The sequence below is a fragment of the Novosphingobium sp. 18050 genome, from assembly GCF_902706195.1.
Taxonomy (GTDB): Bacteria; Pseudomonadota; Alphaproteobacteria; order Sphingomonadales; family Sphingomonadaceae; genus Novosphingobium.
In genome coordinates, this window is the sequence record NZ_CACSJO010000011.1 from 1 (window position 1) to 57,671 (window position 57,671).

The window sequence follows — 57,671 nt, forward strand, 5'->3', positions numbered from 1 at the left end:
GCTCCCGCCCCTGCCCGCGTCGGCGCACAGAAGATAGCGCTGTGCATCGGCAACAACGCATTTCCCGATGGCATGGCACTGTTCGGCTGCATCAACGATGCGAACACCTGGGCGGAAACCTTCCGGGGCCAGGGTTTCGAATCGAAAGTCCTCGTCGATCTCCATGCCGAGGAAATCCGTGACGCGATCAGGAGCACGCTCCTGCGCAGCCGGGCGGGGGACACTGTGTTCATCCACATCTCCTCGCACGGGTCGCAGGTGCTGGACGTCGACGGCGACGAACTCGCCGACAACCAGTTCGCAGATACCTTGGACGAAGCGCTGGTCGCCGTCGACTGGCGCGACGGTGGGCTCATCGTCGATGATGAATGGCCTGCCCTGTTGGCCGTCCCTCAAGGCGTGAAGCTCGTGCGGTTCCACGATTTCTGCCACTCCGGTCGGTCCAGCCGCATGGCGCTGGCCGACACATCCCGCCGCCGCAAGCGCAGCGTCTCGCTGCCGGATGAAATAGCCCGCAAGGCCTATGCCGCCGCCCCCAAGCGTGAGAAAGGCGCGGCGCGGGCGGCGGCGGCGACCTACGGCGCAGAACTGCCCTACCTCACTTTCTGCGCCTGCCTTCCCAACGAATCCGCAATGGAGGAAAACGGATCGGGCCTGTTCACCCGCGCCGCCGCCCGCGTCCTTCAGGGTCAGGGCGCATCCTTGAGCGCGCAGGCCGCATTCGAAGCCATCGCCCGCGAAATGCAGGGTGATCCCCAAAAACCGCTGCTGGAAGGCTCCGATATCATCGCCGCATCGGCGCTGTTCGGCGGCCTCTCATGAGCACCCCGCCCGGGAAAGGGCCGGACAAGGTCACCGTATCGGCGCGGGTACTGCACGAAGTACGCAGCCCCCGCCCGGCCTGCCCACCCGGCCAGACCCCGGCCGCAGCGGCGGGGCCCAGCCCCGACCTGCGGGACTACCCCACAATGCGCGCGATGCGGGTCTACGCGGCCGATACGTCGATACGCAGTCAGCGCGGCGGCATCGTCACCATCGCCCTCCCATTCGAACCGCTGACTGTGACGGCGCCCCCCGCCACTGCCCTGCGCGGCGAACGTTTCGCCGTTGTACTTCCGAAGGGCGATGCCTGGACCAAGCTGCGCGAAATGTTCGACATGAAGCCGGACAGCGCCGCCATCCTTGCCGATAGCGGCTATGCGCCTTCGCTGTCGGACCCACGCTTCATCGTCCAGATGGTATATGCCGTCGCCTCCGACCTTTACATCACCTTCCGGCGCGCGCTTGGCCGTGAGATCGCGCTGGGCCTGCGTCCTGTCGACACGAACGACGACGGCACCGAACTGTGGGAGCGCAGTAGCCGTTTCGAACTCCACCCCTGGGCGATGGAGGAAGCGCAGGCCTGGTACGACCGCAAGGAAGCCCGGATATCCTTCGGGTATTACAAGGCCAAGCAGGACGCGGTGGGCTATGCACCGGGCAGCCAGGTGTTCACCGCATTGTCCCACGACGTGATCGTGCACGAGATGACCCACGCCTTGCTGGATGCGGTGAAGCCCTATTTCGTCACCCCCACCAACCGCGACGTGCTGGCCTTTCACGAGGCGTTCGCCGATCTGATCGCGATCTTCCAGCGCTTCCGGTACGCCGACCTCGTCGCCGAGCAGATCAGGAACGCACGCGCCAACATCGACGCGCTGGACATTCTCAATTCGCTGGCTCGCACCTTCGCCAAGACATCCGGGCTGGGCAATACCCTGCGCCCGCTTTCGGGCGACCTGATGTACGACACCGTGGGCGAGGAACCGCACGACCTTGGCAATGTGCTGGTCCAGGCCGTCTATCAGGCGTTCCGGGTGGTCGCCAACCGGCGCATCGACCGCCTGGTGGACATCGCGACGAACGGCACCGGGATACTCCCGCCCGGCGCGCTGTCCCCCTCGCTGGCGGACGAGATCGCGCAGCGGGTGAGCAAGACCGCCCGGATATTTCAGACCATGCTGATCCGCGCGCTCGATTACTGCCCCCCCTTCGATATCAGCTTCTTCACGTTCCTGCGCGCGGTGATTTCAGCCGACATCCGGCTGGTCCCCGTCGACGAGGACGGCATCCGCGATGCCTGGATGGAGGCGTTCCGCTATCACCGCATCTTCCCCACCGACGGCCTGCACTATGCCGAGGAACAGATCGCCTGGGATCGCATCCCGGAAGACACGAAGCTGCGGATACCCGCCCTCAGTTTTTCTCAGACCGCCTTCGCGGGCAACCCTGGTGACCTGCTTCCCATGGAAACCGCCGTGACCCAGGCGAGCGAAGTGGCGGCGACGATCAACCAATCCGAAGAATGGCGGACCCATATCGGCCTGGAAACAGCGCCGGACAGCAGTACACATACGACGACGGAAATTCTTGGTATCCGCAGTTTCGCGCGGCCCGGCCCCAACGGCATGACCGAATTCGGGACTGTGGTGGAGATCGTCGGCCGCACATTCGGAGGCCGCGACCGGAGCGGGTTCATGTCCAGCCAGGGCGCCTGCCTCATCTTCGAAAGCGAAGGCAGGCTCTCTTCCTGCGCACCTCTGAGCCCGGACCGGGAAACGCGCCGACAGGATATCGAACAATATTCCGTAAGCGCCCAAGGCGCCCGCAACTGGTCGCGCGATAGCGGCAACGTCTGGAAGCTGGGCAGCGACATCTTCGCGGGCCTCTGCATCCGATAAGTATGCCAGACGCCGAAGAACGTAGCGCAGCATGTCTGCAGCGCGGGTGATGTCCTGCTGCCGACCGTGCCCAATCAGTTGAACGAAATGCGCCTGCAGCTGCCCGCGATTGACCGGACTGGCTCGGTTTCCTAGACACTCCCGGCTAATTTCACCGACGACGCCCGGCCGCCAGATCCGGCGCCAGCGCAGCATGCCGCTTCCAACGAAGGACCAGACCCCATGAGCTTCTGCGACACGATCTGGGAAGAGGTTGCCCCGCTGCGCCGGTCGATCCTGGCCCACCCTTTTCTTGGTGAACTGGCCGACGGCACGCTGAAGCCGGAGGCTTTCCGGCACTACATCGTGCAGGATAGCCTCTACCTTGCCGAATATGCCCGCGTCCTGGCGATCGCAGCCGCCCGCGCGCCGACGGCGGCAGGGCGGCTGGAATTTTCGGACGGTGCCAAAGTCGCGGTGCAGGTCGAGGAGGCGCTGCACCAGGCCTTCTTCGCGCAGTTCGGCGTCACGCCCGATATGGCGCACACCGCTGAAGCCACGCCCGAATGTCTGGGCTATACCAGCTATCTCGCCAGTCTCGCAGCGACGCGCAGCTACGAAGAACTGATCGCCGGCGTTCTCCCCTGCTTCTGGGTCTATTGGGAAGTGGGCTGCGACATCAAGCCGCGTGCCTCATCGCCCAACCCCTATGGTCCATGGATCGATACCTATGCCGATCCGTCGTTCGGCGCGGCGACCGACCGCGTGCGCGCGCTTGTCGACGAAGCGGCTGCCAATGGAACTACAGCCACCCGCGCCGCGATGAGCGCCGCCTTCCGCAATGCAACGCGCTACGAATGGATGTTCTGGGATTCAGCCCACCGCTGCGCCGGTTGGCCGATCTGATGCAGCGAGCATGTCGGCGCTGCTGACCGCCGCAGAGGTTTTACGCATTTCTGTCATGGTTCAGTAACAAGCGGCCCTGATAGCGCCGCCACCATGTCCTTGTCCGACCTCCCGCGCTCGCCCCTTGTTTCCCGATTCTCGCGCCGCACCGTGATCGGCGGTGCCGCCGCCGCAGGGGCGCTTATCTCTATCGGCGCGCGCGGTGCCACGCCCCTGCCTGCGGGGCTTTTCTCGCTGGGCGTGGCGTCGGGCGATCCCGATGCGGACAGCGTGATCCTGTGGACCCGGCTTGCGCCCGAGCCGCTGGCGGGAGACGGCGGGATGCCGCCCATCGCCGTTCCCGTACGCTGGGAAGTGGCGGAAGACGAACGCTTCGTCCGCATCGTGCGCACCGGAACCGCCCGCGCGGAAGCCCACTGGGGCCACGCCGTCCATGTCGAGGCCAAAGGCCTGCAACCGGGCCGCTGGTATTTCTACCGCTTCATCGCGGCGGGCCAATCCAGTCCGGTCGGCCGCACCCGGACTGCCCCCGCAGCCGGCGCCGCCGTGGACCGCCTGCGCCTGTGCTTCGCATCCTGCCAGAAGTACGAAGCCGGCTTCTACGCCGCCTGGCGCCATGTCGTGGCCGAAGACCCCGACCTTGTGCTGTTTCTGGGCGACTACATCTACGAAGGCGCGCCCAGCCACAAGGACGCGGTACGCCAGCACCGCAACCCTGAACCGATGGACCTTGCCGGTTACCGCGTGCGCTATGCGACCTACAAACTGGACCCGCTGTTGCAGAGTGCCCATCATGCCGCACCCTGGGCGCTGACCTGGGACGATCACGAAGTCGCCAACGACTATGCCGGCGCGCTCGATCAGGGCAACGGCGATCCGGTCGCCTTCCTGCGCCGCCGCGCCGCCGCCTATCAGGCCTATTACGAGCACCAGCCTTTGCGAGTGCGCCCGCCGCGCGGCGCCGACATGCGCATCTACCGGACGCTGGACTGGGGCTCCCTCGCCCAGTTGCAGATCGTAGATGACCGCCAGTATCGCGGACCCCATGCCTGCCAGCCCCCCGGCCTCATCGAAGCTCACAAGCCCTACCGCAGCGTCATCGGCGACTGCGCGGACCTCAATGATCCCGGCCGCTCGATGCTGGGCGCAAAGCAGGAGCGTTGGCTGGACCAGCGACTGGCCAGCAGCCCTGCCAAATGGAACGTCCTCGCCCAGCAAACGCTGATGCGCCAGGCTGTCGTCGTCGACCCCAAGGACCCGTCCGAAGGGCCGCATTATTCGGCAGACAACTGGTCGGGCTATCCGGCGGCGCGCGATCACATCTTCCGCCGGTGGGTTCAGGCAGGCACCAGCAATCCGCTGGCGCTGGGCGGCGACATCCACGCCTTCGCCGCCGCCGACATCCGCGACCCTGACCGCCCGGACGCCGCGCCGATCGCTGCCGAATTCGTCGGCGGGTCGATCACCTCGCTGCGCCCCGATCCGGACTTCAAACGGCTCGCCGCTACCAACGGCCTCGCCTTCGCCGAAAGCTACGTGCGCGGCTATGGGCGGCTGGACATAGACGCCAGGGGCGGCAGCGTGACCTATCGCGGCCTTGCCGATGCCCTGCGCGAAGATTCGGGGATCACCGACATCGCCCGCTTCTCACTGGAAGCAGGGCGTCCGGGCCTTCACGTCGAAACGGTCTGAAGGTCCAGCGCTGGTTAGTCCGGCGCGGTGCTTTCCAGCAGCAGGAATTCGCTGCGCGCCATTGTCTGCCCGTTGACCAGCAAATCCAGCGCATGGACGCCGGGATGGTGCCGCCGCGTCGTGAAATCCCGGATTGTCTGACGGATGCCAAGACTGACGGCCTCACCGGCAGCCAGTTCGAAGGTCTTCAGTTTGAACACCTTGGCAGCAGTCTTGCCGCCTGCGCGGGCATAGTGAATGCGGTAATCGACCACCAGCTTTTGCGCCTGCGCAGACGTCGACACCACTTGCGCCCCGATCGCGATTTCCCCGCCGAGGGCCACTCTGGCAGGCGTTGCCGCGAAAAGGCGCACGTCCACGTCTGCACCGTGTGCCACTCCGATCAAGGCCAGCGCGCCGGGATCGCCCTTCTTGATGAGCGTGCGCAGGGCATGGCGCACGATCCACTTGGTCCCGGCATCGTCCTGCGGCCAGGTCGCCAGCCGGTCCAGCAACCACTCGGGGCGGTCCTTGGCGATGTCATTCAAATGATTGGCCACCGATTTGCGGACATAGACGCTGCCGTCCGCCCTGAGAGCCTCAAGAATGTGCGCCGCAAGGGTTGGATCGGCCTTGATCGCCGGCACCCGCGCGCCCCAGGGAAGCCGCGGCCGGCTGCCTTCGCTGGCAAGACGGCGGAGATGTTCGTCCGTACTCCCGGTCCATTCCCGCATGACGGCGAGCGTCCGCGCAGAATCGTCCGCCAGAAAGGGCCGGATTGCGAATTCGGCGGTGCCAAAACGGGTGAGCTGCGCAAGCGCCGCCATCGACAGATCGAAATGCTCCCTTCCCCGGCGGGCGACGAATTCCGTCACCGCGACAGCCTGAAAGCCTTGAGTAAGCCCGGGCGCCATGGCGAGTATGATGTCCAGCGCCGCGGGATAGTCGTCCGGCAGCGCTGGAGCCAGCGCATCGGCGATATGCCTAACCCGCTCCATGATCGAAAGACCGCTCAGGCTGGCGGTCGCAGCTTCCAGAAACCCCGCCCGGTCGAAGCGCGGCGAAGCGGAGACCCCTGCTTCGGCAATGACCGCTAACGCGGCAGGCCCCAGAATGTCCTTCAGAAGCGCAGGCGCCGCCGTCTCGTTTACCATCTTATGCTCGTCTCAGCCCTGGGTCGGGTCTATCAGGAACTTCTCGCCCGTCGCCTTGCGTTCGTAGGCTCGCAGCATGTCCGGCCCCAGCGCCTGCGCAAGGCCGATGACTTTCGTGTAGCGGCTGGCGAAGGTCGTGGTGAGTTCATCGACCACGCGCGCCCGCATCCGGCTCGCCACCTCTTGCCCGGCCTTGCGCAGAAACGGGAACAGAAGCCACCCGCCGGTGCCCCACTGAAACCCGAAGGACAGCCGGTCCAGTACGGTCGGCGCGGTATCGAGGGCGCCGTAGATATAGAGCTGCTTGAAGGTGTCCGATCCATAACGGCTGTATTCGGACATGGTACGGATCGCCGCGCGCTCCATTGCCTGCAGGATATCGCTGCCCAGTGTGCCGCCACCGATGGCATCGAAGGCGATTGTCGCCCCGGTCTGCTCCAGCGCGTCAGTCAGCTGTGCGATGAAATCGTCATCCTTGCTGTTGATGACGTGGGAGGCACCAATCTCGCGCAGGAGCTGCGCCTGCTGCTCCGAGCGCACGATGTTGACCAGCGGTATCCCGTCGGCAAGGCAGATCTTCTGTAGCATCTGCCCCAGATTGGAAGCGGCGGCGGTATGGACGATGGCCCTGTGCCCCTCACTCAGCGCCGTTTCCACGAAGCCGAGCGCGGTGAGCGGATTCACGAACATAGAAGCCCCGTCCGCCGCGCTTGCGCCTTCGGGCAGCTGGATCACGTCGCGTGCGGCGATCCGGCGATAATCGGCATACATCGCGCCGCCGATCATCCCGACGCGCTTGCCTTCCAGATGGCCGACGTTCCGCCCGACAGCGACCACCGTGCCTGCCCCCTCGTTGCCGACCGTCATGGACTGGCCGAGCCGCCCGCGCGCACCTGCCAGCCTGCCTTGCGGAACGGTAAAGGCGATGCCGCCAGCTGCCCCGACCGTCAGCGAAGAGACGTCTGCCGGACCAAGCAGCAGGCCGAGATCGCTGGGGTTGATCGGCGCCGCTTCGACCCGCACGACGACTTCATCGTCCCCCGGATCGCCGACCACCACGGTTTCCAGCGAGATCGTGAGGATGCCGTCTTCGGCAAGGGTCGAGCGCAGTTCGCGTCCGCTGAGCGTCATGTTCGTCTCCTTCATGCAGCAGCCGCCAGCGGCTGCCCTGACCGGCCTGGCTGCCCCATATAGTACGTTTTTAGGCAATTGCTTCCGGGCGATGACACAGAGTTCATCCGCCCCCTCGGGCCCGTCACGGGGGCGTGATTCGCCCTTCAAACGCCCTCGACCGGGCCAAATCTTCGGGAAAACCGCTCTAAGGGCACCGTTTTCAGCCAGTTTGATGCTCAGACGGGCTGGACCAGCCGGGAAAGAGCGTTATGCCTGAGCGCGGAAGTCCCTTGGTGAGCGGTAATGGCCTGAAAGTAGCGGCGCCTGCGCAAGCCGCCAGGGTGGTTTCCCATAAACTCAATTCGACAGGAAGAACGATCATGAACAACAGCGATCTCGCCGACGTCATCGCCACCGACACCGGCATCACCAAGACCGACGCCCGCAAGATCGTCGATGCCGTTTTCGACGCAATCGGCAACGCGGCGGCAAAGGGCGACGAAATCTCGCTCAACGGTTTCGGCAAGTTCAAGATCAAGGACAGCCCGGAGCGTGAAGGCCGCAATCCCGCCACCGGCGAGACCATGACCATCAAGGCTTCGAAGAAGCTGGCGTTCGCGCCCGCCAAGGCGATCAAGGACAAGCTGAACGGCTGATCGTTCAGGTGACCTGGCGCTCCGCAGCTCGCGGGGCGCCAATCACCGCCCCTCGGCATTTGTGCACTGCAGAGCGATAAGCACTGGCCTATGGCCGGATCATCGGCCATCTTCCTGCCTTTCCAATCCGGCAGGAGAAATTGTGTACCGCCCGATGATGCTCGCGATGAGCGCGATGCTCGCCGCCGCCCCGGCCACTGCGATGGCCCAGACCCCGCGCGAACTTCTGACCATCGCCGCTTTTCAGGCCCCCACCAAACCCAGGGCCCTGGCATTGATCGGCCAGGCGATCACCGCTTCCGACAGGATATTGGCGTCGCGTCCGGGTGACCGTGAAGCCACGCTCCAGCGCGGGGTCGCCATCGGTTACCGCGCCAAACTCACCCGCAGCCGCTCCGATGCACGCACTTCTCTCGGCATATTCGAACGGCTGGCGGCCGAGAACCCCCGCGACCCCGAAGCGCAGATGGTCATCGCCGGCTGGCACCTCGACGCCATCGACCAGTTGGGCGCCTTCATAGCGCGCACCGCGCTCGGCGCAAAAGCCCAGGTCGGCGAGGCCGCGCTGGCCCGCGCCGTAGCGCTGGGCGGCGACCGCGCCTTCTACCCCGGACTGGCCGCGATGATGCAAATCCGCCGGAACGATACCGACGTCGTCCAGGCCCGCCGCTGGGCCGAAGCCGCGGCGACAGGGCAGACCCCCACCCCCCTTGACACACTCATGAAGCGCGCGGCGCTGGCCATCCTTCCCGCGCTGCGGACCAATGACGGTGGGGCGGCTGCGGCCCTGTCTCGCAAGCTGCTGCCGTTCGGGAAGATGACGGACTAGCGGTCGACCTGTTCCCGTCGAACCAATCTCCCCGTCGCCCCTACCCAGTCAGCTTTCGAATTAAAATTGAACGGCGTGTAATTCTTTAATTGAACGTCGTATATTTTTATGCGATCTCGCGATGGCCAGCGAATCGAAACGCCTGTGCCTTTGGCCGACAAGGCTGATGCTTTTCCTTCGTGACTGATTTCGCGCTCTTCGCTTAACCATTGCCTGCTAGTCATCGGCGCAATTGGGGGATCTATCCGTGTCTGCACCTGACCTTTCGCTGCTGGGCAAGCGCCGCTTCGCGCCGATGTTCGTCGTCCAGTTCCTGGGCGCCTTCAACGACAACCTGCTGAAGTTCGCCATGCTGTTCCTCGCGAACTTCGGCATCTTCGCGGCGGAGCCTGACAAGGCGGAATTGCTGGCGGCACTCGCAACCGGGCTGTTCATCGCGCCCTATTTCCTGTTCTCGGCATTGGCGGGGCAACTGGCGGACCGCATCGACAAGGCGCGACTGGTACGCTGGATCAAGCTGGCCGAAGTCGGGATCATGGGCATCGGACTGGCAGGTTTCTGGTTCCAGTCTATTCCGGCGCTGATGGCGGCGCTGTTCCTGATGGGTCTGCACTCGACGATCTTCGGCCCGGTCAAGTATTCGATCCTGCCGCAGCACTTGCGCGAACATGAGATCATGGGCGGCACCGGCCTCATTGAAGCCGGCACTTTCCTCGCGATCCTCGGCGGGCAGTTGCTCGCGGGCGTGATCCCGGCCTGGGAGGCGGGGCTTACAGCCATGGGCGTAGCGCTGATTGGCTACATCGCCGCACTCGCCATTCCCGCCGCCCCGCCGCTCAAAAGCGGTCACCCGGTGGACTGGAACGTCTGGCGCGGCACGATGAGCATCCTGAAAACCGCACGCCATGGACGCGGCGTCTGGCTTTCGATTCTGGGCATCAGCTGGTTCTTCGCGGCGGGTGCAGTGCTGGTATCGGAATTCGCGCCGCTCGTCAGCGGCACCCTGGCGGCACGGCAGGAAGTGGCGACACTGTTCCTGGTGATCTTTTCCGTCACGATCGCATTCGGATCGATCACGGTGAACAAGCTGCTCGGCGGCGAGGTTTCGGCTCGCTATGTGCCGGTTTCGGCACTGGCGCTGGCGCTCGGCCTGGTCGACCTGTGGCTGTCGACCAGCGGCTTTTCCGTCCGCACCGCCGGCGCTTCGGTGGAACAGTTCATCGCCACGCCCGGCGCAATCCGTATCCTGATTGACCTCACCGTCATTGCTTTTGCCGGCGGCATGTTCATCGTCCCCCTCTATGCGATCCTCCAGATCGAGAGCCTGCCGGAGGAACGTTCGCGCATCATCGCCGCGAATAACATCGTCAACGCTGCCGTGACCGTGGTCGCCGTGCTGGCGATCACCGGGCTGCTGGCTTCTGGCATGGACGTGCCCGGCCTGATTGGCGCGCTGGGCTTCGCTTCGCTTATCGTCGCGTTCGTCAGTATCTGGCTGCTGCCCGAAACCCTGTTCAAATGGGTGATCCGCGCCATCCTCAAGGCGCTCTACCGCGTGGAGGTATCCGGCATGGACAATATGCCCGGCCCCGGCGAAAGCGCGGTGGTCGTGGTCAATCACCTCAGCCTGCTCGACGGCGTGCTGCTTGGCGCGTTCCTGCCCGGCAAGCCGACTTTCGCGATCAACACCCACATCGCCAGGGCATGGTGGGTGAAACCCTTCCTGGGGCTGTTCGAGGCCTTCCCGGTCGACCCGACCAACCCGATGGCCGCCAAGGCAATGGTCAAGGCCGTGCGCGAGGGGCGCACCCTGGTGATCTTCCCCGAAGGACGGATCACCGTCACCGGCGCGCTTATGAAGGTGTTCGACGGCCCCGGCATGGTGGCCGACAAGGCCAACGCCCCGATCGTCCCCCTGCGCCTCGACGGACCGCAGCGCACGCCTTTCTCCTACCTCAAGGGCAAAGTGCGCCAACGCTGGTTCCCCAAGATCACGCTGACCGTGCTGCCACAGCGCCGTTTCTCCATCGCCGACGAACATGGCGGCGAGATGAGCGCCCGTCAGCGCCGCGCAATCGCCGGTCGCCGTCTCTACGACGAGATGAGCGCCATGATCTTCGACACTACAGACACGCACCGCACCCTGTTCGAAGCGCTATGCGAGGCACGCGACATCCATGGCGGCAAAGTGGGCATCGTCGAGGATGTGAAGCGCGTGCCGCTTACATACGACCGCCTGCTGATCGCCGCGCACTTGCTGGGCGGCAAGTTGTCCCGGTCCACTGTGCAGGGCGAAAACGTCGGTGTGCTGCTGCCCAATGTGAATGGCGTGGCCGTGGCCTTCTTCGCGCTTCAAGCCCAAGGCCGGGTCGCCGCGATGCTGAACTTCACCGCTGGCCTCGCCAACCTCAAATCGGCCTGTGCAACCGCACAGATCCGCGCCATCATCACCGCCCGCGCCTTCGTGGAACAGGCTAAGCTGGACGATGTGATCGCCGCGCTGGAAAGCGGCGGCATCAGCGTCGTCTATCTCGAGGATGTCGCCGCCACCATCACCGCAGGCGCCAAGCTGCGCACCGCACTGCTGCGAAGGCGGATCGCGGGGCGCCACCGCCGCCTGGGCATTTCACCCGATGCGCCGGCAGTGATCCTCTTCACCAGCGGCTCGGAGGGCACGCCCAAGGGCGTCGTCCTCACCCACCGCAACCTGCTGTCGAACTGCGCGCAGCTTGCCGCCCGGATCGACTTCAACGCCAGCGACGTGGTGCTGAACGCCCTGCCGGTGTTCCACAGTTTCGGCCTGACCGGGGGCACCCTGTTGCCGCTCCTGAATGGCATCCGGACGGTGCTCTACCCCAGTCCGCTGCATTACCGGATTGTGCCCGCGCTCGCCTACGATGCCAATGCCACGATCATGTTCGGCACCGACACATTCCTTGCCGGATATGCGCGCATGGCCCATGGCTACGACTTCTATTCGTTGCGGTACATCTTCGCGGGTGCCGAGCGGGTGCGTGACGAAACCCGCAAGGTCTATGCGGAGAAGTTCGGTCTGCGCATCCTTGAAGGTTACGGCGCCACCGAAGCGGCGCCGGTGATCGCAGTCAACACGCCGATGCATTTCAAGGCCGGAACCGTCGGCCGCCTGCTGCCGGCGATCGATGCGCGCCTCGATACCGTGCCCGGCATCACCGAAGGCGGGCGCCTGCATATCCGCGGCCCCAACGTCATGGCCGGTTATCTGCTGGCGAGCGATCCGGGGCAGCTCCAGCCTCCCGAAAGCGGGTGGCACGATACGGGGGACATCGTCACCATGGATGATGACGGCTTCGTTACCATCCGGGGCCGCGCCAAGCGCTTTGCCAAGATCGGCGGCGAAATGGTCTCGCTGCCGGCGGTGGAAGGCTATGCCGCTGCCGTCTGGCCCGGCGCGGAACATGCCGTCGTCACCCGGCCCGACGCGAAGAAGGGCGAACAGTTGATCCTTTTCACCACTGCCCCCTCGCCCGATCCGAAGGCCCTGCAGGAATGGGCACGCGGCAACGGCGTGACCGAACTGATGGTCCCGCGCGACATCCGCTGCATCGAGGCGCTGCCGGTTCTGGGCACGGGCAAGATCGACTATGTCACGCTGGGGCAATGGGCCCTGGCCTGAGGCACCCTGCTGTCAGGATCATGCTGACGAATCCACAGGTTTTCGCCGCGATGCGCACGAAAAAGTAACCATGCTGCGTCATGGTCCGGTGATGCGGATCGCGACGATTACGAACTGGGCTTATGCAACGACGGTCTGTCTGACCATCGCGGCCGGAATTACCATGGTCCTGGCCTCCAGCGCCGACCGGGTGGAGCGCGCCGCCGTCAAGCAGCGCAACGTCTTCGACGAACTGACCTTCGAGGTCGAGAACGACCTATCGCAACTGTCCGACCGGGCGCGTCTTTTCGCCATCTCGGCAGATCCCGCCCATGCCGCCGTCTACCAGCAGACGCTTGCCAGGCTGGGCTCGGTAGAGGAACGGGTCGGCAAGCTGCGCGATAACGGTGCCGGCGACGAAGAGCTTAACTCCCTGCACGAAGGCCTGCACCTCGCCAAGGGTCTGGAAGACGAGCAGCAGGCCGCCATGGCAGCGAAGCGCGCCGGGGAGGGCGAACGTGCGCGCGCTCTGGTTTTCGGGCCGGAATACGAACGCGAACTGGAACGCGTCCGCTCCCGTCTCGGCCACTTCCGCTACGTGCTGGATCAGCGCTCGGACCGCGCCATAGAGGACGCCAGCTTCGCCTCCCAGCGGCTTCGGACGGTATCCGAAATCATGGTGGCAATCACCGCGATCCTGTTCCTTTTCGTCCTCGGCTTCATCCTCAAGTACCGCATCCTGCGGCCCGTGGTCACCCTGAGCGACGTGATCAACCGCCTTGCCGATCAGGACTATGCGGTGGAAACGCCGCTATTCTCGCAGGTCGACGAAATCGGCGACATGGCCCACGCAATCCGCATCTTCCGCGAAAACGGACTGGTGCGCCAGAAACTGGAACGCCAGCGCGACGCCGACTGGCAGGTGCGTGAAATGTTAGCCCGCATGACCCAGCGCCTGCAGGGCTGCGAATCCGTCGGCGACCTGTTCACCGTCGTTCGCCTTTTCGCGCCGCGTATCGCGCCGGACCTCGCAGGGCGGCTCTACATCCTCGACAGCCGCATCGACCTGATGGTTTGCGCAGCCGAATGGCAGGGCCCACGCGGCACCGACGCGGCGTTCGGCCCGGACGGCTGCTGGGCGCTGCGCCGAGGGCAGATTCACAGCCCCGGCGGCGAAATGGTCGACGTGCCCTGCGGCCATGTCGCGTCCGAAGCCACCCAGGCGACGACCTGCGTACCCCTCACCGCACAGGGCGAGACGATCGGCCTGCTCGTCCTTGAAAACCAGATTGCCGCGCATGGCCCGGACGAATCGACCAGCGCCTACATCGAACTGATGTCGGAAACCATCGGCCTCGCTCTCGCCAACCTGAACCTTCGCGAGGCGCTGCACGAAAAGGCCCTGTTCGATTCCCTGACCGGCCTGCGCAACCGGCACGATCTTGACGAGAAACTGCGCAAGCTGGTCCTCGGCGCGGAAACGTCGGGCCTGCCGCTGGGCTGCCTGATGATGGACATCGACCGCTTCAAGAGTCTCAACGACCGCTTCGGCCACGATGCCGGAGACCTCGTAATCCGCGCGGTAGCGGGCGTCTTCGGCGGCGTGATGCGCGATGAGGGGCTAACGTTCCGCTACGGCGGCGAGGAGTTCCTGATGCTTATGCCGGGCTTCGACGAACAGCAGGCGATGGCCCGCGCCGCCCTCATCAAGGAACGTATCGGGGAACTGGCACTCGTCCACGAGGGCGTCTCGCTCGGGCCGGTCACCGTCTCGATGGGGCTGGCAGTCTATCCCTGGCACGGCCCGGCGCAGTCGCTGATCCTGACCGCCGATGCCGCGCTGCTGCGCGCAAAGGAAGAAGGACGCGACCGTATCGTGGTGGCATCGCCTCGCCGGCGCGACGCCGCCTGAGGAACGGCGCTCAGTCGCGCCGGCCAGTTCGCGGATCGCGTCGGAACCACGCTCTTCCTCTATCGCCACATGCGCGCGCGGATTTGCGCGGACGCGTTCGAGGTGCGGGTTCGAACGCGCAAATCTTCGAAAATCAACCCGGCAGGACGGCCGCCGCTTCGTGTCCTGCAGCGCCGTGGCGGCACTCCCCATGCCATCCTCGATAGCGAGAAGATGCAGCGGGCCAGGCGTTGAAGATCGGCGTCATTCGGCGGTCGAGGCCCGCGCCGAGCTGACTCAGCGACAGGTCACGGCGGATTCGACTACCCAGCCACATCGGCTGCCTGCCGATTGTCTGGCGAGCTTAATCGTTCGGCGTCCTATGCCACCGAAGACCCAGCTGGGCGGGGCAGCGGGCGCGCAAGCCCGCGCACCGCCTCCGAAAAGACCGTCCGTCCTGGTGTGGAACTGGCTAAGCTCAGCGTGCGGAAGCGAGCTGAACCTTTGAAACGCCGGAAGCATCTGCCATGCGGGCCTCGATACGCGCTTTGATATCCGCCTTCACGGCGGTCCGGCACTCACTTGCCCGCTGTTCGAGCGCGAGGTGCACGGTCGACAGACGATCGCCGCAAACGGCGCGCGCGGCCTGGTCCATGCGGATGGACAGACGCTGCTGGCCTTCCACGGTGGCGAGATCGAGACCCTGGAGTTGGACGACGGCACGATCGTGGGCGAAAGGATTTTCGTTGGGCGCTGCCGAGGCTGCGGCGGCGAAGGCGAACGGCACCAGGGCCAAAAGACCGATCTTCATCATCTTCTCCTGAACACATATCGAGGACCGCTCTAACGGCGACCGGCCCCTCATAGCGCTAGGCCGAGAAGTTGACAATCAGATGATCGGATGACCCGCACCCGACCCATAAAGCGCTTAAGCCTGGAATCTATCGGGTGCCGATGACCAGTGCGGCGAAATCCGTGACATGGCCCAGCAAACCGATCGGAAGGCCGGCCCGGCTGGTTGTTTGATCACCTGTCCGCGGGTCCATAAGCGTCACGTCGATCGTCCGCGCTCGTGGCAAGGACCATTCGCGGATCGTCTCGACCGGGAGGCTGACCCGCCAGGCCCGCTGCCCCTCAACCGCCACCGGATGACCATTGATACTGACGTCCGATGCCGCATCATCGCGGCGACCGGATACGAGAAGGCAGCTTGCCTCCCCACACGCGACCAGTTTCGTATCAGCATCCGGGGTGGCCATTGCGCCGGGGGCAAATACCGTCATCAAAGCCGCGCCGCCGACTGCCAATACTTTCGCATCGAAACGCATGAGCCGCATCAACGGTCACGCCTTTGGCGCGACGCACCGCCGATTGCCTGCGCCCGGGCTTCAATGCCCCCAAGAATGGCCTTCAGCCCGAATGCGCCGATTATCGCGGCGCTACGGGCAAGCCCTTTCCCGGTGATGGACTGGAAAATCGCTCTTGGCCTCATTCGCGTTCTTCCCCTTGCTCGGTATTTCCGAGACTGGGCAAGGAATGGTCATCAAGGCAGAGGTAAATTTGCGATGGGAGACATAGATGGAACCTATGACCTGCGCTGCACACGAATGCGCCGGAAGACCTCATCCATGAAGAGCTGGGTGGCGGTATCGCGTGCCGGTTCGGATCGGGCGAGGAGGAAAATGTCGTAGGAAGGTTCAAAATCCGCGTGAAGCAGCGGCCACAGCGCGCCCCTTGCCACCTCGGCCTGAACCGCAGGAACCGGCAGGAAACCGATGCCGACGCCGCAAACGATCAGTCGACGGGCCTCGTTTATATCCTCAGCCAGCCCGGTCACCTGCGTGCCCAGTCCATAACGGCGGCGCATATGCGTGATAGCCTCGATCTCGTCCTCTCCGGTGAGGACGAAGGCTTCGCCTTTCAGCTCCTTGGGCTGACTGATGCGATAGCCGAAAAGAGGATGGCTGCGAGCGCAGTAGAGTTGCTGCCGCTCCACGAACAATGGCTCATAAGCAAGGCTTCCCCGCACGCTGCTGTCATAGCCGATGCCAACCTCGACTTCGCCGTGCTCAAGCGCATCGAGCACCTGCCTCCAGGGCGAGACGCGGATTTCGATATGAATGTTCGGGTTGCGCCTGTGAAAACTCGCCAAGGCCTGATCGAATTCGTCGGAAACGATACCCGACACGATCTGAATACGAACGATGCCCTCGACGCGCCGCGTAGCCTGGGCAACCTGGTGCGGCACCATGCGGGCAGCCTCCAGCATATCCTCGCAAAGCGCCATGAGCGCCTTGCCGGCAGCCGTCATTTCAACGCCGTTGACGGACCGGTGCAACAAAGTGGCGCCTACGTGGTCCTCCAGCCGCTTGAGTGCAGCGCTGATACTCGGCTGCTGTTTGTTCAGCTGCCTCGCGGCGGCTCCGATACCGCCAGCCCGGACGATGTCCACAAAGGTGCGCAGCAAATTCCAGTCGACACGTTTGGCGAATTTCTCGTCGATCAACGGCGTTCGTTCGCGCATGCAGCCTCTATCCCAACGAAGCGAATCCCGGCTGTCGTAAGACCGGTCGCCAATCCTCGTCGAGAGTAGTCCGACCTTGTCGCCCAGTCATAGGTGAAATTGATGGAAATGCGCCATTCGGCGGAATTTCCATTATGGCATGAAGTTCGGGTATGACCGGGCGGGGTCGAGGCGCCGCTAACTTCCCGGTTTAGGCTTCAAGACAGACTTGGGCCACCAGGAAAGGGTGTGCTCGTCATGAGCCGAGGTCCATAAACCCGAACGCGTATAACGCAGCGCACCGCTTCCCGCGGCCTTGCCCATGCGATGTTCGATTGCCAGCGTGCCGGCATCGATCACGACAAAGACCTGATCTTCGGTAGTGCGCAGCCAGACCTTTCCGCTGCCCGTATCGATATCGCCCCACTTCAGGTTTTCGCCGACCTTGATCCGGCCGGTCAACTCACCGCTGGCAGGCTCGATGCGGGCGACGGTGCCGTCCCCCTGTTCCTGCACCCAGACCGCGCCCTCACCAGCGGCGAGAAAGCCGGGTTCCTTGCCCAGCGCCGTCTTTCCCGTAACGGTGTTCGTTTTGGGATCGATGCGCTGCAAGGACTGCTGCGCGGCGCTGACGGCCCAGAGCGATCCGTGTCCGAATGCGAGATACCATGTGCCCGGGTCCACGGTGACGGAGGCCGTGACGCTGTTGCTGGCAGGATCGACCCGCGCGATCACGCCCTTGTCGTCGCTGGCGACCCAGATCGAGCCGGCGCCGGCCGCGACGTTAAGCTCGCCCTTGGGATTGGCGATCCCGGTGGGGATCGTGGCGGTCAGTTTCGCCGTCCGTATGTCGATCCGGTTGAGCGTGCCCTTCTCGCAATCGGCGACCCAGAGCGCGCCGTGGGCGATGGTCATGGCGCCGCAGGGGTGGTCCATGGCAACTTCGGCGATCTTGCCCTTACGGGCCCAGTGTTCCACCCGCCCCTTGTTGGTGGCCCAGACCGTCTTGCCGTCTACCGCGAGGAAATCCGCAAAGCCCGGCACGGTAATGACCTGCTCGCCCTCGGCATGAGCGGCAGGCGAAATGGCGGCGATCCCGGCCGCCGCCGCCAGAACCATCAGCTCGAACTTGCGCATGTTTTCCCCCTTTGGTTTTTCCGAAGTATGCCGCCTGGATTACGCCCCGCGCGCGATATAGGCGCGCCATCCGCCAAGGCTGGTAATATCCTCAGCACCGGCCAGCGCACGCGGTTCGGCGACGAAGCCCTTGACGCTGCTGCCGTCGGCCAGCGTAACGGTGCCGATCGCGAGCGGTGCGGGAACGTCGACCACGAAGCTACCGAATTCGGCGACGCCCATTTCATACACCTCCACCTTGATCGGTGCGCCATCCTCGCTGTGCACCAGTGCGGGCTTGGGAGGCACGCTGTCCGCCATCGCATAGAGCCGGTAGGTGGGTGCGGTATCGAACGCCCCGACAAACGTGGCCTCGCGCGAGGTAAGCTGCCAGTGGAGCGGCATGTCTTTCAGATGAGCGCCTACGACGGCGAGTTTCACTGTTTGCATCTTTCCCTCAAGATCAAGTGGTGGTGGAGACGGAAGGTCTGCGGCGCCGAGATAGGCGTCCGCCGCTTCGAGCAGGGCGCGGTCGCTGTCCGCCGGGCCGATCAGGGTGATTCCGAAGCCGGTGCCGTTCGCGCGGATCCCCGCGGGAACGGCCAGCGCGGCCATGTCCAGCAGGTTCACGAAGTTGGTATAGGCTCCAAGATTGCTGTTGAGCGCAACTGGTGCAGCCAGCATTTCCGCAACACGGTACGTCGCGCCGGTCGTCGGGAATGCCATCATGTCGATGGTTTCCCAAAGCTCGTCCGCGTGGCGCTTGATCTCTGCAAGGCGATAGATGCCGCCGAACAGGTCGACCGCGCTCACCTCGGTGCCCGGCTCGACGACGCTGCGGACGACAGGATCGATGGCATCTGGATTGCTTGCCAGAATGCCGGCCATGGCGGCGGTCCGCTCGGCCACCCACGGGCCGCCGTAGAGAAGCTGCGCGGCTTCCTGCAGCGGCGCGTAGTCAATCTCCACCAGTTCCGCCCGCGCGGCCAGGTTTTCCAGCGCGCGGTCGTAGAGATATTCGGATTCCGGATCGCCGAACCAGTTGCGCTGGCTGCGGCGCGGTACGCCGATGCGGGTTTGCCCGAGCGGAATGTCGGCCAGCGGCTTTGAGTAAGGATCGGCCGGATCGAAGCCCGCCACGACCTGATCGACAAGGCGCGCGTCCGCAATATCGTCGGTGAAGACGGTGATGCAATCAAGCGTGCGGCAGGCAGGGACCAGACCGCGCGTACTCCACCGGCCCTTGGTTGGCTTCAGGCCGATCAGATGGTTAAACGCGGCAGGCACACGCCCCGAACCGGCGGTATCGGTGCCCAGTGCGAACGCCACGACCCCCGCCGCAACCGCGACGGACGACCCCGAACTGGACCCTCCGCTCACATAGCCGAGGTTGGAAGCATTGCGGGGAATGCCGTATGGACTGCGCGAACCGTTCAGCCCGGTGGCGAACTGGTCGAGATTGGTCTTGCCGATGCACAGTGCCCCAGCCGCCGTCAGGCGCTCGATCACCCCGGCCGAGCCCTCGGGACGATAGGCGAAGGCGGGGCAGGCAGCCGTCGTTTCGAAGCCCGCAACGTCGATGTTGTCCTTCACCGCGAAGGGTACACCCGCCAGCGGCAGCGCTTCTCCGGCAGTAATGCGAGCGTCGATGGCGCGCGCCGCGGCGAGAAGGTCCTCGCGCGCCGCCCGGCTGATCCATATCTGCGGCTGGACAGCGTCATAGGCGGTGGCGCGGGCCAGAGTATCCTCGGCGACTGCCACGGCGCTGGTCCGTCCCGCATTGACGGCGGCGGCGATCCCGCTCGCACTGAGGCGCTTCAGCGTAAGGGCCAATTCGGTCATGCGTGCCGCCTCAGCGCCAGCATCGGTGCGCCGGGTTGCAACGACTGCCCCTCGCGCATGTAGAGTGCCGAAACCGTGCCCTTGCCGGGGCTTTCCACCGAAGTTTCCATCTTCATTGCCTCTATGACTGCGATCTTGTCACCTGCCTCGACCTCGTCACCAGCGGCGACGAGTAGCCGCGTGACGCTGCCTCCGTAAGGCGCTTCGACGAGGTCCGATCCATCGGGAAGATCGATCGCGGCCTCTTCGGGCACATCGACCTCGGCCAGATCGGCGGCATGATCGAACTCGCCGCGCCGCTGCCATTCGGCGCGCTCCTCATCGAACGCGGCCTGTCGCCGTTCCTGAAATTCCCCGATGCCCGCTGCGTTCTCGGCCAGAAAGGCGCGGTAGTCGGCAAGGCGGAATTCGGACGGTTCGATACGGATCGAGCGGCGTCCGGCCGGAAACTCGCGGCGCCAGTCGGCAAGTTCCTCGGCGCTCACCGCATAGAAGCGGATCTGGTCGAAGAAGCGCAGCAGCCACGGCTTGCCTTCGGTGAAGGCATCCGTCTGGCGATAGGTATTCCAGACCTGGATGGTCCGGCCGAACAACTGATAACCACCGGGTCCTTCCATGCCGTAGATGCACATATAGGCGCCGCCGATGCCCACGACGTTGGGCGGCGTCCAGGTGCGCGCCGGGTTGTACTTGGTGGTGACAAGGCGGTGTCTGGGATCGACCGGGGTCGCCACCGGCGCGCCGAGGTAAACATCGCCCAGACCCAGGACGAGATAGTTCGCCTCGAAGATCAGGTTCTCCACGGCGGCGACATCGTCCAGCCCGTTGATGCGGCGGATGAACTCGATGTTATCCGGGCACCACGGCGCATCGTCGCGCACGGTCGCCATGTATTTCTCGATCGTCTCGATCGTCGCCGGATCGCGCCAACTGAGGGGCAGGTGCACGATGCGCGAGGGGATCGTGAAATCCTCGAGATCGCCCAGTCGCTCCTCGGCATCCATGAGCGTTGCCAGGGCAGATCGCGGGCCCATCGCTTCGCCGTCGAAGTGCAGCTGGAGCGAGCGGATACCGGGGACGATATCGATGATGCCGGGCAGCGCCAGTCGTTCCAGCTCCGTCATCAGGGCCTGAACCCGGATGCGCAGTTCGATGTCGAGTACGATCGGGCCGTATTCGACCAGGATGTTCCGGTCGCCCTGCTGGCGATAGACGGTGCGCGGCCGTCCGGGCTCTTCTGCGATCTCGGCCAGAATGGGCGACAGCGTTTCCACCGCGCGGGCCTGAGTCGGTGCGGGCACGTCGCCGGTTCCGACGAGCTTGCGCTGCGCCGCATCCGCTTCGGTCGCATCCGCTATATTCACCGGCGCGAAGCGCAGCCTGTCACCGGGTGTCAGCTGTCCGATCTTCCAGCGGTCGGCAGCGATCACCACGAATGGGCAGACGAACCCGCCCAGCGAAGGACCATCGGGGCCAAGGATGATCGGCATGTCGCCGGTGAAATCGACGGCGCCGATTGCATAAGGGTTATCGTGGATGTTGGAGGGGTGCAGCCCCGCCTCACCGCCGTCCGTGCGGGCCCAGCGCGGCTTGGGGCCGATAAGGCGCACACCCGTGCGGTTGCTGTTGTAGTGGACGCGCCATTCGGCCGCGAGGAACGACTGGACATCATCGTCCGTGAAGAAGTCCGGTGCGCCATGCGGGCCATAAAGGACTCGCAAGGTCCAGTCAGTCGAGATTTCCGGCAAGACTACCGAAGCCAGGCCTTCATCGGTGCCCTCGCCGCCCAGATGCAGCGTGTCGCCTGCCAGCAGCCGGCGCGCGCCATGACCGCCGAACTGGCCGAGTTCAAAGGTGCTGCGGCTGCCCAGATAAGGCGAGATATCAAGACCGCCGGCGAATAGCACATATCCGCGCATGCCTCCTGTCGAGGCGCGGCCCATGGCCAGCGTCTGCCCGGCGCCTACCTCGATGGGAACGCCGCGCAAAACCGGCGCGCCGTCTAGTGTCGCGCCGAAATCGGCGCCCATGATGCAGATTCGCGCAGGTGCCACGAAAGCCAGCGTCGGCCCCGTCACGGTCGCTTCCAGACCTGCCGTGCCTTCGGGGTTGCCAAGCAGCCGGTTTCCAAGGCGGAACGACTGGTCGTCCATCGGCCCCGATGGCGGCACCCCGACGGCCCATAGCTTCTGACGGCCCGGCCAGTCCTGCACGGTCGTTGCCGTACCCCCGCTCACCACCCGGATCGAACGGGGCTCATAGGCGATGGCGTCGAGCACGCGGGTCGAAACTTCGCCGCTGACAAATGCCGGACAGCGCACCACGTCGCGCAGCCAGCGCAGGTTCGTCTCGATGCCGTCCGCCCGGCTCCCGTCGAGCGCAGCCTGAGCGGCCTCGACCGCTTCGGCGCGGGTCGGCGCGTGGACGATCAGCTTTGCCAGCATGGGATCGTACCAGGCGCTGACCGTGCTGCCCGACGTGCACCATGTCTCGACACGGATGTCGGACGGGAACTCCAGTGCTGTAAGCGTGCCCGAAGTCGGCCGATAGTCGAGCGATGGGTCTTCCGCGTAAAGGCGCATCTGCACCGAATGGCCTTGCGGGGTCGGCGCTTCACGGTCGAGGAAAGCGAAGTCACCGGCAGCGCCGCGCACCATCCACTCAACCAGATCGATGCCCATCACCGCCTCGGTGACGCCGTGCTCCACTTGCAGGCGGGTGTTCATCTCCAGGAAGAAGAACTGCTCACGGTCGGCATCATAGAGGAATTCGACTGTTCCCGCCGACCGGTAGTGCGCCGCTTCCCCAAGCCGGACTGCGGCGCCGATAAGCTGCGCACGCACGCTTTCCGGCAGGAGCGGCGCGGGTGCTTCCTCAACAACCTTCTGGTTGCGCCGCTGCAGCGAACAGTCGCGTTCGCCCAGCGCCATGACCCGGCCCTCGCCGTCACCGAAAAGCTGGACCTCGATGTGACGCGCGCGTCTGATGTAGCTTTCGAGGAAGACGCTGGCATCGCCGAAATTGCTTTGACCTTGCCGGGCAACAGCTGCGAACCCTTCGCGCAGTGCCTGCTCGTCCTCGCACACGCGCATGCCGATACCGCCGCCGCCCGCTGTCGCCTTCAGCATCACGGGGAAGCCGATCTGGCGCGCGGCCAGAACTGCTTCATCCTCGTCTGTGAGCAGTCCGGTGCCCGGCGCCAGCGGAACATCGTGGGCAGCGGCCAGCGCGCGGGCGCTGTGCTTCAAGCCGAAAGTGCGAATGTTCTGCGTGGTGGGACCGACGAAGACGATGCCGGCTGCCGCGCAGGCCTCGGCAAATTCGACGTTCTCGGCCAGGAAGCCGTAGCCCGGATGGATCGCCCCGGCACCCGTCTTGCGGGCAGCCTCCAGGATCGCGGCAACGTTCAGGTAGCTGTCGGACGCCCGCGCGCCGCCGATGCAGACGGCCTCGTCCGCTTCGGAAACGTGGTTCGATCCCTCGTCGGCCTCGGAATAGACGGCAACGGATTTGAGGCCCATGCGCCGCAGGGTGCGGATGATGCGGGTGGCGATCGCGCCCCGGTTCGCGATCAGAACGGTGTCGAAGCTCATGCGGCGGTAACGATCATGCGCACGGGCGTCGGGTTGAAACCGTTGCAGGGGTTGTTGACCTGCGGGCAGTTGGAGACGACGACGACGACGTCCATTTCCGCACGCAGGTCAACAGTCAGGCCCGGCGCGGAAATACCGTCGACGATGCCCAGCGACCCGTCCGGCTCGACCGGTACGTTCATGAAGAAGTTGATGTTGGAGACGATGTCCCGCTTGCCCCGGCCCTCGGTGAGATTGGCCTCAAGGAAGTTCTCGACGCAGGCGTGTTCGGCCTTGGTATGATGGCCATAGCGCAGGGTGTTGGACTCGCACGAACAGGCCCCGCCGATGGTGTCGTGATAGTCGACCGAGGTTGCCGCGATGGTCATCATAGGCCGTCCCTCGTTGGACAACAGCGCTGTGCCGGCGCGCAGGAACAGGTTCCCTTGCGCAGAAACGGTATCCTGAGCGCTGTAACGCTCGGCATCGTCGTGAGCCGAATAAAGCAGAAAATCGACGGCCTGATTACCTTCGAGGTCGACGATGCGAAGTGTCTGGCCGGCAGCGATGTGGTGCAGCCACGGCGCCCGTGCGGGTACGACCACGTCGTGGATCACGGCGCCGGCCAGGCTGGACAGATGGGGATCAGCGGTCATTGAAGCCTGTCCTTATTCAGCGACGGAAGTAGTCTTCGGCATTCTGGAAGGCACGAAGCCCTTCCGGCGTGGCAATACGCACCGGATCGTCATCCGGCGTCACCGCACCGCGCCAGGCCGAGGCCCGCAGCGGGGTCACCGTCCACTCCTCACGCGGGTCGAGCACATGCGGACAGTTCGCGATCACCACGATGACGTCCATTTCCGCGCGCAGCACCACGCTACGGCCGGGTGCAAACGGCCCGATCTGCGGTGTTATCGTGCCGTCAGCCTCGATCCGCGTGCCCTTGAACAGCGTGACGCACGGGTGCACGTCGCGGCGACCAAGGCCGTGCTTGGCGGCGCCCAGCAAGAAGCGATCGCGCCCGCTGGGGCAGGCGCCGCTATTGCTGCCGTCGCCGTACTTCGCTGCATTGGTGGCGGCGTTGGACGTTCCGCAGAACGTGTCATGCGTGCCCGCATCGTCTTCCAGGATGCTGAGGAGTACGCGGCCCATGTCCGACAGCAGCAGCTTGCCCGCGCCAAGATAGGCGTTCCACTGCACCTTCACGGTGTCCGCCACGTTGAGCCGTTCGGCCGGCATCTCCGCATTGAAGACCAGCAGAGAAGCACAGGCATCGCCCTTCAAGTCGATCAGCCGCAGGCGTGCACCGCGCGACAGCCGGCGCGTGGCATAACCGCCGGCGGCGATCGTTTCTTCCCACAGCAGATCCGCCCCATCCACCCCGAGCGGCAGGTCTTGAGCCACCGGAGGCAGTATCGGCATGCTCTCGGTCACGGTGCCTTCCATGCCCCGCGCGTGATCGCGGGCGGCTAGCGGGTTCGCCAGAGTATCGGTCATCAAATCACTCCGATCGGTTTGGAGGTGCCGGGTTCCTGTTCGTGCAGAGGCGGCAGGAGCGAAGTCGTGGTGACAAGCTCAAGCTGCTGTACCCCGCGCACCCGCCGGATGGCGTCGCACAGTTCCTTCAGCCTCACGGCGGGGCCCTGCACGAGCAGGACTTCGAGGGACTGGTCATCCTCCAGCACGATATGCTGCGAGGAGATGACCTCCTTGAGATACGTGGCCTGCGTCTGCGAAAGCAGGTGCCGCACACGGCCGCGCTCGCTGCGGTAAACAAGGGTAATCGTGCCGGCGAGCATCTCGTCCGGACGGGTAAGCGATTCATGCTCTGCAAGAGCATGGCGGATCAATTCGGCGATGAGCTGCGAACGCGAAGGCAGGCCGCGTTCTGCCACCATCGTGTCAAGCTGTCGGAAGAGGTCTGCCGGGAGACTCATGCTGAGCCTGGCGAGGCTTGCGGATTCGGAGCTCATGTACAGGGTCTCTCAATTATTACTTATTCAGTCAATGGTAATACCGTATGGTTTTCGAGAGAATTTTCGGTCCGGTCGCGCATGGGCAGATCGTAGATTGCGGTCGCGCCGAAACGGTGGGGTGCGTGCGGATCATGGCGGCGCTTGTCGAGCGCGAGCACACGGGTTCCCAGTGTAAAGGCTTCGCGGATATCGTGCGTTACCATGATGATGGTCAGTGAATAGTCGCGCCACAAACTGCGAATAAGCGTGTGCATGTCGGCCCTGATGCCGGGATCGAGCGCGCCGAATGGCTCGTCCAGCAACAGGATACGGGGCCGCTTCACGAGCGCCTGGGCAATCGCCAGTCGCTGCTGCATGCCGCCGGACATCTGGGCGGGGAAAAGGTGCATACTGTCACCCAACCCCACCGCCGTCAGCATCGTGGCAGCTTCGTCCTTGGCGGCGCGGCGTGCAGCGCCAAACAGCCGTCCCGTAAGAGGGGCCTGCTCGCATTCCATGCCCAGGATCGTGTTCCGCAGCGCCGACAGATGCGGAAACACCGAGTAGCGCTGGAAAACCACGCCCCGGTCGGGGCCGCATTCCGGTGCCAGCGGCGTCCCGTCGAGCAGGATGGTGCCGCGTGTCGGCGCTTCCTGCCCCAGGATGAGGCGCAAGACACTGCTCTTGCCGGCACCCGAAGGCCCTATGATCGACACGAAGGATCCGGCCGCAATATCGAGGTCCAGTTTCTCGATGACGATCCTGTCGCCATATTCGACCCACACGTCGCGAAGACTGAGTAGCGTGCTCAATGGCTCTCTCCGTGCGCCCAGGGGAACAGCCGCTGGCTCAGGAAATTCAGCGTTACGTCCATGACGATCGCCAGGATCGCAATCCAGGCGACGTAAGGGAGGATCACGTCCATCGACAGGTAGCGCCGAACGAGGAATATCCGGTAGCCGAGGCCGACGTCGGACGCGATCGCCTCCGACGAGATCAGGAACACCCATGCCGGACCGAGCGACAGGCGCATCGCCTGAAGAAGCCGCGGCATTGCCTGCGGCAGGGCCACCCGGATAATCACCTGCCAGCTGCTCGCCCCAAGAGTCTGCGCCTTGATGATCTGCTCCCTAGGGAGAGCGGCCACGTGGGCCGCGATGTCACGGATCATGACCGGCGCGATACCCACAACGATCAGGGCGACCTTGGCGGTCTCACCCAGACCCAGCGCGATGAACAAAATGGGCAGCAGGGCAATCGGAGGGACGACCGCGATACCTGTCACCAGCGGTCCCAGAGCGGCGCGCACCGGCGGCAAGGCGCCAAGGGCAAGGCCAACGACGATCGCCATGACCGTGGAAATACCAAGGCCGATACCCAATCGCTGCAGGCTCGCCAGCGTATCCGCCCAGAACAGCAGCTGTCCTGTAAGCTGGTCCGGCTGGAAGATCAGCGCGGCCATGCTCTGCGCCATGCTGCCCGGCAGGGGCAAGATCTTGTCTGCCGGGTTTGCGGCGTGGCGACTTGCAGCCATGACGATGTAGAGCACCGCCAGAAGCAGGATCGGCAACGCGCCGAGCATCACACGGTCGCCTCGCCCGATTTGACGATTCACCCAACGCATTTCGTCATTCCATCTTGAAAAATCGGGCCATCTTGAAAAATCGGGCCATCTTGAGAAAGCCGGATTAAAGCCGTCAGAGCTTTCCGTCGGCCGCCAGCTTCATGTAGCTGTCGTCGAAGCGCAGCGTCACATGCTGGGCATCGCCAAGCGTCTTGCCGCCCGGAAACGACATGCCCACCGCGTCAGCGGAAGCAGCACCCTTGAACAGGCCCTTGGAGAAGCTGAAATCGCGCACGCGCGTCATCGTCGTCACCAGCGCCGGGGCGGAGGTAGCCGCTACCGCAGCCTTGGGGTCGGCATACAGGTAGGTTGTGGTGAGCTGACTGTCGAAAGCCTCCGGTGTCGCCCCTGCCAGCTTGGCCATTCCCGAGCGCGCGGCCTTGCCCTCGGCATCCTGCCGCTTCATCAGCGCCACGGTGTCGTACCAGATTCCGGCGAGCGCCTTGCCCAGATTGGGATTGGCCTTGAGCGTGGCGGTATCGACGACCAGCAGGTCGAGAATTTCCCCCGGAATATCGGCCGAACTGAACACTTCCTTCGCGCCCGGCTGTGCCTTCATCGTGGACAGCTGCGGGTTCCAGGCAACTGCCGCAGTAACATCAGGGCTGGCGAAAGCGCCGACGATGTCGGCATCGCCGGTGTTCATCGTCTTGACGTCGCTCATCGACAGGCCGACCGAACTCAGGCCGCGCGCAAGGAGATAGTGGGAAACCGAAAGCTCGACGAGGTTGACCTGCTTGCCCTTGATGGACTTCAGGTCGCCTGAGCCCTTCATCAGGATACCATCGTTACCGTTCGAATAATCGCCGACAATGATGGCGCTGGTATCCTTGCCGCCGGCTGCGGGGATCGTCAGGGCATCCATATTGGCAACGGTTACGCCGTCCAGCTTGCCAGCGGTGTATTGATTGACCGATTCGACGTAGTCGTTGACCTGAACGATGTTGATCTTGATGCCGTACTTGTCGGCCCACTTCTTCACGATGCCGGCCTGCTGGGCATAGGGCCAGGGCATCCACCCGGCATAGATCGACCATCCGATATTGAATTCGGTGCGCTTTGCCGAAGCATCGCCTGATGTCTGCGAGCAGCCGGCGGTGAGAAGCGCTCCCGCCATCATTGCGACCTTGGCTATTCTACGGATCGATACGATCATGACTCGGGTCCCCTTTCGCAATGCAGCATCGCCGCGATTCGAAAGGTTGTCCATCAGAAAATATTACGTCATGTTGATTCTGTAATACTGAACAGACGTAGGCGCGGCGCAGAGCCAATGCACATCGACACAAAGCGCGGCGATGATATCCCTGCGGTCGTCACATCGGGAAGAACGGTTCCGGCTCCGCGAGAAGCCGGCGTTCGATCATGCGGCGATTTCGCTCTTGGGTTGCGGCTTGCGGGGACGCGCGGCATCTTCGTGCTCACGGCCTTCCTGCTCGTGGAGCGGCGGCAGCAGCGCGGTCGTGGTAACAAGCTGAAGCTGATGCACACCGCGAATGCTGCGCAATGCGTCGCACAGGTCTTTCAACCGGGTTGCCGGCCCCTGCACCAGTAAAACTTCGAGCGACTGGTCATCCTCGAGAAAGACGTGCTGCGAGGAGATGACTTCTTTCAGATACTCGGCCTGACTCTCGGCGAGTTGCTGCCGCACCCGGCCCCGGTCTCCCCGGTAGACGAGCGTGATCGTGCCCGCGAGCATCTCTTCGGGACGGGTCTGCGCCTCATGCTCGGCAAGGGCATGGCGGATCAGCTCGGCGATAAGCTGCGAACGGGAAGGCAGGCCGCGCTCTTCGACCATGACGTCCAACTGGCGAAACAGTTCGGCTGGAAGGCTCATGCTGAGCCGGGCAAGACTGCCGGGGTCGGTGCTCAAGCTGCTTCCCTCTCAACCATCATCACTATTCCTCAAGTGCAAAAACGTTAGTCCAGCCCGGCGAACCGGTTGGACGGGGACAGATCGCTGCGATGCTGCGCCAGTTCCGTGCACGGGTATTACGGCATCCCCTATATCATGTCCGAAGATTATGACAGCCGCCATGGGATGAGCGGAACGCGCCTGTCCACAATGCCACGCCCCACCAGCAATATTACCATTGCACAAAAATGTAATATCGATATCTTTTTGGTGGTTCGGACGGAATTCTGCCGCTCGAAGTCGATTTTGGGGAATTCTGTGGCGCAGGGTTCGGTCTACAATCCAGCATTATCCGGTAATTCGCAGTCCGCCACCGGACGGGCATATCCGAACGGCAATCCCGAACTGGGCTACAATCCGCCGGGCGTGCGCAACACCGACAGCGCCGTACCCCTGCACCGCAGCAAGCCAGTGGTTCACGATTACGCCTGTGACGGCCCCGCCCCCGGAGCCTTGGGCTTCCGCTGGACTTACGGGTCCAACGTTGCCGCAAGGAACCGCGATCCGCGCGTTCAGGTCGTACAGTACAACGAGGACACCTTCGTGCTGCGCCAGAATGTCTGCGTACATTGGGAGGCGCCCTTCACTTACCTGCTGTTCGGCAACAACGGCGCCTTGCTGATCGACACCGGGGCCACCGCCACGCCTGCCCATTACCCGTTGCGAGAGACCGTCGACGCCATCATTACGCGTTGGGGACAGGCGCGGGGCCGTAGCAAGGTTCCCCTGACCGTCGCCTTGACCTCGGGCGAAGACATCGCGCAAAATCAGGGGCTGGCCCAGTTCGCCGGGCGGGCAGACACCACCATCGTTCCAAAGCCATTGCCCGTAATGCAGCGTTTTTATGGCCTCCAAAGCAGTTGGCCCTCAGGCACCGGCCGGATCGATCTCGGCGACCGGGTGATAGAGGTGATCCCGACACCGGGCACGCACAAGGACGGCGTGACTTTCTACGATCCCTATTGCCAGTTTCTCTTCACCGGCGACCTGCTGTTTCCCGGCAAGATCAATATCGGCAACGATAGCGATTTCATTGCATCGCTTGAGCGCTTGAAGGCATTCGCAGGCAAGCAAGGGATAAAATGGCTCCTTGGCGGCCACGTCGAAATGATGTTCGTGCCCGGAAAATACTATCCGCGCTTTGCGACCTACAAACCCTATGAGCGCGTGCTGGAAATGGTGCCGGCACTGATCGACGAGGCGCTCCAGTATGCCCGCGAGGTGCAGGGCAAGGACATGATGCTCATCCGCCCCGATTTCGCGTTTTTCAACGGCGTCAGTCCCGACCAGCGAACACAGGTCTGGCCCGAGGGCGTACCGAATATCAATCCCCCTCGTCCATTCTGACGACAAGGAGAGCAGTCGTGGATCGCCGTGCCTTCCTGAGCTACAACGCGGCGGTCGCCGCAATTCCGCTGACCGGGGTGGCGCTTGCCAGCCTTACCGAAGCAGCATCCGCTGCGGTCCGCCCGGCCCCTGTCGATTTCACAAGCAACCTCCCCGCGCCCGGCAGCTTTCCCAAGCGGTGGATCTGCGGTTCCTCGTCGTGCATGGACAACACCGATCCGCCGGTACAGGTCCATTGGTACAACCCGCATACGGCGATCCTGCGCCAGAACAAGGCGTACAGCTATGAGGCGCCCTTCGCGCCGCTCTATTTCGGCAATGACCGCGTACTGTTGCTCGACGAAGGCTTCGTGCAACTGCGCAACGACTGGGACTTACGCGGCACGGTGGACCAGTGCATCGCCGAATGGTGCGCCCGCAACGGCCGCGATCCCGCCAGCCTGGAACTGCTGGTCGCGTTCAGCCATCTCCATGCCGACCATTACGCAGCGACCAACCAGTTCGCGGATCGCCCGAACACCCGCTACATGGGACTTACGCACGAAGAGATGGTCGGCTTCTGGGGCATGACCAATTTTCCGGAAGAGCGGGTAAGGCTGGATCTGGGCGGGCGCGAAATCCTGATCTGGGGATCGCCCGGCCATGTCGTTTCGGAATTCGCCTACTACGATAGCTACACTCAGATCCTCTACACCGGCGACATGTTCTATCGCGGGCGCTGCTACATCAGTTTCTGGCAACCCTGGTTCGACAGCATGAAACGGCTTATCGCGTTCTGCGACACGCATCCGGTAAGCCATGTGATGGGCTGCCATGTAGAGATCAGCAAGGATGGTCAGGACTATGCCTATGGCATGACCTATCAGCCTGACGAGGCCCCGGTGGAAATGACGGTGCAGCAACTTCGCGACGCGTTTGCCATGGCCCAGACGATCACCGAGCCCGGCATCTATTTCACCGGCACGGTTTTCCTGTGCAACCAGACGCGCGGGACCACGACGATCGACAAGAACCCCTATCGCTACACCTGACGCGGCGACGAGTCGGCGGCGATGAGGCCGCCGAATTTATTACCAAGCCCGCGATCTCGATCGCCGCAGTGAAAAATTGCGCGCCGCAAAACGCCTTTGCGGAAACGAATAGATGGCAGTTTTCCCACACCTTCAGCGCTTGATGGCCAAAAGGCATTCTCGTGACAATAATACTCTTGACGAGAAAGGTAATATCCATACCGTATGCCATGTCGCCGGTCAGAGCGATGACAACAGGGAAAGGGAATCTGTAGCGACAAACCGCTTCGCCGGTTTGGATGAGGGATTTTCGATGGAACAACTGACGGTCGACAAGGCGGTTCTTTCGAGTGACGAGCAATCGGTCACTGGCGCTGCTCATCCTAACTCAAATCCCTCTTCTTCTTACAGTTTCTCACGCCTGCCCATGGCGGACGGCAAGAGTGACGCCTCCCTGAAGGACCGTCTGTTCAACCTGGCGCCGCCTGCATTTGTCGCGGCAGTCGTCCTGTTCTGGGCCTATGCCCCGAAGTCCTGGGTCGACAGTGGCTGGTCCATCATCCTGGCCTCCTCGCTTACCACCCTGATCGTCCTCGGCCTTGAACTGGTCCATGAAAGGCATTCGGGCTGGCGCATGAACAAGCGCGAATTCGCGACGGACCTGTTCTACGTGGTTTTGAGTTCTACCGTGATTTCCTGGGTTACGACCACGCTTGCGGAAGATCCCCTTCTTGCATTCAAGACGTCGCTCGGCATCACCACGCAATGGGCGATGCAGCTGCCTTTTCTCGTGCAGGTCGCTCTCGTCATCTTCGTGATAGAGTTTGGCCAGTACTGGATGCACCGGCTGATGCATAACTCGACCCCGTTCTGGCTGACCCATGCCCCGCATCATCACATCACGCAGCTCAATGCCGCGAAGGGCGCTGTGGGCAACCCGATCGAACTGTTCCTCATCAGCCTCAGCGTAGTGGCGCTGTTCGATCTTCCGCTTTCGGCCAAGTTCTGCGCATTCAACGTCCTGGGCGTGGTCTCCACTTTCGCCCACGCCAATGTTCGCGCCGATCCGCCCAAATTCTATTCGTTCTTCTTCACGACGATCAGGCACCATAGCCTGCATCATTCGACGGATTACGAAAGCACCCGCTGCAACTACGCCAATTCGCTGATCGTCATCGACCGCGTTCTCGGCACCTACCGCGAAGGCGAAGCAGCCATCGTCGGGCAGGACGAGTGCAGGAGGCTTTCAATCCTGGAACAGTTCATGTTCCCGTTCCAACCCCTGATCTCAAGGATCAGGCAAATGCGTAGCGCGTCCGCCATCCACTGATCCGCAGCGGACAATCGAAATCAACAACGGAGCAACCACCTCGACGAGTTCCCGAGAACGTCGAGAGCAAGAAGTGCGTCTGCAAGACATCCGTCAAGCGATGGCCGGCGCATCGATAAAAGCCAAAAAAACGCCCCTCGGCTTCTGGCAGGAGCAAGTCCAAGGCGCGGCAAAAAACCTTAACCATGAACGGGGAAGCATATGTCATATCGCGCAAAACTGAGAGCGGGGCTATTATCGGCAACCGTGTTTACGGGCACCGCATTCGTGACGCCGGCAATGGCGCAGGACGCCGCAGTCTCGGATGACGGCAATGCCATCGTCGTGACCGGCACCCGCCGCACGACAACGATCATGGATGCGCCGATCAACATCCAGGCGATCGGCTCCGAGGAACTGGCTCGCCAGCGGATCGACGACGTGCGCGATCTCGCCGACTTCACTCCCGGCATGACGATCTCCGACACGGGTCCCGGCTCGACCGGATCGATCGTGCTGCGCGGCCTCAACGCTTCCGACGTGGGCTCCAACGGCGCCAGCTACGACGACTCGCTTGGCGTTTATCTGGGCGAAGTTCCGCTCTACTACGACTTCAAGCTGCTCGACATCGCACGCGTGGAAACGTTGCTCGGTCCGCAAGGTACGCTCTACGGCCTCGGCACGCTGGCGGGCGCGATCCGTTACATCCCGAACCGCCCGAACCTGGATGAATACGAAGGCGAAATGCATGGCCGCTTCTACAGCAAGGACCACGGCAGCAAGCCCGGCTATCAGGTCGACGGGATGATCAACATTCCGATCGTGAAGGATCACATCGCCTTCCGTTCGGCCACCGGTTATTACTACGACCCTGGTTTCATCGACTATCCGCTGCTCATCAACGAGCCCGGCGTTTCCCTGCCCCAGCCTACCGGCACCGATCGTCCGACCGGCGCGGACTACACCAACAACCTGCACAAGCGCGAGGATCTCAACTTCGAGAAGACCTTCACCACGCGTAACCAGTTGCTGGTCCAGACCACCGAAGACCTCAAGGTGATCTTCACCTACGCCTTCCAGCGGACCAAGACCGACGGCGCCCAGTCCAACAGCGCCGGCGTGCTGGGCACGGGCAAGTACGAGAATGCCAGCCGCTATGCCGAGCCGGTCAACCGCCGCGCTCACCTTGCCAGCATGGAAATCAACGCGAACATCGCGGACATCGCCGACTTAGTCTCGACAAGCGCCTACACCAACGTTCGGGGGCGTTCGCAGTCGGACAATACCGACCTGCTGCTCGATCTCGACTACGACTACGAACTGTTCCCGGCATTCTCGAGCTGGAACGAAAGCGACAACCGCCGCAAACAGTTCAACCAGGAAGTTCGCCTGGTTTCACGTCACGGCGGCCCGTTCAGCTGGGTTCTCGGCGGCTTCTACAACGAGCAGAAGTATCACAACGACTATGCCGAGCACGTCCCGGGCCTTTCGGATTATTACGGGGTTCCGAATAATCCCGAGGATCTCGAATACGTCAGTTACACCAAGTCCAAGGTGACGGAGAAGGCCATCTTCGGCGAAGGCACCTTCCGGGTCACGCCGCAGTGGCAGGTCACCGGCGGCGCGCGGTATTTCAAGTATACCTCTACCGTTCAGGGCGCTCTTGTTCTCCCTCTGCTGGGCGATCCGCTCAGCCCATACGACCTCAGCTCGTCGGGCGGCAAGGCGAAGCAGGACGGCTGGGTTTGGAAGTTCAACACTTCCTATAACTTTACGCCTGACCTGATGTTCTACGCCACTTACAGCAAAGGCTATCGCATCGGCGGCCCGAACCGCGTCGCGCCCTGCCCCGACCCCGTGCCGGCCAACCAGCAGAACGCCTGCGCGTTGCCGAACGAAATCCAATATGGCCCGGACAAGACCAAGAATGCCGAAATCGGCATGCGTATGCAGCTCTTCGATCGCAAGCTGACCTTCAACTTCGATGTCTTCCATATCAAATGGGAAGGCATTCAGGTCGATTCCGCGACGTTCTACGGCGTGACCGGGATCACCGTGAACGGCGGCGCAGCCAAGTCGCAGGGCTTCGAAACCTCGTTCCAGTTCAAGCCCATCCCCCAGCTGTCAATCCAAGGGACATATTCCTATACCGATGCCAAGCTGACCGAGGACGTGCCCGGCATCATCACCGTCCGCACCACCCCGAACAACTACGACGGGCGGCCGAAGTTCACCCAACTCGACGCGCTGGACGGCGATCGCCTCCCCGGCTCGGCGAAGAACTCCGGCAGCCTTGGCGCCACCTACACCATGCCGATGATGGAAGGGAGCCTAATCGCCAACTGGACCACAACCTACCGCGGCAACGTCGTGTCACGGCTTGGCTGGGACCGGGGGTATGGCGACAAGATCCCAAGCTATGTGCTGCATCGCGCTACGCTGGCCTATGAAACCGACCAGTACAGCGTCAGCCTGTTCGCGAACAATATCTTCGACAAGTACGCGGTGGCCTCGGTTGGCCAGGACCGTTCGCGCATCGGCGTGAACGACGGTGTCGCCGTGCGTTACTACCGCCAGACGGTGGTGAATCCGCGTACTTTCGGCATCGAAGCCCGCTTCAAGTACTGACACTCGCCATCAAAGAACCGAGGCGCTTTCCCAAGAAGGGAGAGCGCCTCGCTTTTTGTCTTGAACGACGCCGCTATTCGGTTTCGATGCCCTGTTCCTGCAACCAGGCCCGCACCGGCTCCAGTGCCTCCCGATAAGACCGCCATTTTCCCACGCCGTCGGCATTGATCGGGCGGCGGACCTGAGCCGCGCTGGGCGTTGCCACGGCAGCACTGTTTTCATGAAACGACAGGCAGGCCTCATCCCACTCCAACCCGCAATGCTCCAGCAGGCGCCGGGTTTGCCCCTCCTGATCGCTGACCAGCGTTTCATAGGAAAGCTGCAACACCCGGCCAGGCAAAATCCTTTCCCAAAAGGCCATGAGCCTATCGAAGCGGGCGTAGTAGCGGGCCGTATCCATGAGGTCGTACGAATAGGCATAATAGGCGGACTGGCTGGCGAAGAGGTTCTTGTAGTTGCTCCAGATGGTATCCATCGGGTTCCGGCGCAGGCAGACGATCCGGGCATCGGGCAAAGCACGCGCAATGTGGCCGATGTACAAGAAGTTGGCCGGCAACTTGTCCGTAAAGCGCGCCTTGCCGCTGCGCCGATGATGATCTGCGCGCGCGAGATAGGCCGCCCCGATCGCGGCGGCGTCGACACCTGCACTCACCGCGATCGTGGCGGGATCGATGATGTTGCGCGATGGCGTTCCTGTCAGTTGTTTGACTGCCAGCGGCATAGCCTGAAGCTCCCCCGCCGCCTCGACATCGCGGTGTGAGGAAAGGATGCGATCGACCAGAGTGGTGCCGGTACGTGGCATGCCCACCACGAAAATAGGCGCGGCGCCGACCGTTCCGCCCCCGGCGGCAAGGGCATCGGCTGGGCCACCGAATATCGCCTCGATCCCTTCGAATATCGCGGCGTCCTGCTCGAAATCATAATGGATCGCCTGTTTGTGCGCAGCATTCGCGGCAGACAGGTACCGGAAAGCATCGGCGACATTGCCGACATCCTCCAACTCCTTTGCCAGAGCATAACGGATGCGCAGCGTATCCTCGGGCCTCCTCGCATTGGCCAAAGCCGTTTCCAGTCGCGTCACATGATTGGCCTGTGCCGTCTGCCGAGAAAGAATGGCGAGGGCATAGTGCACGCGCGCATTCCCGGGCTCGTTGGCCAGAATCGCCTCATAGTGCGCCTGTGCATCGGCCACCCGGCCCGTGAAGCCGCTTGCCGCGGCCAGATTGTAGCGATAGCCCAGATTGCCCGGCTCGGCCTCCACCGCCGCAGCAAACGGAATGACCGACGCTTCATGATCGCCCAGCCGGGCCAGAACGCACCCGATGGTATCAAACGTCAGTGCGTCGGATGGCGAGAGTTCCATGGCCCGGCGCGCGGCATCGGCAGCCTCCCCGTCACGCCGAAGAAGAATAAGCAGCCTGGCAAGCTGGGCAAGATGCTCCGCGTTTGGACCACGTTCCACCGCAGCTTCGATCAGGGGTATAGCCTTGGCGATCTGCCCTGCCTCGGCGGCCGCGAGGCCTAGCAGAAAGAATCCTGCCGGCTGCTGCGGGCTTTCCAAGGCAAGCGCCTTTGCGTCAGCAGCGGCTGCCGGCAGGTCTCCGCGTTTGAGCGCCGCTCTCGCCCGAGCTTCCAACGTCATTCAGCGCTCCCGGTGCGAACGATCATATCCCGGGAGTCTGTTTGAAATGCGCGGGGAGAGGCGCACGTAATGTATCCCGACTGATCGCCATCAATGCCCTCACATCTTTCGAACCCGAGCTTAGGCACCCATGGAGCCCCTGACAATCGCCACCGTGCCCCGACCGAGGCAGGCCGCTTGACGTGTCCCTCTCACGCCGCGATCAGTCTGCGATGATACCGACCCCTGAGCAGCAAGCCATTCTCGACCGGCCTCCGACCAATTCGATCAAAGTTACCGCAGGGGCCGGATGCGGCAAGACTTCGACGCTCGTCCATTACGGCAAACGCTGGCCGGCGCCCGCGCTATACCTCGCCTTCAACCGCGCGATCGCCGACGAAGCGGGTCGCAAGTTCGCACCGATCATCGAAACACGCACCGCACACAGTTTCGCGCACCGGGCGCTCAATGTCGGCGGGCGCAAGGCGGAACTCGTCCCGCGCTACCGGCAGGAACACCTGCGCGCTTTCGACCGCATCATTGATCCCTTGCCCGGCCTGAGCGATTGGCAGGTGCGCGCCGCAATCCTGCGCACGCTCGACAATTTCCTGATCGACGCCGGCTCGAAAATCCGCCCGGACCACTGCGACCTCACCAGCAAGTCGCAAAGGATGGCCGTGCGTGAGATGACGCGCGAGATCGTCAAGAAACTGCTCAAGTTCGACAGGCACGACCTGCCGATCACCCACGACACCTACCTCAAGGCCTTCGAACTCTGGCACCGTATCGAAGGCAGTTTCAAATACCTGCTGCTTGACGAGGCGCAGGATCTGAACCCGGTGCTCATCTCGATCGCGAAAAAGGCAGCACTGCCGACAGTCCTGGTGGGCGACCCGTACCAGTCGATCTACCGCTTTCGCGGCGCAGTCGACGCCATGGACGAATTCGACGCCCCCGAACTGCCACTTACACATAGCTGGCGCTTTGGCCCCGAGGTCGCCGCGCTTGCCAACAGCATCCTGCGCCGCAGTTCCAGGCCGCCGCGCCACAAGCTGCACGGAAACCCCGATCGCGAAACGCAGGTGCTACGCTATACCGGCAAGCTGCAACCGCGCCCCGGCACCGCCATCCTCGCCCGCACCAATGCGCGCCTGTTCGAAAGCCTTGCCGCTATCGAGCAGCCCTTCCACCTGATCGGCGGCGTCGCCGACCTGCAACGTCAGCTTTCCTCCGCCCTCGCGCTGCGCCAGCGCCGCCATCATCAGGTCGTGGATCCCGGGGTCGCACGATTCACCTCATGGGCGCTGTTCGACCATGCCGCCGACCGCGGCGACGGCGAAGCGCGCCGCCTACGCGACATCGTCGACCGTCACGGCGAGCGCCTGCCCGGTATCCTCTCACGGCTGGGCACCCTGCACCGCGAACGCGAGGGAGATGCCGCGCTGATCGTTTCCACCGCCCACAAGGCAAAGGGGCGCGAATTCGATACCGTAGTCGTACTCGACGATTTCGAGGATCCCGCCGACCTCGCCGCACGCCGCCTGAAGGACGCAACCAAGGCCGTCGAGGCCGATCAGCAGATCAACCTGCTCTATGTGGCCTGCACGCGAGCAACGCACCGCCTCTACCTTGCACCCAAGCTTCACGATGCGCTTTGCTGAGACACTGGACCGATGATCTCGGTGCCCTTATCGCCACGTGAGGCAAACGGGTTGTCTTCCAGCCCCGGCGCTGGTTCGCCCCCGCTAGTGGCCGCCTTTTGGTTTGGTATGCGGGACCAAGCCGCGAAAAACGCAGAATTACCTTCAGCATTCGCTTCGATCAGCGGCGGGTATTTGCAGTTCGGGCGCTTTGTCGTGCCTTTTGAACAGTGCCGCGCAAGGTTGCCGCATCGATTGCGCCGGGGATCAAGTAGTCCCCTATCACCAGCCCCGGCGTTCCGGTAAGGCCGATCATCTCGGCCAACTGGTTCGTCTTGCGCAGCGCGGTATCGATGACGGGCTGGTTGCGCGCAAGATCTGCCTGCAAGCGCGCCCAGTCGACACCCGCGCGGGTTGCTGCCTGTCGAATATCCGCCTGATCCAGTTTAACCGGCCCGCTCATCAACGCATCATTGAACGCGGCATACTTGCCCTGATAACGTGACGCCATTGCCGCTCGCGCCGCTTCGCGTGATGCCCCTCCGAAGATCGGCCAGTCGCGGTAAACTACGCGCACCTTGCGGTCTGTAGCCAGAAGTTGCTTCAGGTCCCCATGCAGCTTGCGGCAATAAGGGCACTGGTAGTCCGAAAAGACGACGATGGTCACGTCGTAGCCCTGGGGGGCAATGGTGGGGATGGCCGCATCGTTGACAAGCGCGTCCTTCATCCGGGTACGCTCATCCGGCGAAGCCATCGTGCTGGCCCGAGCCTCCGACGACAGGGCTCCCGGCATGCAGAGCCCGCCGAAGAGAATTGCGGCGGACATGCTGGCATTATGCCAGACCGAAAACTTCTTCACGCGCTTGAACACCTTTCGTTGGCCAGTGCGGGCGCCGTGCCAGATCGGCAGCGCGAGTACCAGCACAACCCAATGTCCTGCGACGACCGGCCCGCCGCCCTGCCGAACTTCAGAAAATTCCAGTAAGAGAGAAAAGCACACAGATGAAGGCGTTCCGCTCCGCCTACCTGCTGTTTGGGCCGCATCGATGGAATGAGCCTTGCACCTCAGGCGTCGACAAGGTGCCTTGCTCGCATCAACGCGCCGGCATCGGGCGCGCGGCCGAGGAACGCCTTGAACGAATCCATCGGATCACGGGTATCTCCCACGCCTAGGATCTCAGTGCGGAAACGATCTGCAAGCGCCGGATTGAAGATATCTCCCGATGCGACGAAGGCTTCGAAAGCATCGGCGTCCAGCGCTTCGGACCAGGCATAGCTGTAGTAGGCGCTGGCATATCCGCCGTCGAAAATATGGGTAAAATAGGGGAAGCGGTGACGCAGGCCGATTTCCGGCGGCATCCCCAGCCTTTGCAGTTCCGCTGCGACAAAGGCGCGAGGATCGTCGGCGCCGCCAGGTGCGCGGTGCATGGCGAGGTCGACCAGCGAGCAACTGATCAGTTCCACCGTAGCGTAACCCTGCCCGTAGGATTCTGCGTTGCGGATCGCGGTGATCAGGGCATCGGGCACGCCGAACCCGGACAGGACCTCGCGGCTGACGATCCAGTTTTCCATGAACTTGCTGGGAAATTCGACGAAGTCCCGCGCGACGGCCGTGCCCGACTGGCTGGGATAGGTCACGCGCGAGAGCAGGCCGTGCAAGGCGTGCCCGAATTCATGGAACAGCGTACGGGCCTCGTCTATCGACAGACGGGTGGAAGCGATGTCCGGCGGTGGCGCCGCGGCGAAATTGGCGACGAGATAGACGACCGGGAGAACCTGCCCGTCCATCGTCTCCTGCACCCGCAGGCTGCCCATCCACGCCCCGCCGTGCTTCTCGGGCCGCGCGAGATAATCGGTGAAGAGCAGGCCCACCGGCGCGCCGGCAGCATCGCTTACCTCCCATGCCCACACATCGGCCTGATAACCGGGAATGTCGGGCCGGTGCGTGAAGGACAGGCCATAAAGTCGTCCAGCAGTGTCGAACGCGGCCTGACGGACGGCATCCAGCCGCAGGTGCTCCGCCACCGCAACGCCGTCCAGCGCATAGCGCGAGCGACGGACTTTCTCGGCATAGAAACGCCAGTCCCATGGAGCGAGCGGGAAGCCGCCATCCTCGGCATCAATGAGGGCCTGGAGTTCGGCCGCCTCCTCGGCTGCGCGGCGCTTGCCCGGCTCCCACAACTGGGCGAGCATGTCGGCGGCGGCATCGGGCGTATGCGCCATGCTTTCTTCCAGAGCATAATGAGCATGGTCCGCATAGCCCAACATGGCAGCGCGTTCCTGCCGGAGCGCCAGGGTTTCGGCGATAACCGGCCAGTTATCATGCGGCCCGCCGTCGCAGCGGCCGGTGAACGCGCGCCACAGGGTTTCGCGCAGGTCCCGGCGCTCCGAAAAGCTCAGGAAGCTTTCATAATCGGTCCGGTCCAGCGTGACATGATAGCGGCCGGACAAACCCTTGGCCCCCGCGCGCCCTTTAGCAGCGTCGCACAGCGCTGCGGGCAGCCCGGCCAGATCGTCCTCACCCAGGTCCAGCACCCAATCGGACGTCGCCGCCATGACGTTGTGGCCGAACTGGACAGACAGAGCGGAAAGCCGCGCATCGATCTCTGCGAACCTGTGTTTCTCCGTCTCCGTCAGGGCCGCGCCGCCGCGCAGGAACCCCGCCTGACCGGTTTCGACGAGGCGAACCTGCTGCGCGTCCAACCCCGCTTCATGGCGAGCGGCGTGGACGGCAGCGACACGCTGCGCGAGGACCGGATCGTGGCTGATCGCGGTCGAATGGGCGCTGAGCAGCGCGGAGACCTGCGCTTCGATAGCCCGTATAGCGGGAGTGCCTTGCGCGGACGACAGCGTCCAGAACAGGCGGCGTACCCGCCCTAACGCTTCGCCGCATCGTTCGAGCGCGGCGATCGTATTCTCGAAAGTCGGCGGCTCCGCCTGCGCGGAAATGATCGCCAGTTCCTCCCGGTGCCAGGCCGTCGCGGTTTCGAAGGCGGGGAGGAAATCCTCGGGCCGCACTACCAAGAAGGGCGGCGCACCGAGTGGTCCGTCCCAAGGGCGCAGCAACACATTGGCGAGCGCGTCAGTCAATGGATTCGACCTCATTCGTAACCACTTCGAAGCGCACCAGGTTTGCCGGACCGAAAGCCGTGGTCAAGGCAACATCGGTGGCATCGCGGCCGCGCGCCATTAAAATACGGCCAATGCGCGGCTGGTTGTGGCGAGCATCATGGGTATACCACTCGCCATCGATATAGACATCGAACCAGGCGCTGAAATCCATCGGCGCATCGACGGGCGGTATGCCGATATCGCCGAGGTAACCGGTGCAATAGCGCGCAGGAATGTTCATACAGCGGCACAGGGTAATGGCGAGATGCGCGAAGTCCCGGCATACGCCCTGCCTTTCCTGATAGCCGTTCCAGGCGGTCTTGTCCGGCCGGGCGTGGTGATAGCCGAACTCGATATGGCCGTGCACGAAAGTGACGATCGCATCCACCCGGTCGCGGGCCGAAAGCAGGTGCCCGAAATTGCTCCAGGCAACGTCCATCAGGCGGTCCGTCTCGCAGTATCGGCTACCCAGCAGGAAGGGCATGACCGCATCCGGCAGATCCTCGACGGGCGTTTGCGGCCCGTCGGGCGCGCGGGCGTCGGGCTTCCCATTGTCCTCGATCACGAAATCGCACGACAGGGTCACGCCGCCGGGCGGAATGGCCAGCCGCGTGGCAACGTTCCCGAAACCGTCCTCGAAATGATAGAGCGGGATGTCCGGGTCGGCGAACAGGCGCTGCGGCGTGCGAAGGTCTTGATGGCGCGAGGGATGAAGGCTGAGCATCGCCATCATCGCGGTTTTCGTGTCGCTTTCAAATCGAATGTCATATCCGCAGCGGATCAGCATGAGGGTTACTTTCCTGCAACGCCGAGGGATCGGCTGTTGATGGCACCATGATCGGTAAGGGGGAACCGGGCGGGATCAGCACGGACCACGTCGACGGTCACGTCCATGCCCAGAAAGCTGGCGGGCAGCCCGTACCAGGTGCCCGAAAGCGGCAGCGCCTGATACGGATCCCGCGCGACGGCGACGCGAATCAGCCCGCGATTGCCGATGATCCCGTTGGTCGGATCGAATTCGACCCAGCCCGAGCCGGGGAGAAAGATGCGCACCCAGGCATGGGTATTACCGCCACCAACCACGCCTTCGGATCGCGACGGATTGTAGACATAGCCCGAGATGAAGCGCGCAGCGAAACCGAGCGCGCGAACCGCCTCGATCATCAGCACTGCAAAGTCGCGGCATGTGCCTTGGCGCTTTTTCAGCGTCTCGATCGGCGACTGCGTCCCCTTTTCGTGACGAGGCACATATGTGAAGTCGCGCTGGATGCTGGTTGCGATGTGGGTCAGCAAAGCAATCGTGCCGGTGTTGCCGTCATTGCTGACGAAAGCCCGCGCCCAGTTATCGACCACCCTGCCCGGGTCCAGGTGCTGGCGCTCGATCGACCGCAGCAGGTCGGGCATGTCCTCCGACGAATAGGTGAACGGGAAAAGCCGGGCATAGGCTTCCACGTCTACCTGCTTCTGGGCGAGCGGCGCATGTTCCAGCGTCACTTCGCTGGTGACCACCAACTGCGATGCCCGGCGTTCGAACAGGGCGATGGCCACGGAATTGCCGAGAACGTCATGCACCCACCGCAGTTCGCTGGGCTCGGGGTCGATGCTGAGGCGGGCGGACAGCAAGCGCTGGTCAAAGGCTTCGCGCGGGCGCATCATGATCCTATGCTCACCAAGGGACACAGGCTGCTTGTAGTGATACGCCGTGACATGATGGATCGTCAGCAAAGGCATGGAGGCGAATCCTGATGGCCGGGCTCACGGCGGATGGCTTCTTGGGTCCGGAAGATCCGGCGCCAGTTGGTCTGTTCAACGCAGAAGGCACCTCGCCGTTCCTGCTGATCGGCGACCATGCCGGTTCCGCCCTTCCCCGCGCACTGGGCGACCTCGGCCTGCAGGCGGGCCAGATGAAGCGGCATATCGCGATCGACATCGGTGTTTTCGGCCTTGGCCATGCACTTGCCGAAATGCTCGACGCGCCTTTCGTACATCAGATCTATTCACGCCTCGTCATCGACTGCAACCGCAATCCAGCCCGTACCGATGCCATCCCGGAAGTATCGGACGGAACTCGTATTCGCGGGAACGAACGCTTGCCGGATGGTGAGCGGGCGTGCCGGATCGACGCCATTCACAGGTCCTATCATGCTCAGATCACAGCAATAATCGATGCGCGGGAAACGGCTGGCCGCGAAACCGTCCTCGTGTCGCTGCACAGTTTCACGCCGACTATGGACGGTGCGCAGCGCCCTTGGCATGTCGGCATCCTGCACGGCGCGGGCAGGACCGACTTTGCGCGTGCCCTGATGCAGGAACTTCGCCGCGAGGATGATCTGAACGTTGGCGACAACGTGCCTTACGCAATGGATATTACCGACTACACAGTGCCGCTTCACGCCTTCCCGCGCGGCCTGCGCTATGCGGAAATCGAAGTGCGGCAGGATCTTCTCCCCGATAGCGCCGGGCACCAACTCTGGGCGCCACGTTTCGAGAGGTCATTTCTGGACGCGCTCGCATCGGTAGCTGCTTGAAACCAGTGAACCCGGCCAGCGATGAAACACCGGGACCGTTGACGCAGCTATCGCTGTCTGACGCGGAAAGCGGAACCCGCATCTCAACTTCACCGAAGATAAACGGGAACGCCCACGTCAGGTTGCACAAGCTCGAACAAACTCAAAATGCGCGTGCCAATGCCAGCGACACTACAGCGCCCTGTTGCTGGCTGCGCTGTTCACTCCCGGTAAAGGCGCCCGCCCGGCTGGGCGCGAAGAAACGGCGCCACCGGGCGTTGTCCTGCCCATTGATCGCTTTTGCCGTGAGCGTTGTCTTGAAGCCCGCGAGCACGGTAGTCTCGACGTAGGCGCCCCATAGCGCGTGGTCGCGCCAGTGCAGTACCTCGCCGGTGTAGAAGACGTCGGCCTGCTCCGCCGCGGTCCAGTTTATGCCCCATGAGGACTTGAGTGCGGGCACGTCATGGCGGAATTCGGCCGTCAGGCTTTGATTGGGGATATCGTCCATCGGGCGGCGGCGCCCCGTTACCGGATCGCGCAGCCGCGAGCCGCGCCAGGTGGCGTCTACCGTCAGGCGCGCGCCCTTGAGCGCCCTGTCGAGCGGCAGCGTGCCCTGCGCTGTAATGCCCCATTGCCGGGCATCGCCGATGGTGCCCAGCGCTTCGTCGCCCGAGGGCAGCACCAGATAGCCGAGAAGCCCCGTGTGCCACTGGTGGTAGGCCTCTATCGCGATGGCACCGCCCTTGCCCCAGCGGTGGTCGAGGCGCAGCAATGCCCGGGTTACGCGGGCGGGGCGCAGGCCCGAATTGCCGCCAAGGGGACGCCCGTCCGCCTGGTTGACCGAGGCAGCAAAGTCCCCGAAATTGAGCTGATCGACTGTTCTGCGCGCACCCAACCGTACCTGGGTGCTACCTGAAGGCGACCAGACGAGCGCTGCCGAGGGTTTGAAGTAGGACAGGCTCTGCTCCTGCGCCGCCTCACCCGTTACCCGGATGCGCGAGAATTCCACCGCCATGCCCGCTTCCAGATTGAGGCGCGCGGCTAGCTTGACGGTGAGGTTGGCGAATGCCTCGCCGCGCATTTCCGATACGCGTGTATCGGCATTGGCGAGCGCCACGGGGATGAGGCCGCCGCCGGTATTTTCGGCGTAGTCCAGCTGGCTCGACAGACTGTTGTAAGCCACTTCGCCGCCGAACTCGGGACGCACCGGATGATCGCCTTCGCGGGCGACGGTGGCGCGCGCGACCAGTTCCGCCGGCTTTTCCAACTGGGACGAGAGGCCGCGATAAGGTGCCTCCACGTAATCCTCGTCGGTGACGTACCGCTCGATCCGGCCGAGGCCGACGAACTTGGCCGTCCAGCCCGCGCCAAGGCGGCGGGTCCAGTCCAGACCCAGCTCGCCGCTGCGGCCTTTTTCGTCGTAGGCGATATCGCGGCGGGCATCGGGGGAACCGTCCGCCGCGCCGTTGAAGATGTTGATGCCGCGCCGGGACGAATAGCCGTCCTTGTTGAGCCGCAGGTTCGCGGTCAGCGTGCCGCCTGCGACCGGGCCCGAAGTGCTTAGCGCCAATCCGTATTCAGGCGCTTTGGCCGACGTGTGTTCCTTCCGCGTCGATGTCAGCGCGGCGCCCGCGTCCCGGTCGAAGTAGATGCCGTCGCCGGGGTAGCGGGTCAGTTCGCCGGAAAGCTCCACGCTGGTCTGCCAGCCTGCGATGCGGCGCGCGTGGCTGATCCGGGCGGCTGGCGATACGAAGCCGTCCGCCGTATGGGTGAGCGTGAGCGCGGCATTGCCCGATCCCCCCGCATCGGCGCGCAGCACGACATTGGCAACGAGGGTCTGCCCCTGCGCTTCGGCGGCATCGCTGCCGCGCAGCAGGACCACCCGCTCCACCCGCGAAGCGGCGATCCGGCGCAGCACTTCGGTGATGCCCCCGCCTTTGACGGTGGGGCGCTGCCCGTCGATCAGGACATTGCCTGCGCCGGCCCCGAAGCCGCGCAGCGAAGTGCCCTCGCTGAGGAGGAAGCCCGGCGTACGCTCCAGCATGTCGAGCGCGGTCTGGGGCTGGAACGGCTTGTAGAAATCGGCCGGATATACCGGATCTGGTCCGGCGGGGATGATGGCGGGCGGGGCTTCCTGCCCCTGCCGCTGGGCCGGGCGTTCATCGTCCACCGGAGAAGTGGCCGCAGCCACGCCGGCAAGCATCAGCGAAAATGCATTCATCGTACCGGACCCAGACCCCATCCCAGAAGCGCCAGCGGCGCCGCCGTCATCACCAGCCACAACCACGCCCGCCCGGCGCTGCGGGCATGGAACACCGCCATCGAGATGGCTGCGAAGACCGCAAAGCTGGCCAGCGTCGCCGCCGTCACCGCCTCGACCCGTTCCATGCCGGCACGGGCAAGGAGGAACGACAGCACTACGGTGACCTGCACGGTCAGCCCGTAGGCACCCAGCGTTCCCGCCAAGGTGCGCGCCGCGGCGTGAGGCGGGGGGGCTGCTTGACCCGCCGCGGCAGTGTTCTTCGGCATCAAACGGTCTTTCCTGAAATCAGGCGCAGAATGCGCTCGCGGTTGGTCTGGGCGGCCAGCACCAGTACGGCGGACAGGCTCAGCCATCCGAACCAGCAGACGGCGCCGTAAGCCCAGCCGAAACCGAGCACGGCGGCGGCGAAAGCCAGCGCCAGTGCGCCCAGTCCGCCTCGCCGCAGCAGGCGCGACATGCGCGGGGGCAGCTTGCGGCGCAGCCAGTCCTGCTGGTGGCGAACCATCGCCATGAGCAGCAGCGCGAAGCCGATGAGGGCGGGCAGGGCGATCGTGAGGTGGCTCATGCCGGGGCCTCCGTTCTTGCCCGCTGCCGGCGCGCAGACGCTGTCTTGGGCTGGTGGCGCAGGACTTTCCACGCGGTATAGGCGAAGCCTGCTGCCAGCGCCGACACAGTCAGCTCGAAACCGGCGAAGACCCAGTCGCCGTGCCATAGGCTGACTGCCAGCCCGCGCGGCGTGGTCGCCGCATTGACCAGCGGCACCAGCGCAAAAAGGACGGCGGCGGCCCCCAGCGATTCCACCCATGCGCGCTTGGCGGGCCGCGCCAGCGTCCAGGCGAAGATCGCGCCCCAGGCGATGAACAGGCTGTCGACTTCCCATTCGGATCGCTCAGGCAGCGCGGCGGGTAGCAGCCGGTTGGCCAGGAAATAGACCGCGATGCCCGCAGGGGCGCCGGCTATGAAGCCGATGTTCAGGCGCTCCACCAGACGGAACCCGAAATGCGGGCGCGCCGGATCGGGCAGCTTGGTGCGCCGCTTCACGCACCACAGCGCCAGCCCCGTCGCGGCCATCGCCGTCCCGCCAAGACCGGAAAGGAAATAGAGCCAGCGCAGCGGATATCCGGCGAACCAGGCGGTGTGCAGGTCCACCATCACCTCCTGCGTAAGGCGTGCGCCGCCCTTGGAGGGCACGGGGACGGGAAGGACATTGCCCTGCGCCGCGCCGAGATAGATTGGATCGCGGCGCCCGCTGCTCCAGTCGGTCCGCTCGGCATATATCTGTGCGGTCGCCGCAGCGTCGCCGGGATGGTCGATGCTGATGGAGCCGGGCTGTGCGCCCTGCCACTTGCGCTGCGCGATCTCGACCAGCCGGGACAGCGGCACCGTTGGCGCCGACGTGCCGCTGGCTTCGCGTTCCTCGGGCCGGGGGAAGGTGGCCTCGTAGAATTCCTCGCGGGTGGGGAAGTTGGCGGTGATCGCCCAGGGCATCAGCGTGAACAGCAGCGTGACAAGGCCTGTGTAGGTAATCATCACATGGAACGGCAGCGCCAACACGCCCGTGGCATTGTGCGCGTCGAGCCAGCTTCGCTGGCCCTTGCCGAAGCGCATCTGGAAGAAGTCCGTAAAAATCTTCTTGTGCGTCACCACGCCGGAAAGGATCGCCACCAGCATAGCCAGCGCTGCCACGCTGACGATATAGCGCGCCCAGCTGACCGACATGTAATGCAGGTCGAAATGCATCCGGTAGAGGAAGAAACCGCCGCGCGTATCTCGCACGGAAAGCTCCCCGCCGGTCTGCGGGTCTAGCGTGACTTCCTTGCCTCCGCGCCGACCCTCGCCCGGCATGCGCCAGGACACCGTCAGCCCGCTGCCGCCGCGCGCGTTCGGCAGCGAGACGCGCCAGCTTTCCGCCCCCGCGCCGCGCTGGCGCAGGAGCGTATCGGCGGCGGCAAGCGCACGCGGGCTGCCCCGTGTTCCCACCGGCAGTTCCGGGCGCATCCAGGCGTCGATCTCGTGCTGGAAGAACGCCGCCGTACCGAACACGAAGACGATGTAGAGCACCCAGCCCGGCACAAGCCCGGCCCAGGTATGCAGCCATGCCATCGACTGGCGGAAACCCTGTTTCATGCCGCGATCACCGGATAAGCCGTCATCAGAAGCCGTACTTCACGGAGAAGGCGACATTGCGCGGGATGCCCAGCGAGTAGGACGTTGCCCAGTAGTCTTCGCCGGTCACGTTCGCCACGTTGAGGTCGAAGCGCACGGGGTGGCTGTCGATCTCGGTCTTGTAGTGGAAACCCACGTCCATGATCGTGTAGCCGTCCAGCTTCTGCAGGTTGGCGGCGTCCTTGAACATCTTGCCCGCGTGATAGATACCGCCGCTGACGGAAAAGCCGGGCAGCGGCGGCAGGCTGTATTCGAGGTACATCTTCGCCAGCGTCCCGCTCACCCCGGTAGGCTTCTTGCCCAGCAGCAACGCGGTGCTGGTCTTCGTCACCTTGAGGTCCATCACGGTGCCGCCGACCATCACCTTGAGGTTGGGGGTGAGATCGCCGGTGGCGGTGAACTCGAAGCCCTGATGGACTTCGACGCCGTCCTGGGTGCGGGTGATTTTGCCGTTCACCTGCTCATCGAAGGCGTTCGCCTTCTCGATGCGGTATACCGCGCCGGTAAGCAGCAGCGCGTCGATGGGCGCATACTTGGCGCCAACCTCGTACTGCTTGGAGATGTAGGGCTTCATGATCTCGCCGGGGTTGTTGTAGAGCACGGCGTCGTCAGGAACCGTCGAGCCTTGCTCCAGACCCTGCATATAGGTCGCGTAGGTGGTCACGCGCGGGATCGGCTTGAACACCAGCGAGACGGTGGGGGTATAGGCGCTTTCCTTGTAGTTCGACGTGGCCGCGCCGGTCGCGCCGAAGTTGCGGGCTTCCACCGTGCTGCGGTTGACGCCGATCATCGCGCCGAACTGCTCGGTGAACTGGATGTCGTCCCCCACCACTATATTGGTGTTCTTCGACTGGCTCGACTTGTACAGCGCGCCCCACGAATAGGTGTTGAGCGCCGATGGCATCGCCCAGTTGTCCAGGTCGTTCGGGTCTGCAAAGATCGGCGAGTTTCCGCCGCTGACTGAGTTGGTGACGTGCCGCTTTACCCGCAGGATATCGCCCGATGCCCCCACCGTCAGGCGGTGCGTGATGCCGAAAGTCGCGAATTCGCTGTCGAGATAGGCATAGGCGCCCTGCGCATAGTTGTAGGACGGCGCGCTGCGCGAAACGAAACCGTCCTGCCAGCCGGAAGTCCCATTCCCCCCATCCTCGATATAGAGCGGGTAGATGTTGATCGATTCCTGCGCATCGCGCTTGTAAAGGTAGGCGGCGCGCAAGCTGAAGGTCTCGTTGATCTTCCACTTCGCATTGGCGCCGGCCCGGTCGGTCTTGGTCTGGAGATAGGTCCAGGACGGCGTCCAGGTATTGTCGTTTGCCAGCGGCTTGATCCAGTGATCCAGCGCGGCGCGATTGGCATTGGCATAGGCGTAGAACCGGGAATCGATGCCGTCGATGCGGTAGTACGTGTGCGCGGCTTCGGCCTGCACCAGCAGGTCCGGGGCGACGTTCCAGTCCAGCGCGCCGCTGACCATGGTGCGCGCGACGTTCTGGTTCTTCTTCGCCGTCCTGCCGTCCTGGAAGGACATGTTCAGGCGGTACGCGAAGGTGCCGTTCGCATCGATCTTGCCGCCCATGTCGACGTGCGCAAAGAACTGCTCGTTGCCGTAGTTGCCCACCCTGATATCCAGCTTGGGCGTATAAGTCGGCCGCTTGAGCACGTAATTGGTGACGCCGCCGGGATTGCCCACGCCGTACAGAAAGCCCGACAGGCCGTTCATGATCTCGACGTTGGCAAGTTCCTCCGTTGCGATGCCAGTAAGGGTGGAGGACAGGCGCACGCCGTCGACCACGCCCTTCTGCGAATCGAAGCCGCGGATCGTCACGTAAGGCGTGCCGTAGACCGTCGAGGGCGCCGAGTTCTGGACCACCGGGTTCATCTTGAAGATCTGGTCCATGTCCGAGGCGACGACGCTCTCGATCATGTCCTGTGGCACCACGCTGATCGAATAGGGCGTGTCGATGACCAGCTTGTTGCCCCACGGGCCGGAGGTCGAGATCGCGTCGATCTTCTCGTTGTGGCCAAGCACCAGAATGGCATCGCTGCGCCGCGCGCCGTCGTCGTAGTCCTCGCCACCGGAAGCCGCATCGCCGTAGGCTGCAGGCGTCGTCTCCATGCGCAGCGGATCGAGCGTCATCGCGCCGGTCGCGGCGCGGGTGATGGTCATCGCGCCTTCACCCGCCGGGCGCGCGGCCAGTCCGGTGCCCGAAAGCAGCCGCATGAGCGCGTCGCGCGGCGCGAAGCTGCCGCGCAGGCCGGAGGTGCGGTGGCCCTGGGTCAGCGCCGCCTCATAAGTCATCTGCACACCGCTCTGCTCGGCAAAGCGGTTCAGCGCGTCGGACAGCGAACCGGCCGGAATGTCATAAGCGCGCGGTGCGCCCTGATCCTGCGCCGCCGCTATGCCCGGCACCGCAGCCATGCCGCCCAGCGCAGTGCCTGCCAGCAAGGCGAATGCCATCAACCGGCCGCCGCCACGCTCGAAACTAACCCTCATCGAATATTCCCCACTTGGCTACCCGGCTGCGCAAACATTGCTGCTGCGACGCACTTGCAAAACCAAGACGGAGTGCGATCCGAAAACACGACCATCGGACCGCAATTTTTTTACCGGCGCAGGATGATGAAGCGGTCCGACAGCCGTAGGGATGAAAGGCCAAGACTCTTCTCGATGCTGTCGATCGCGGCCAGCGGGTGCTCGAGGTCGTAGACCCCGCTCACCCGGATCGCGGCGGCGGGGCCGGTCACGGCGACGTAGCCGCGCCGATACCGGTCGATCTGCGCCACGACTTCGCCCAGTGGCCGGTCCACCACCACGAGCCGCCCGCGCGTCCAGGCTGCGGCGTCGCCTTGTGCCGGGAGCGGGCCGGTCAGCGTTCCGCGCCCGAAGTCCGCGCGCTGTCCTTCGCCGACCACGGCGGCGCGCCCTGCGTCCTGTACCCTGACGCTGTGCCGGGTAACGGTCACCGTAGCGCGCCCGCCTTCGTCGCGCACCGCAAAGGCCGTGCCCAGCGCGGTGACGCTGCCCCCTTCGGCATCGACGGTGAAAGGCCGGGCACGGTCTGGCGCGACGTCGAACATCGCCGCTCCCGCCAGCAGCCGCACGCCCCGGCGCGGACCTGTGTAATCCAGCGCAATCGCCGAACCGCTATCGAGTTGAACGACGGAACCGTCCGAAAGCGCGATCTCGCGCCGTTCGCCGATGCCGGTCATGTGATCGGCGCGCATCCGCATCGGCCAGTCCTGCACGCCGCCAAGTACGACAAGCGCCAGCGCTGCCGCGACGCCGCCCGATGCCAGCGCCCCGCGCCGCAGCCGGGGCGTCGGACGTGGCCCATAACCCCGTGCTGGAACGGGCAGAACGCGCTGGCGAGGCAGTTCGGCCACGGGTTCAGCTTCCCCGCCGTGCTGCCCAAGCTCATCATCGCCGTTGAGCAGGTCCCAGATTCTTTCCAGCCGCGCGACCGCATCGCTGTGCGCAGGCTCGGCGAGCCAGAGCGCGAAAGCCTGCTCGTCCTCGGCGGTCATGCGGCCGCCGTCGCGCCGCACGATCCAGTCTGCCGCCGCAGCAGCGATCTCGGGGGACATAGGCTGTCTTGTTGCGGTCATGACCTGTGCTCCGCCCCCCCCGGGATGGACGGCGCACACTGAAAATCTGTGCGCGCCACATGCCATGACGTGGAAAAGCCCCCGAACACGACCTCGCCGGTGACATTTTTCATGAAGACCATCACGCCGCCCCGTCGATTTCGCCAAGCCGCATCGCAAGGACCAGCAGCGCATGGCGCAAATGCTTTTCCACGGCGCCGCGCGTAATGCCCAGTCTTTCCGCGATTTCGGCCTGATGCAATCCTTCGATCTTGCGCAGGGCAAAGACCTCGCGGCAGCGCGGCGGCAGGCTCTCCACCAGTTCCAGCAGCAGCCGCAGCCGGTCGCGTGCGAGAACCGCGCGCTCGGGAGATGGTGCGTCGTCCGCGATCAACCCACCCAGGTCCTCGTGCAGCACCCACGGCGACCATTTACCCCGTTCCCGCGCTCCGTCGATCACCAGGTTGCGAGCGATGCGATAAAGAAACGCGCGCACGTTCCCGACCTTCTCCTCACGCAGCGAGGGGATAGCACGCACCCACGTTTCCTGGACAATATCGGCGGCGAGCGGCGGCGAATCCACAAGCGATCGCACATAGGCACGCAGTGAATCATGGTGATGCGCCACCAACGCCGCATCACCTCCAGTCATTGCCCGGCGACCATGGCGGAGCGGTCGCCGATCAGGAATTCCACCGGCAGCGTGATCGCCAGTTCATCCGGCAGCGCATCGGGGATCGCCGGAAAGGGTGCGGCGCCGCGCACGAGCGCCAGTGCGGCCCGGTCAAGCGCCCTCCGCCCGGTCGACTGCACCACCGATGCTTCCAGAAGACGCCCGCTGCGCTCGACACGAAACACTACCGTGCCAGCGCCGCCGCCCCTGTGCGGCTGAACGTGGCGGCGCTCCGCTTCGAGCCTTGCCATGAGTACGCGCCGATAGGCCTGGGTCGCCATGGCAAGCGCATCTTCTCGCCCTCCCTCTGCCGCAACGGGAAGCTCCGCAGCCGCCTCGACCACAGCCGGCACTGGAGGCGCCAGGAGGATCGTCGGCGGAGGGCTGCTTATCACCGGCAAAGGCTCAGGCCGGGCGACAGGTGCAACCGCTCCCGATGTCTGTCGCCGGCGGGGTTCATCCGCCGCACGCGGAACGATTATCACGCTGGCGAGGTGCGGCGCCTCGCCTACGTTCTCTGTGCGCTGCCAGCCAATGGCGACCATTGCCCCCACTGCCATATGTACCAGCACAGTAGCGCCGAGAGCCATCATGCGCATCCCCCGGCTGCCAACGCGATAGGCGCTACGGCGCCGCTGGAGCGCAAGCGCGCGGTCCGATTCCTCTGCGGAGCCAGATTCGCGCGCCGTCAGGAGGGTGGAGGAAGGCATGGGCGCCGTCTCTAATATATTGCGAGTGACTTGCAATAGCATTCGCACATTCAGTTTCAATTTAGAACCAAATGTCTCTCTGCGTATTGCATATGCGACTTATTATCATTAGTGGCTCGCCGGCATTGGAAGCCAGGGGGCTTCGCAGCAAGCATCACTCAGGGGAGGCCACAGCATGCGACTCAGACACACTATCCGTGCCCGCTATTCCGTTCCGTCCATGCTGGTGATCGCCCTGCTGACGGCCACCAGTGCTAGTGCGGAAACCGCCGAGGCAGACACGGATCAGGATGCCATTGTCGTGACGGGCGAAACGGAAGCGACCGGCCTCAGCCTTTCATCGCGCGAAACGCCGCAGTCGGTCACGGTGATCGACAGCCTGCGTATGCAGGAGCAGGGCCTGAACGATATTTCCGAAGTCATGGAGCAGGTGGTGGGAATCCAGTCCAACCGCTCCAGCGCTCTGGGCACAGACGGCACCAATTACACGGCGCGCGGCTTCGCAGTACAGAACTACCTTGTCGACGGCATCGCACGCCCCACGAACATCTACGGTTTTACCGAAGATACCGCCGATCTCATCGCTTACGAACGAATCGAGGTCATTCGCGGTTCGGCAGGCATGATGACAGGCACCGGGCAGCCCTCTGCCGCGATCAACATGATCCGCAAGCGTCCCGGCACGGCCACTCGCGCCAGCGCTGCGGTGACCGCCGGTTCCTGGGACATGTACCGGGTCGAAGGCGACCTGGGCGGGGCGCTGACCGCCGATGGACACATTCGGGCCCGCGTGTCCGGCGCTTTGCAGGAGAACGACACCTTCATCGACCGCGAACACGTCAAGCGCCGCGCGCTCTATGGCGTGATCGAGGCGGACCTCGGCCCCGGCACGCTGCTCACCGCCGGGGTCGAATACCAGAACTTCCGCAACAAGGCCGCCTCGCGCGGAGGGGTGCCGCTCTACTTCACCGACGGCACCGAAACCCATTTTGCCCGGTCGACCAACGGCGGCGCGGACTGGTCGGACTTCAGCCGCAAGAGCGTCAATATCTTCGCCTCGCTCGCGCACGACTTCTCGCCGACGTGGCGCCTTCAGATCGACGCCGAGCACAAGTCCGGCTCCTACGACGAGACGATCGGCTATGTCTTCGCGAGCGCAATCGACAAGGAAACCGGCCTTGGCGGCACGCTCTACTCCACCCGCTGGGCCTCCGATCTCACTCTCGACGCCATCTATGCCAACCTGCGCGGCAGTTTCGAGGCGCTCGGACAGGAACAGCACATCGCACTGACGTTGAGCCACGCCCGGTTCGACGACGACCAGACGCCTTACCCGGGCTGGTGGTACGGCGGCGACTACATGAAGTCGGTCAACGCCTTCGAATTCTTCAAGACGGGCAGCACCCCCAAGCCGGACCTGATGGCAACCGGAGGATATTCCGGTAACCGCATCGAAACCAGTGCTGCCGCCGGCGTGGCGCGCCTCAAGCCGATCGCGCCGCTATCGGTGATCGCAGGCGGACGCATCACTTGGTGGAAGCAGGACAGTTATTCCGAGGATACGTCCGGCGTGCGAACGTGGACGCCAGAAATCCGCGAAAAGGCCGTGTTCACGCCTTACGCCGGCCTCGTCCTGGACTTCAACAAGACCATTTCGGCCTATGCCAGTTATGCCAGCGTGTTCGAACCGCAGACGCAGCGCACTATTGCAGGCGACATGCTGCCGCCGCTTGAAGGCAATACTTACGAAGTCGGGCTGAAGGCGGACTTCGTGGACGGCAGGCTGAGCGCCAGTGCAGCCCTGTTCCGCATGAAGCAGGACAACTATGCCCTTGCCGATGGCCCCGGCATTTTCGCACCCGACGGCAGTTCCGCCTATCACGCCGTGTCGGGCATGAAGTCGACCGGCTTCGAAGTCGAAGTCAACGGCGAGATACTACCCGGCTGGCGCGTGGCCGGCGGTTTTGCGCGGGCTAAGGCTGAGGACCGCGACGGCCTGCGCCAGTTGCCGCAGATCGCCAAGGATAGCTTCAAGATGTTCACGGCCTATCGGCTCCCCGGGAAACTGGACGGGATGACTGTTGGCGGCAACCTGCGCTGGCAGGGCAAGACCACCGCCGACGGCGTGGGTCCGAACGGCGAAATCTATACGCAAGGCAGCCTTGCCATAGTCGACTTGCTGGCGAACTACCGCTTCTACGAGCGTTTGTCGCTGGGGGTCCACATCGATAACATCTTCGACAAGACCTACTACTCGGGCCTGTTCATCGGCAGCGCGCGTTATGGAATGCCGCGCAGCTTCACCGCGACGTTGCGAGGCACCTTGTGACTTCGAAACTGAACTTCGAACAGACCCTTGGCGCCTTCTTCCCGGCACTGCGGTGCTGGGAAAATTCCTTCAAGGCCGCTTATCGCATCGCCCCTGCCTCGGGGGCATCCCACGAATTTTGAGAAACACCCCTCACCGATGTTGCCCGGTAGCCACAGTCGCCACCAATCTTTGCTCCATATTGCTAATATGTCGCAATATCGTTAGCGGTGCGGCTTATTGAGATTAAGTCGCAAGTCAGAAGGAACACTCATGCTCTCCGTTCGCTCTCTCGCCCTTTGCGGCGCCGCGTTTTTCGCCATATCGACGGCGGCGGCAGCACGCGCGGACGAACAGCCGGCCAGCGCCAATGATGAAGCGGGCGCGGACGAGGGCAGCATCGTCGTCACTGCCGGCAGTTCGGGCACGAAGACGGAAACCCCGCTCATCCAGGTGCCCCAGCCGCTTACAGTCATTACCTCGGAACAGTACCTCTCGCAGGGTGCTATCAGCATCAGCGACACGGTCAAATATGCTGCCGGCGTACTCGCCAATCCCTATGGCCGGGACACCCGCGTCGATGGCTTCAACATCCGCGGCATCGACGCGCTCCAGTTCCGCGACGGCATGCGCGACATCTTCAGCTATTATGCCACCATCACGTCCGACCCCTACAACTTCTCCCGCGTGGAGATCGTGCGCGGCCCGGCTTCGGTGCTGTTCGGTCAGGGTTCGATCGGCGGCCTCGTCAACCTCGTTTCCAAGACCCCGGAGTTCACCACCGGCGGTGAAATGAACCTCGTCTACGGCAGCTATGACCGCAAGGAGGCCATGGGCGACGTCAACCTTGCACTGTCGGACACTCTGGCTATCCGCGCCGTGGGCCGCGTCCGTGATGCCGATACTTATGTCGATCATGTGCCGGACGACCGCGTGATGTTCGCGCCGTCGATCCGCTGGCAGCCGACGCCGGACACCGACGTTGTGCTGAACGGCGTCTACCAGAAGGACGAAACTGGTTCGACCTCGCAGTTCCTGCCGATCGTGGGCACCTTCCGGCCGAATACTGCGAACCCCACTGGCCGCCTCGATCAGTACACCTTCGTCGGCAAGCCCGGCTGGGATCGCTACAACGGCCGCTCGCTCCAGGCCGGCGGCGCCATCACCCACAAATTCTCGGACAACATCCGCCTGAGCATGAAGGCGCGCTACATCGACAGCAATGTCGAATACAACACCCATTATGCCGACAGCTACAGCTACCCGACCGATCCCTTCTCGGTCTACGGCACCGATGGCCGGACCATCGGCCTGACTTCCAGCGCCAGCGATGCGAAGATGAATGTCTTCTCCACCGACAACAACCTCCAGATCAACTTCAACACCGGCGCAAATATCGAGCACAAGCTGCTGGTCGGCATCGATTATAGCTGGAACAAGGTCGGCAAGCGCACCACTTATGGCGCGGGCGAGATCGTCGACCTGTACGATATCGACTACGACGCGCTGGCAGCCTACGAAGCGACCGGCCCCTTCGCCTATGACACGCAGAAGCAGCTGGGCATCTACGTGCAGGACCAGGTCCGGTTCTACGACCGGGTCTCGGTAGTCGTCGGCGCCCGCCGCGACCGGGTGACCTCTTCGGCAGGAACCAAGGACAACGCCACCACCTTCCGCGCGGGCATCATCGGGGAACTCGGCGCCGGCTTCTCGCCC

General features: G+C 63.8%; 44 protein-coding genes (1 of these 44 running past the window's edge). 16 read left to right on the forward strand and 28 right to left on the reverse strand.

Annotated elements, in window-relative coordinates; genetic code table 11:
* The 4 genes from GVL61_RS12335 to GVL61_RS12350 form a co-directional block, all read left to right on the forward strand.
* Positions 1 to 822 (forward strand): caspase family protein (locus tag GVL61_RS12335; RefSeq protein WP_159980447.1); only part of this gene is annotated, 822 nt, incomplete at its 5' end.
* Positions 819 to 2,720, forward strand: coding sequence for a hypothetical protein (locus GVL61_RS12340; protein ID WP_159980449.1), 1,902 nt, complete (start codon positions 819 to 821; stop codon positions 2,718 to 2,720). The genes GVL61_RS12335 and GVL61_RS12340, both read left to right, overlap by 4 nt.
* A gap of 222 nt (positions 2,721 to 2,942) precedes the next feature.
* Complete coding sequence (gene tenA / locus GVL61_RS12345) at positions 2,943 to 3,605, forward strand: thiaminase II (RefSeq protein WP_159980451.1); 663 nt, start codon at positions 2,943 to 2,945, stop codon at positions 3,603 to 3,605.
* Positions 3,606 to 3,698: 93 nt separating this feature from the next.
* Positions 3,699 to 5,297, forward strand: coding sequence for an alkaline phosphatase (locus GVL61_RS12350; protein ID WP_159980453.1), 1,599 nt, complete (start codon positions 3,699 to 3,701; stop codon positions 5,295 to 5,297).
* Positions 5,298 to 5,311: 14 nt separating this feature from the next.
* Here the strand turns inward: GVL61_RS12350 and GVL61_RS12355 are convergent, their stop codons facing one another.
* Positions 5,312 to 6,430, reverse strand: coding sequence for a DNA alkylation repair protein (locus GVL61_RS12355; RefSeq protein ID WP_159980455.1), 1,119 nt, complete (start codon positions 6,428 to 6,430; stop codon positions 5,312 to 5,314).
* Positions 6,431 to 6,442: 12 nt separating this feature from the next.
* Positions 6,443 to 7,561 (reverse strand): zinc-binding dehydrogenase, encoded by a 1,119-nt coding sequence (locus tag GVL61_RS12360; protein ID WP_159980457.1) that lies wholly within the window; start codon positions 7,559 to 7,561, stop codon positions 6,443 to 6,445.
* A 362-nt stretch (positions 7,562 to 7,923) separates the two neighbouring features.
* Here GVL61_RS12360 and GVL61_RS12365 point away from each other — a divergent pair, with 362 nt between their 5' ends.
* The 4 genes from GVL61_RS12365 to GVL61_RS12380 all read left to right on the forward strand — a co-directional run bounded on the left by GVL61_RS12365 (position 7,924) and on the right by GVL61_RS12380 (position 14,574).
* Positions 7,924 to 8,199: an HU family DNA-binding protein gene (locus GVL61_RS12365; protein WP_159980459.1), complete on the forward strand. Its 276-nt coding sequence runs from the start codon at positions 7,924 to 7,926 to the stop codon at positions 8,197 to 8,199.
* Positions 8,200 to 8,353: 154 nt separating this feature from the next.
* Positions 8,354 to 9,028, forward strand: a complete 675-nt coding sequence (locus GVL61_RS12370; RefSeq protein ID WP_159980644.1) for a hypothetical protein — start codon at positions 8,354 to 8,356, stop codon at positions 9,026 to 9,028.
* Positions 9,029 to 9,275: 247 nt separating this feature from the next.
* Positions 9,276 to 12,683, forward strand: a complete 3,408-nt coding sequence (locus GVL61_RS12375; RefSeq protein WP_235037660.1) for an acyl-[ACP]--phospholipid O-acyltransferase — start codon at positions 9,276 to 9,278, stop codon at positions 12,681 to 12,683.
* Positions 12,684 to 12,753: 70 nt separating this feature from the next.
* A complete protein-coding gene (locus GVL61_RS12380; RefSeq protein WP_235037661.1) occupies positions 12,754 to 14,574 on the forward strand; it encodes a diguanylate cyclase in 1,821 nt (606 codons plus the stop codon).
* 457 nt (positions 14,575 to 15,031) lie between these two features.
* On the opposite strand, the gene GVL61_RS12385 is transcribed toward GVL61_RS12380, so the two are convergent.
* The 13 genes from GVL61_RS12385 to GVL61_RS12445 all read right to left on the reverse strand — a co-directional run bounded on the left by GVL61_RS12385 (position 15,032) and on the right by GVL61_RS12445 (position 29,038).
* The gene (locus GVL61_RS12385) at positions 15,032 to 15,364 is read right to left on the reverse strand and encodes a UrcA family protein (RefSeq protein WP_159980461.1); all 333 of its coding nucleotides are present in this window, start codon (positions 15,362 to 15,364) and stop codon (positions 15,032 to 15,034) included.
* A 130-nt stretch (positions 15,365 to 15,494) separates the two neighbouring features.
* On the reverse strand, positions 15,495 to 15,890 hold the full coding sequence (locus GVL61_RS12390) for a hypothetical protein (RefSeq protein WP_235037662.1): 396 nt from the start codon (positions 15,888 to 15,890) through the stop codon (positions 15,495 to 15,497).
* Between the two features lie 248 nt (positions 15,891 to 16,138).
* Positions 16,139 to 17,077, reverse strand: coding sequence for a LysR family transcriptional regulator (locus GVL61_RS12395; protein ID WP_159980463.1), 939 nt, complete (start codon positions 17,075 to 17,077; stop codon positions 16,139 to 16,141).
* A gap of 177 nt (positions 17,078 to 17,254) precedes the next feature.
* Positions 17,255 to 18,193: a YncE family protein gene (locus GVL61_RS12400; protein WP_159980465.1), complete on the reverse strand. Its 939-nt coding sequence runs from the start codon at positions 18,191 to 18,193 to the stop codon at positions 17,255 to 17,257.
* A gap of 39 nt (positions 18,194 to 18,232) precedes the next feature.
* A complete protein-coding gene (gene atzF / locus GVL61_RS12405; protein WP_159980467.1) occupies positions 18,233 to 20,014 on the reverse strand; it encodes an allophanate hydrolase in 1,782 nt (593 codons plus the stop codon).
* Positions 20,011 to 23,607, reverse strand: coding sequence for an urea carboxylase (gene uca, locus GVL61_RS12410; protein ID WP_159980469.1), 3,597 nt, complete (start codon positions 23,605 to 23,607; stop codon positions 20,011 to 20,013). The genes atzF and uca overlap by 4 nt, the downstream gene beginning before the upstream one ends.
* A complete protein-coding gene (locus GVL61_RS12415) occupies positions 23,604 to 24,242 on the reverse strand; it encodes an urea amidolyase associated protein UAAP2 (protein WP_159980470.1) in 639 nt (212 codons plus the stop codon). The genes uca and GVL61_RS12415 overlap by 4 nt, the downstream gene beginning before the upstream one ends.
* Before the next feature lie 16 nt (positions 24,243 to 24,258).
* Entirely contained in the window at positions 24,259 to 25,083 is an 825-nt protein-coding gene (locus GVL61_RS12420; protein ID WP_159980472.1) for an urea amidolyase associated protein UAAP1, read from the reverse strand.
* Positions 25,083 to 25,559 carry a CopG family ribbon-helix-helix protein gene (locus GVL61_RS12425; RefSeq protein ID WP_159980474.1) on the reverse strand — a complete coding sequence of 159 codons (477 nt, stop codon included), beginning with the start codon at positions 25,557 to 25,559 and terminating at the stop codon, positions 25,083 to 25,085. Before GVL61_RS12425 ends, GVL61_RS12420 begins: the two co-directional genes overlap by 1 nt.
* A 23-nt stretch (positions 25,560 to 25,582) precedes the next feature.
* Positions 25,583 to 26,353: an ATP-binding cassette domain-containing protein gene (locus tag GVL61_RS12430; RefSeq protein ID WP_159980476.1), complete on the reverse strand. Its 771-nt coding sequence runs from the start codon at positions 26,351 to 26,353 to the stop codon at positions 25,583 to 25,585.
* Positions 26,350 to 27,165, reverse strand: coding sequence for an ABC transporter permease (locus tag GVL61_RS12435; protein ID WP_159980478.1), 816 nt, complete (start codon positions 27,163 to 27,165; stop codon positions 26,350 to 26,352). Before GVL61_RS12435 ends, GVL61_RS12430 begins: the two co-directional genes overlap by 4 nt.
* Before the next feature lie 73 nt (positions 27,166 to 27,238).
* Positions 27,239 to 28,321, reverse strand: coding sequence for a putative urea ABC transporter substrate-binding protein (locus GVL61_RS12440; RefSeq protein ID WP_159980480.1), 1,083 nt, complete (start codon positions 28,319 to 28,321; stop codon positions 27,239 to 27,241).
* A 207-nt stretch (positions 28,322 to 28,528) separates the two neighbouring features.
* The gene (locus tag GVL61_RS12445) at positions 28,529 to 29,038 is read right to left on the reverse strand and encodes a CopG family ribbon-helix-helix protein (RefSeq protein ID WP_159980482.1); all 510 of its coding nucleotides are present in this window, start codon (positions 29,036 to 29,038) and stop codon (positions 28,529 to 28,531) included.
* A gap of 108 nt (positions 29,039 to 29,146) precedes the next feature.
* Here GVL61_RS12445 and GVL61_RS12450 point away from each other — a divergent pair, with 108 nt between their 5' ends.
* The 4 genes from GVL61_RS12450 (at position 29,147) to GVL61_RS12465 (ending at position 35,374) form a co-directional block, all read left to right on the forward strand.
* A complete protein-coding gene (locus GVL61_RS12450; protein ID WP_235037663.1) occupies positions 29,147 to 30,427 on the forward strand; it encodes an MBL fold metallo-hydrolase in 1,281 nt (426 codons plus the stop codon).
* Positions 30,428 to 30,444: 17 nt separating this feature from the next.
* The gene (locus GVL61_RS12455; RefSeq protein WP_159980484.1) at positions 30,445 to 31,458 is read left to right on the forward strand and encodes an MBL fold metallo-hydrolase; all 1,014 of its coding nucleotides are present in this window, start codon (positions 30,445 to 30,447) and stop codon (positions 31,456 to 31,458) included.
* A gap of 406 nt (positions 31,459 to 31,864) precedes the next feature.
* Positions 31,865 to 32,767, forward strand: coding sequence for a sterol desaturase family protein (locus tag GVL61_RS12460; RefSeq protein ID WP_159980654.1), 903 nt, complete (start codon positions 31,865 to 31,867; stop codon positions 32,765 to 32,767).
* A 201-nt stretch (positions 32,768 to 32,968) separates the two neighbouring features.
* On the forward strand, positions 32,969 to 35,374 hold the full coding sequence (locus GVL61_RS12465) for a TonB-dependent receptor (RefSeq protein ID WP_159980486.1): 2,406 nt from the start codon (positions 32,969 to 32,971) through the stop codon (positions 35,372 to 35,374).
* 73 nt (positions 35,375 to 35,447) lie between these two features.
* Here the strand turns inward: GVL61_RS12465 and GVL61_RS12470 are convergent, their stop codons facing one another.
* Positions 35,448 to 37,016: a tetratricopeptide repeat-containing sulfotransferase family protein gene (locus GVL61_RS12470; RefSeq protein ID WP_159980488.1), complete on the reverse strand. Its 1,569-nt coding sequence runs from the start codon at positions 37,014 to 37,016 to the stop codon at positions 35,448 to 35,450.
* Between the two features lie 212 nt (positions 37,017 to 37,228).
* On the opposite strand from GVL61_RS12470, the gene GVL61_RS12475 reads away from it, so the two are divergent.
* On the forward strand, positions 37,229 to 38,656 hold the full coding sequence (locus tag GVL61_RS12475; protein ID WP_159980490.1) for a UvrD-helicase domain-containing protein: 1,428 nt from the start codon (positions 37,229 to 37,231) through the stop codon (positions 38,654 to 38,656).
* A 160-nt stretch (positions 38,657 to 38,816) separates the two neighbouring features.
* Here GVL61_RS12475 and GVL61_RS12480 read toward each other — a convergent pair whose 3' ends face one another.
* The 4 genes from GVL61_RS12480 to GVL61_RS12495 all read right to left on the reverse strand — a co-directional run bounded on the left by GVL61_RS12480 (position 38,817) and on the right by GVL61_RS12495 (position 43,477).
* Complete coding sequence (locus tag GVL61_RS12480; RefSeq protein WP_159980492.1) at positions 38,817 to 39,560, reverse strand: DsbA family protein; 744 nt, start codon at positions 39,558 to 39,560, stop codon at positions 38,817 to 38,819.
* A 140-nt stretch (positions 39,561 to 39,700) separates the two neighbouring features.
* Positions 39,701 to 41,725 (reverse strand): M3 family metallopeptidase, encoded by a 2,025-nt coding sequence (locus tag GVL61_RS12485; RefSeq protein WP_159980494.1) that lies wholly within the window; start codon positions 41,723 to 41,725, stop codon positions 39,701 to 39,703.
* Positions 41,718 to 42,533 carry a transglutaminase family protein gene (locus GVL61_RS12490; RefSeq protein ID WP_159980496.1) on the reverse strand — a complete coding sequence of 272 codons (816 nt, stop codon included), beginning with the start codon at positions 42,531 to 42,533 and terminating at the stop codon, positions 41,718 to 41,720. The genes GVL61_RS12485 and GVL61_RS12490 overlap by 8 nt, the downstream gene beginning before the upstream one ends.
* Positions 42,534 to 42,538: 5 nt before the next feature.
* A complete protein-coding gene (locus tag GVL61_RS12495; protein ID WP_159980498.1) occupies positions 42,539 to 43,477 on the reverse strand; it encodes a transglutaminase family protein in 939 nt (312 codons plus the stop codon).
* Positions 43,478 to 43,491: 14 nt separating this feature from the next.
* Here GVL61_RS12495 and GVL61_RS12500 point away from each other — a divergent pair, with 14 nt between their 5' ends.
* Positions 43,492 to 44,274 (forward strand): N-formylglutamate amidohydrolase, encoded by a 783-nt coding sequence (locus GVL61_RS12500; RefSeq protein ID WP_159980500.1) that lies wholly within the window; start codon positions 43,492 to 43,494, stop codon positions 44,272 to 44,274.
* 142 nt (positions 44,275 to 44,416) lie between these two features.
* Here the strand turns inward: GVL61_RS12500 and GVL61_RS12505 are convergent, their stop codons facing one another.
* The 8 genes from GVL61_RS12505 to GVL61_RS12540 form a co-directional block, all read right to left on the reverse strand.
* A complete protein-coding gene (locus tag GVL61_RS12505) occupies positions 44,417 to 46,474 on the reverse strand; it encodes a TonB-dependent siderophore receptor (protein ID WP_159980502.1) in 2,058 nt (685 codons plus the stop codon).
* Positions 46,471 to 46,782, reverse strand: coding sequence for a hypothetical protein (locus GVL61_RS12510; RefSeq protein WP_235037664.1), 312 nt, complete (start codon positions 46,780 to 46,782; stop codon positions 46,471 to 46,473). The genes GVL61_RS12505 and GVL61_RS12510 overlap by 4 nt, the downstream gene beginning before the upstream one ends.
* Complete coding sequence (locus tag GVL61_RS12515) at positions 46,782 to 47,081, reverse strand: DUF3325 family protein (RefSeq protein ID WP_159980504.1); 300 nt, start codon at positions 47,079 to 47,081, stop codon at positions 46,782 to 46,784. Before GVL61_RS12515 ends, GVL61_RS12510 begins: the two co-directional genes overlap by 1 nt.
* Positions 47,078 to 48,643 carry a PepSY domain-containing protein gene (locus GVL61_RS12520; protein ID WP_159980506.1) on the reverse strand — a complete coding sequence of 522 codons (1,566 nt, stop codon included), beginning with the start codon at positions 48,641 to 48,643 and terminating at the stop codon, positions 47,078 to 47,080. Before GVL61_RS12520 ends, GVL61_RS12515 begins: the two co-directional genes overlap by 4 nt.
* Positions 48,644 to 48,668: 25 nt before the next feature.
* A complete protein-coding gene (locus tag GVL61_RS12525; protein WP_159980508.1) occupies positions 48,669 to 51,173 on the reverse strand; it encodes a TonB-dependent receptor in 2,505 nt (834 codons plus the stop codon).
* A 110-nt stretch (positions 51,174 to 51,283) separates the two neighbouring features.
* The gene (locus tag GVL61_RS12530; RefSeq protein ID WP_159980510.1) at positions 51,284 to 52,285 is read right to left on the reverse strand and encodes a FecR domain-containing protein; all 1,002 of its coding nucleotides are present in this window, start codon (positions 52,283 to 52,285) and stop codon (positions 51,284 to 51,286) included.
* Positions 52,286 to 52,406: 121 nt separating this feature from the next.
* Positions 52,407 to 52,892, reverse strand: a complete 486-nt coding sequence (locus tag GVL61_RS12535) for an RNA polymerase sigma factor (RefSeq protein ID WP_235037672.1) — start codon at positions 52,890 to 52,892, stop codon at positions 52,407 to 52,409.
* Between the two features lie 20 nt (positions 52,893 to 52,912).
* Entirely contained in the window at positions 52,913 to 53,647 is a 735-nt protein-coding gene (locus GVL61_RS12540) for an energy transducer TonB (RefSeq protein ID WP_159980514.1), read from the reverse strand.
* Positions 53,648 to 53,822: 175 nt separating this feature from the next.
* Between GVL61_RS12540 and GVL61_RS12545 the strand changes: the two genes are divergently transcribed.
* Both GVL61_RS12545 and GVL61_RS12550 read left to right on the forward strand, forming a co-directional pair.
* Positions 53,823 to 55,976: a TonB-dependent siderophore receptor gene (locus tag GVL61_RS12545; RefSeq protein WP_159980516.1), complete on the forward strand. Its 2,154-nt coding sequence runs from the start codon at positions 53,823 to 53,825 to the stop codon at positions 55,974 to 55,976.
* A gap of 252 nt (positions 55,977 to 56,228) precedes the next feature.
* Positions 56,229 to 57,671: the 5' portion of a TonB-dependent siderophore receptor gene (locus GVL61_RS12550; protein WP_159980518.1), read on the forward strand. Its footprint extends 675 nt past the window's final position; only the first 1,443 of its 2,118 coding nucleotides appear in the window; its start codon is at positions 56,229 to 56,231; its stop codon lies beyond the right edge, outside the window.

Excerpts from the sequence above, each read along its gene's own strand:
- GVL61_RS12425 (WP_159980474.1), bottom strand. The coding sequence starts at position 25,559 with ATGAGCTCCGAATCCGCAAGCCTCGCCAGGCTCAGCATGAGTCTCCCG.
- atzF (WP_159980467.1), bottom strand. The coding sequence starts at position 20,014 with ATGACCGAATTGGCCCTTACGCTGAAGCGCCTCAGTGCGAGCGGGATC.
- GVL61_RS12490 (WP_159980496.1), bottom strand. The coding sequence starts at position 42,533 with ATGCTGATCCGCTGCGGATATGACATTCGATTTGAAAGCGACACGAAA.
- GVL61_RS12435 (WP_159980478.1), bottom strand. The coding sequence starts at position 27,165 with ATGCGTTGGGTGAATCGTCAAATCGGGCGAGGCGACCGTGTGATGCTC.
- GVL61_RS12395 (WP_159980463.1), bottom strand. The coding sequence starts at position 17,077 with ATGCGCGAACGAACGCCGTTGATCGACGAGAAATTCGCCAAACGTGTC.
- GVL61_RS12460 (WP_159980654.1), top strand. The coding sequence starts at position 31,865 with ATGGCGGACGGCAAGAGTGACGCCTCCCTGAAGGACCGTCTGTTCAAC.
- tenA (WP_159980451.1), top strand. The coding sequence starts at position 2,943 with ATGAGCTTCTGCGACACGATCTGGGAAGAGGTTGCCCCGCTGCGCCGG.
- GVL61_RS12520 (WP_159980506.1), bottom strand. The coding sequence starts at position 48,643 with ATGAAACAGGGTTTCCGCCAGTCGATGGCATGGCTGCATACCTGGGCC.
- GVL61_RS12540 (WP_159980514.1), bottom strand. The coding sequence starts at position 53,647 with ATGCCTTCCTCCACCCTCCTGACGGCGCGCGAATCTGGCTCCGCAGAG.
- GVL61_RS12370 (WP_159980644.1), top strand. The coding sequence starts at position 8,354 with ATGATGCTCGCGATGAGCGCGATGCTCGCCGCCGCCCCGGCCACTGCG.
- GVL61_RS12505 (WP_159980502.1), bottom strand. The coding sequence starts at position 46,474 with ATGAATGCATTTTCGCTGATGCTTGCCGGCGTGGCTGCGGCCACTTCT.
- GVL61_RS12500 (WP_159980500.1), top strand. The coding sequence starts at position 43,492 with ATGGCCGGGCTCACGGCGGATGGCTTCTTGGGTCCGGAAGATCCGGCG.
- GVL61_RS12365 (WP_159980459.1), top strand. The coding sequence starts at position 7,924 with ATGAACAACAGCGATCTCGCCGACGTCATCGCCACCGACACCGGCATC.
- GVL61_RS12415 (WP_159980470.1), bottom strand. The coding sequence starts at position 24,242 with ATGACCGCTGATCCCCATCTGTCCAGCCTGGCCGGCGCCGTGATCCAC.
- GVL61_RS12400 (WP_159980465.1), bottom strand. The coding sequence starts at position 18,193 with ATGCGCAAGTTCGAGCTGATGGTTCTGGCGGCGGCGGCCGGGATCGCC.
- GVL61_RS12465 (WP_159980486.1), top strand. The coding sequence starts at position 32,969 with ATGTCATATCGCGCAAAACTGAGAGCGGGGCTATTATCGGCAACCGTG.
- GVL61_RS12390 (WP_235037662.1), bottom strand. The coding sequence starts at position 15,890 with ATGCGGCTCATGCGTTTCGATGCGAAAGTATTGGCAGTCGGCGGCGCG.
- GVL61_RS12530 (WP_159980510.1), bottom strand. The coding sequence starts at position 52,285 with ATGACCGCAACAAGACAGCCTATGTCCCCCGAGATCGCTGCTGCGGCG.
- GVL61_RS12475 (WP_159980490.1), top strand. The coding sequence starts at position 37,229 with ATGATACCGACCCCTGAGCAGCAAGCCATTCTCGACCGGCCTCCGACC.
- GVL61_RS12420 (WP_159980472.1), bottom strand. The coding sequence starts at position 25,083 with ATGACCGATACTCTGGCGAACCCGCTAGCCGCCCGCGATCACGCGCGG.
- GVL61_RS12470 (WP_159980488.1), bottom strand. The coding sequence starts at position 37,016 with ATGACGTTGGAAGCTCGGGCGAGAGCGGCGCTCAAACGCGGAGACCTG.
- GVL61_RS12495 (WP_159980498.1), bottom strand. The coding sequence starts at position 43,477 with ATGCCTTTGCTGACGATCCATCATGTCACGGCGTATCACTACAAGCAG.
- GVL61_RS12340 (WP_159980449.1), top strand. The coding sequence starts at position 819 with ATGAGCACCCCGCCCGGGAAAGGGCCGGACAAGGTCACCGTATCGGCG.
- GVL61_RS12510 (WP_235037664.1), bottom strand. The coding sequence starts at position 46,782 with ATGCCGAAGAACACTGCCGCGGCGGGTCAAGCAGCCCCCCCGCCTCAC.
- GVL61_RS12385 (WP_159980461.1), bottom strand. The coding sequence starts at position 15,364 with ATGAAGATCGGTCTTTTGGCCCTGGTGCCGTTCGCCTTCGCCGCCGCA.
- GVL61_RS12545 (WP_159980516.1), top strand. The coding sequence starts at position 53,823 with ATGCGACTCAGACACACTATCCGTGCCCGCTATTCCGTTCCGTCCATG.
- GVL61_RS12355 (WP_159980455.1), bottom strand. The coding sequence starts at position 6,430 with ATGGTAAACGAGACGGCGGCGCCTGCGCTTCTGAAGGACATTCTGGGG.
- GVL61_RS12380 (WP_235037661.1), top strand. The coding sequence starts at position 12,754 with ATGCTGCGTCATGGTCCGGTGATGCGGATCGCGACGATTACGAACTGG.
- uca (WP_159980469.1), bottom strand. The coding sequence starts at position 23,607 with ATGAGCTTCGACACCGTTCTGATCGCGAACCGGGGCGCGATCGCCACC.
- GVL61_RS12360 (WP_159980457.1), bottom strand. The coding sequence starts at position 7,561 with ATGACGCTCAGCGGACGCGAACTGCGCTCGACCCTTGCCGAAGACGGC.
- GVL61_RS12350 (WP_159980453.1), top strand. The coding sequence starts at position 3,699 with ATGTCCTTGTCCGACCTCCCGCGCTCGCCCCTTGTTTCCCGATTCTCG.
- GVL61_RS12525 (WP_159980508.1), bottom strand. The coding sequence starts at position 51,173 with ATGAGGGTTAGTTTCGAGCGTGGCGGCGGCCGGTTGATGGCATTCGCC.
- GVL61_RS12440 (WP_159980480.1), bottom strand. The coding sequence starts at position 28,321 with ATGATCGTATCGATCCGTAGAATAGCCAAGGTCGCAATGATGGCGGGA.
- GVL61_RS12515 (WP_159980504.1), bottom strand. The coding sequence starts at position 47,081 with ATGAGCCACCTCACGATCGCCCTGCCCGCCCTCATCGGCTTCGCGCTG.